Here is a 57671-nt window from a genome sequence, read left to right as displayed (position 1 = left end):
TTCCCATCAGCCTGGGTTTGTGTAAAGATAACTTTTCCGATCTTAAAGAGATGGTGGCCAATGGCCTTGAGGCTGCCGATACCGTGTGGATTTCAGGGGGCAGCTCGGTAGGCGCGAGGGATATCACGGTTCAGGTCCTTGAATCATTTCCCGGCATGGAGCTTCTGGTTCACGGTATATCCATAAGTCCTGGAAAACCGACGATAATTGCCCGCATAGGCGATAAGGCCGTTTTCGGGCTGCCCGGTCATGTGGCATCTGCCATGGTTGTCACAGAAGTCTTTCTGACGCCTTTTTTAGCTGGACTCTCTGGCGATGCAGAGGCCTTTGAAAACGGCCATTTTTATATTAAGGCCGAGCTTGCCAGAAACATCGAATCCGCCTCCGGCAGAGACGATTACATCAGGGTCAAGCTCATCAAAAGAGATGGACGATATTTTGCGGAGCCGGTTTTCGGCAAGTCAGGGCTGATTTCCACTCTGGTCGAGGCTCAGGGACTGGTTAAGATCGACAGGAATACAGAGGGTCTTTATCAGGGACAGGTTGTCAATGTCCTCCTCTTTAAGCCAGTTAAAGGAACGCTGTAGATGAAGAGGCATGTTTATCTGGCAATGAAGGGGCTTGATGAAGCCCGTGAGATATTCTCGAAGGTATGGCAGGGAAAAAAGACCGAGCCCGAGGAGATAAGTGTTGAAGATTCCCTTGGGCGTGTAACAGCCAGGCCTGTTTTTGCAAGGATATCGGCACCGACCTATCATTGTGCCGCCATGGACGGTATTGCTGTCCGGGCGGAAGAGACCTACGGAACCACGGAGAAGAACCCTAAGCATTTGACCATAGGTATTGATGCGTTTTGGATCAATACCGGTCAGGCCCTGACCGAGGGCTGTAACGCAGTTATCATGATAGAAAAGGTTCATCAGCTTGATGACGACAGGCTGGAGATCATGTCTCCCGCCTATCCCTGGCAGAACATAAGAAAGGTGGGAGAGGACATTGTTGCAACGCAGCTGCTTCTGCCCCAGAACCATGTAATCAGGCCCTATGATATGGGGGCGCTTGCTGCATCGGGCATATTCAGAATAGAGGTTCGCAAGAAGCCCAGGGTGGCAATCATCCCGACCGGCACGGAGCTCATCCGTCACACTGATATCGATGATCCCGGCCTGATAAAGAAAAACCAGATCATAGAATCCAATTCCATAACGCTTTCCGGCCTTGTACGCGAAGCCCATGGAGAGCCGGTTGTTTATGATATAGTCCCGGATACCGAAGAGGATATTCGCAGCGTCCTCTTGAGGGCTGCCAGTTCCGATGCTGACCTTATTCTCATAAATGCCGGTTCATCTGCGGGTTCGAAGGATTATACGGCCAATATCGTGGCTGAAATCGGTGAAGTCCTTGTGCACGGGGTTGCCATGATGCCCGGAAAGCCCACCATACTGGGCGTCATTCAGGGCAAACCGGTCATAGGCATTCCCGGCTATACCGTCTCAGCTGTAATGTCTTTCGAGCAGTTTGCCCGTCCCGTGATATTCGGGCTTCAGGGGCTTTCCCTTCCGGAGAGAAGGACCATCCGTGTAAAACCATCACGGGATATTCCATCCAGACTGGGGACAGAGGAATTCGTCAGGGTGAATATCGGCAGGGTCGGAGAAAGGCTGGTTGCAACGCCGCTGCCAAGGTCTGCTGGTTCGGTTACCACGCTTACAAGGGCGGAAGGCATCATACGTATCCCGTCAATGTCCGAAGGCGTGACGCAGGATGAAGAGATAAGCGCAGAACTCCTGGTGGACGATGAAGAACTCAGAAACACCATAGTCGTTATAGGAAGCCATGACATAACAATAGACATTCTCGCCGATGAGATCAGGCGCAGCGGCAAAAACATCCGGATATCATCCGGGAATGCAGGCAGCCTCGGCGGCCTCATCGCCATAAGAAAAGGCATGTGCCACATTGCCGGGTCGCATCTCCTGGATACTGAAACAGGCGAATATAATGTCTCCTACATCAGGCGATACCTGAAAGGCATCAGGATATGTCTCTTCCGCCTGGTCATGAGGGATCAGGGACTGATAGTGGCAAAGGGCAATCCCAAAGGCATAAAAGGGATTTCGGACCTCACGAGGAATGATATCACATTCATCAACAGGCAGCCTGGCTCGGGTACGCGCATACTGCTTGACTATAACCTGGCCCGTTCGGGCATAAGCCCGGAATCAATAAAAGGTTATGAACGTGAGGAGTTCACCCACATGTCCGTGGCCGTTGATGTACTTTCCGGAGCCGCTGACTGCGGCATGGCCATCTATGCCGCGGCTAAAGCGCTCGACCTCGATTTTATTCCGATGGACAGGGAACAGTATGACCTGGTTATTCCGGCTGATTTCCTCAATGTTAAGAACATTCAGGTTGTGCTTGATACCATACGTTCCCCTGAGTTTAGAGACAAGGTCTCGGCCCTCGGCGGGTATGATGCATCCGGAAGCGGGGAACTAATTGCGGAGATGGAAGCGTAGTATTATCAGGGGAATAGTGCGTAAACAAGAAAGATACCTAAATTTGCCTGAAAATCATCTTATAATTTAAATATTGCAGGTGAAGATAAATTCCAAGCCATTTAATTGATGACGATAGAATGCTCAGACATTATTCACCAGTGATTCCGGGGCATCGCCTTTCAACACCCGGGCGATGTTTGCCGCAGCCATGTTTATGATTCTTCCGGCAGCCTCATCGGTCACTCCCGCTACATGGGGAGAAAGCAACAGTCTGTCGCTGTCCACGCCCAGCAGAGGGTTATTCATTTTTACAGGCTCTTCTGAAAAAACATCTATACCTGCTCCGGCAATCTTTCCTTTCATAATGGCATCAGCCAGCGCTTTTTCGTCAACCAGTTCAGCCCTGGCTACATTGATCAGATAAGCGCCGTTTTTCATGGCATTGAGGGCTGCTTCATCGATCATGTTCCGTGTGGCTTCTGTAAGCGGCGCATGCAGGCTTATTATGTCGGACCGGCTCAAAAGCGTTTTCATGTCGCAGTATTCTACGCCGAGTTCCTGTTCCAGTGAGCTCTCATATCTATGAATGTCGAAATATAGGATACTGCTCAACTCGAAGGGCTTCAGCCTTACGGCAACCGCCTGTCCGATTCGGCCGAAGCCGACAATACCCCATACCCTGGCTTTAAGCTCTGCCGGTTTGATATTCATTTGCTCCCACTTGCCCTGCTGCGTGCTCTTGTGCGCATGGAACATGTTTTTGAGCAGGCAAAGCCCCCACGCGACAGTGTGTTCAGCCACACTGGCTGTGTTGGCGCCGGCGGTGTTCGCTACCATGATTCCTCTGGCCGTGCAGGCCTCCACATCTATATTCTGATACCCGACGCTCGGCTGCTGGATGAGTTTCAGTTTCTTGGCCTCGGACACAAGGTCTTCGGTTATTTCGTGCTTGAACGTATAGTCACACAAAACCGCATCAGCTTTCCCGATGTGCTTTTTTATTTCTTCAGCAGACATCCCGTTACCGGCCATTACTTCAAAATCAGGTACGCCAGGGGTCTGCATGATTAGAAGCTTGACCAGTTCAGCCTGAAGAGGGGCAAGTGAAAGCACTGTCAGGGCCATAACATTTCTCCTGTCTCACTTGGATATTATGCTTTGAAGTAACATAAAACAACATGCCGGGCAGCATCTGAAGATAAAATTGATCTGTTTTTACAACTGATAACAGGCGCCCTGCAGAGTATGAACTTTTATTTATTTCGATATGTCCAGGTGCCGCCTGAATCAACGAATTTCTTTGTTGCATTTAGGGCCTTTTCCACGCCGCTCTTTTTAAATGCACCCTGGACAAAGTCAGGCACGCCCTTTACCACGACGTTGCTTCCGTAGCGGGCAAGTGTCTTATTGTTTCCGTACGGGTAGAGTTTCCAGAATCCTTTCAGCTGGTTGATTTCATTCTTGTATGCCGGGTCAAGGTGCCAGTCAAAATAATAATCGGGCTTGTTGAACTGGTACAGGCACTGGTACCAGATTGATACGAAAAGGATCTTCAGCCCGAACTCGACCTTGACCGGGTTCCTGCTCGTGAGCTTTATCTTTTTTATCTCCTGAAGATACCTGTCCTGTATCTCGACTTTTGCGAGAAGGTTCCATGTCTCTTCGACAGGCTGGTTGAATATGATGGCTGCTTCAATCAGAGAGTTTTCCTTTGACTTGTCTGTCGTGGAAAAAACTATTTTTCCCTCGGCCAGCATATTCTGCTGCTCGACGCTGAGGCCTTTCATTCCGTCAGTACCGAAATAGGGCTCTTCTGCATATGCCATGGATGAGAATGCCAGTATTAAAATCAGTGAGATAACAACTTTTTTCATAAAAACCTCATTTGAATATTAATATTTTGTAAACAATGAACGTATATATAATACTCTTAATGAAAGATAAACGGACAAATCACATCCGGATTTGAAAATCAGGTCAAGGCAATTGTAATCATGATGATCCGACAGCCTGTGCAAATACGGCGGTCTGATTTCACAGAAAGACAACCGTTTCCTTTTCACCGGCAGTTTCCCATTTGCCTGGTCCAGTGAGAACCTCATATGGCCTGAACCTCGATTTGTAGTTCATGGTTTTGCTTCCTGATACAAGGTATCCCAGATAGTAATACGGCAGCTTAAGCTCAAGGCATAATCTTATCTCCCTTATGATTGAGAGGGTGCCCGGACTGAGCTTCCCGTATTCCGGATCAAAATACATGTATACACTGCTCAGCCCGTCAGGTACTGCATCCACTATGCTTATCCCCACAGTACGACCTTCCAAGCTGTAAACGATTTCGTATGTCTCGGCAGGCGAATCATAAAGAAAGGAGATAAAGGACATCCGGTCTCTCGACATTGTATTGTCATGATAGTGGTTAAGATAGCGTTTAAATAGTTCATGTTTTTCATCTGAATATCGAGGTCTCGAGATGCTCGCCTGCACATCCGCTCCCAGCCGGGATACCCTCTTCATGGATTTGCCGGGATTGAACAGGCCGACCGGAATACGGATCTGTCTGCATTCGGAACAATTCCGGCAGATTGGCCTGTATACTATTCTTCCGCTCCTTCTGAATCCCATCGAGAGAAGTTTTTCGTATATGTGAGGCTCCAGATGATCGACATAATACTCTTCATATAATGAATTTCTGCCAGGCAGATACGGGCATTTCCTGTCTTCTTTCATTGGGAAGGTTTGCTGTTTTCCTGTTTCAGCACAACATCAAGAGTTTGCTTCCATAATGCGTATGCCTGTCCATAGGCGTCTGCCAGTCCTCGGGCCGGTTCGATTTTCGATATTATTTCAAGCCCGGTAAAGGCATCGGCAAAGGAACCATAAGCGTTTGAACCGATGCCTGCGCCGCGCGCCGCTCCCTGGGCGCCGTCGGTCGAGAACAATTCCACATTCGCCTCGGTCGCACAGGCAAAGGCTTCACAGAACACATTGCTGAGGAACATATTGGCATGTCCTGCACGGATGGTTTCAGCCTTTATGCCCATGCCTTCCATGATCTCCATACCGTATTTGAGAGCAAAGACGATTCCCTCCTGGGCTGCGCGGAGAAGATGGGCCTTTGTATGCCTTATCAGGTCGAGCCCCCGCACTGACACGCCGGGATTTATATTTGAGAGAGTCCTTTCCGCACCGTTTCCGTAAGGAAGAATAACGAGGCCTTCAGAGCCCGGCGCCACGGTCGCCGCGAGACGGTTCATTTCCTCATAACTGAGACCAGGCATGTTGTGTTTTAGCCATGAATTCAGGATTCCGGTGCCGTTAATGCACATGAGAATGCCGTATCGGCCGGCCTTTGCCGAGTGGTTTACATGCAGAAATCCGTTGACCCGGGACTCTGCGTCGTAAACAGGTTTATTGGATACCCCGTAAACAACCCCTGATGTCCCGGCGGTAGTTGCAGTTTCTCCCGGATTGAGTACATTGAGCGAAAATGCATTATTGGGCTGGTCGCCTGCGCGGTAGGCGACCGGAATGCCTTCTTTGAGGCCTGTTTCACAGGCGGCATTTCTGGAAATAACGCACTGCAGGCCGAATGACGGCCTGATTTCCGGGATAAGCCTTTCATCGATTGCAAAATAATCAAGTATAAGCTTTGCCGGGGCCGAGTCCGTATAATCCCACAATATTCCCTCTGAGAGTCCTGCCGGTGTTGTTGTTGCCTCACCGGAAAGCTTGAGAGCAATATAATCTCCCGGAAGCATGAATTTGTAGATTTTTTTGTATATACCAGGCTCGTTTTTTTTGACCCAGGCGAGTTTTGATGCAGTGAAATTTCCCGGAGAATTCATGAATCGTTTCAGGCACAGATCATGGCCTATTGCATCGAACGCCTTTTCGCCGGTTGTGACCGCCCTGCTGTCGCACCAGATAATTGAAGGCCTTAGCGGCCTTAAGTCCTTGCCGACCACAACAAGACCGTGCATCTGGTATGAGATTCCGATTGCCTCGATTTCATCGAGTCTTATTCCTGCTGATTTAATTTTATCGAGACAGGCCAATACCGCCTTCCACCAGGTTTCAGGGTCCTGTTCGGCATGGCCCGGCCTGGGGGATAAAATCTCCATTTCGGTTTCCGGGGAGTGTGATGCGGTTTTCAACAGTCCTCTTTCGATTTCAATAATCGATGCCTTAACGAATGAACTGCCTATATCAAGCCCCAGAAGCAGACCGCCCATGAAGGACCTCCCGTATCAGATTCTGTCCTGCTGAATATCATGAGACTATGCTCAATGTCATCTCATGTGTTATTCTGGCAGGCAGTTAAATAAAGCTGACAGGGGGTCTTATGGATAAGCGCCTCATAACATGGGATGAGCCGGCAGGCGAATATGTTAAAAGCTCGATTGCCAGGGGTTTCCCGCTTGGCGGAATAGGTTCGGGCGGCATTACCATAGGTTCGGACGGCAGTTTCATTGAGGCCCGCTGCAACAACAACTGGATGAACCCGGTCAGGAGTCTCAGAGGCTCTTTCTTTGCCCTTCACACCATGCAGGGCATCGCGAAAAAAAGCCGCATACTCAGGTATGGTTACGAAAAGGAATTCGGCAATATCGAGGCGATAGCTTCGACACGTTTCAAAGGCAGACTTCCTGAATTCGAACTCGGGTTTAACGACAGCCTGCCGGTTGAGATAAGGCTTTCTGGTTTCACACCGCACATACCCCATAATATAAAGGATTCTACAATTCCTGCAGCATTATTCTCCGTGAGAATTGAGAATATCTCCAATGAACCCGTTTTCGTGTCCGTCCTTTTTTCCTGGCAGAATATCCTGGGCTGCGGAGGGACAGGCCAGACCGGGCTTGTCATGAGGAGAAGGAAGATTCCTGTAGGGCTTGAAGGCAAGCTGACTTATCGCGATGTTAACGGCAATTATCAGGAGGCTTGTGAAACAGGCGGAATGCCCGCCATTCTTTTCAGGACAAGTCAATCATACGATCCACGGTCCCACAGATATGGCGTGCTGGGCGAGTACCTTCTTTCCGCCTGTCCGCCGGACGGTTTCCAGACCGACATCTGTGAAGGATATGATTCAATGGAGTTATCACCCGCAATCCTGGACAGCTTTGTCAGGTCAGGGAGGATATCGTCACAGGCAGTGCCTGTTATCGGCTCGGATAGAATAAGACCAGCCGGCGCTGTAGCAGTTCATGGAAGTCTTGAACCGGGGAAAAGCGTGGATGTGCCATTTTATCTGATATGGTGGACACCCGGACATGTAACTGAAAAGAGCCCGGTGCTGAAATCGAGAAGCGGCATACATGACGGAGAGAGGGTGGGCCATGTCTATGAAAATTACTTCAAGGACAGTTTTGAAATCGCAGGCTACCTGAAATCACAGAGGGAGCGTCTTTACCGTGAGACGATGGAACTGCCCTCTTTGCTCGACGAATCGAATCTGCCCGCCTGGCTCAGGCGCACGATCATGAATTCAATCGATTCGGTATTATGCAACACTGTTGTACCTGAAGACGGCCGTCTCTATACAATCGAAGGCATGGACTGGCAGTGGCCGTACGGCGGGCTGACCGGCACGAACGATCAGAGGCTTTCATCGCACCCTTATACATCGGTCTTTTTTACAGAACTCGACAGGAGCGAACTTGAAACCTTCAGGAGGCTGATGGACAGGCGCGGTTCGGTTCCTCACGGAAACGGCAACTGTGACCTGGCGCTTGGCGATGCGTCGGTTCCCTACGGCTGGCCCGAGGAGATCATATTCGTGCTTAAGGCCAAGGAGTGGACAGACCTGGCCGCAAGCGAGATCATTCAGGCTGGAAAGATGTTCAGGATGACCGGGGATGAAGAGTGGCTTGACATGTTCTGGCCGGACCTCAAACGGATGGCGGAATATATGGATAAAAACTGCGTTAACGGTGTTCCGGAGGGCGGAACGACCTATGACATCTGGCATTTTCCGGGTACGTTCATATATTCGGCAACCATATATCTTGCGGCCTTGAAAACCATGCTCGACCTTGCCGGGCATATTGAGCCTGGGATAAGCGCCCTTTTTGAAAAAAGAGCTGAAGCATGCAAAAAGCGTATCGATGAAGCCCTGTGGGATAATGAGAGGGGATATTACAGAAGTTCGCCGATGAGGCCTACAATATTCTGCGCCGCACTGGCAGGAGACTGGGTAAGCAGGTATTCCGGTCTGTGCCCTGTTCTTGAAGCGGAAAAGGCCGCGAGTCATATGGAGCTGGCTTTCAAGCTTCTGATCAATGGGGCTAAAAACCTTCCCAGGTTTAAAGGCAGGATGCCGAAACCTGTTGCCGAAATGACGATTTCCGGCAGCGAAAAACTGGTGCCCAGGGGATTTTTTCACGGTGATATCAGACAGATATACATCTGGCAGGTCATAAGCTATCAGGCCTGCGAGCATATCTATCTGGGGCAGATCGATGAAGGGCTTGACACGCTCTATATGGTCTATTCACGTCTGGAGAGGCTTGGCTATACATTCAGCGCCGACCTGACAGGAGAAACAAAGAGCATATACATGACCCATCCCGTCGCGTGGGCGGTCTTGAATGCCTTCACCGGAGCGGCGCTTGATATTCCCCGGGCTGTTCTTCATCTTGGCCCAAGGCCCATGCCGGGAGAAAACAGGCTTAAATGCCCCATATTCTTTCCCGGGTTCTGGGCCATGCTTGATTACGATGCAAGGACAGGCCTCGCCACCATAGATGTCAGGAAACATTTCGGCAAACCCGTCATTATAAAAACTGTAATGGCTGATCTGACAGACTGGGAACAAAAAGAAATTCCACTTGAAAAACCTGTACTGTTGGAGCAGGGTAACACGATAACCATCAAGCTTGCACCCTGAATTGTGTATGACGACCATCAGCTTCTTGGCGATAATATTTTCAGATGAAGTAAGGGGGATTACATGGAAAAGGTAAAGGTTTACGGCTATCGATGGGTGGTTCTTGCTGCTTTCATGCTTATAAACTGCATAATGCAGATGCACTGGTTGAACTTTGCCCCCATTACTACCGATGCTGAACAGTTTTATAATGTTAGCGAACTGCAGATCGGGCTCTTTTCCATGAGCTTCATGATCATGTTTATCTTTATGTGCATACCGGCATCATACGTGATCGATACCTACGGCATAAGGATAGGTGTAGGCGTCGGAGCCGTGCTGACGGCCGTATTCGGGATGATCAAGGGCATATATGCTGACAGCTATAATGCCATACTCATTTCTTCTTTCGGACTGGCCGTAGGGCAGCCTTTCATATTGAATGCAATTACTAAGGTCGGGGCCGAATGGTTTCCGATTGAGGAGCGTGCGACGGCTGCGGGACTGGGCGCGCTGTCTCAGTATCTGGGCTTTGTCGTTGCCATGGCGCTGACGCCCGTCCTGTTCAAGTTACAGGGAATGAAGGGGATGCTCATGTCGTACGGCTATGCATCCCTCGCAATAGCGGTACTCTTCTTCATTTTCATCAAGGACAAACCGCCCACCCCTCCCACTCACCGACACGAAGTGCGCCACAGCGTATTCATGGGTTTGAAGCACATGTTCAAGATAAAAGATATGATTCTTATACTGATATTGTTCTTTATCGGTCTTGGAATGTTCAATGCAGTCAGCACATGGATTGAGCCTCTGCTGAAGCCCAGAGGGATTAATCCCGAACAGGCAGGACTCATAGGCGCCGCGATGATAGTAGGCGGAATAATAGGTGCGGTGGTAATACCCGTTCTCTCGGACAAGCAGAGGAAGAGAAAGGCATATCTGATCCTGTGCATGATAGGCATAGTGCCCGGACTTGTCGGAATGACCTTCTTGAGCGGTTTCGTCCCTCTGCTGATAGCGGGTTTCGTGCTGGGCTTCTTTACGATGAGCGCCGGTCCTGTCGGTTTCCAGTACGGGGCTGAGGTCAGCTTCCCGACGCCTGAGTCGACATCTCAGGGCATGATACTTCTGGCAGGCCAGATATCGGGCATCCTGTTCATCTACCTCATGAATCTGCTCAAGAACCCGGTGACGGGCTCGATGACCAATTCCATGATCATATTCCTTGTGCTCATGATCGGAAGCGCGGTTGCGGCTCTTCTTATGAAGGAATCTCCCATGATAATGACGCAGACAGAGCTTATTGAGAAGACAGAAGAGGTTCTTGAAAGGATTGATGAAAAGACGGCAGGCTAGTCCTGCCGCTCCACTATCTTCTTTTTGTTGTGCAGGTAACGTTCCTGCAGTATCTCCACAAAAAGGGCAAATCCCATGGGCAGGTATATGTATGCCTTAGGAACATGCTGGTGTGTACCTTCGAGGAATATCGTAACGCCGATCGTGATAAGGAATGAAAGCGCCAGAATCTTCAGTGACGGCCTTCTTATGATGAATTCGCCTATGGGTCTGGCAAATGCGAGTATGGCCATGAATGAGATTATAACTGCGCTGATGATCACCCACAGCTTGTCTGTCAGGCCTATTGCAGTTATGACCGAGTCGATTGAAAATACGATATCCATGAGGACTATCTGTACTATCACGGCTGCGAAGCCGTTGTAGATTTTTCCCTCAATTTTTTCCATCTCATCCTTCAGCTCGACAGTATGATGGATCTCCCTGACCGCCTTGTAGATGAGGAAAAGACCTCCAGAGAGCAATATGATGTCCCTGATCGAATACGAGAGCAGAACCGGGTCAGTCAGTCCGGCAAGCTTGACGAGTATAAAGAGTATCAGTATCCTTGCAATTAGAGCGAAACTGAGCCCGGTGATCCTTGCCTTGTTTCTAGTTTTTTCTGGCAGCTTTCCCACAAAAATCGAAATGACAAGAATGTTGTCGACTCCGAGAACAAGTTCGAGTCCGACGAGGAGCAGCAGTAGGGCTATCGCATCATACACCGTATTCCCCTCTTATTTATTGCTTTTCAGCCCGGCGTTTTATCGCACTTATCGTGACAAGGCCGGTCGCGATGTTGATTCCGTGTTCCATCGACGGGTCCGATTTAAGTGCCATCTTCAGTATCCAGCTTGATTCCCTGATGTCTGTATAGAGCGTGTACACAAGGACAGTCCTGCTCTCACCAATGGGAATAAGCTCCCAACGCCATGCGCCTGTCTTGATATCGCCCTTGTCGTTTTCAGGTTTTATGTCCACCCTTGTATAAGGGGTATGGTGATGCCTTAGAGTATACTCGAAGTCCGGTCCCGGCAGATCGATAGTATAGCTGAGAACTGTATCGCTGCCCTCCCTTGAGATAACCACGATCTTTTTGGCATTGGGCATGAATTCGTTGTAATGATCGTAATCGGTCACAGCGTCCCATGTCTTTCTGATGCCTGCATTGACCATGGCCATGATGCTTGCCTGCTTGAATTTGCCGTCTTTCTGGGAGTTGACCCATATGAGTTTGCCCTGTTCGAGCATGGGGGCCATTGCTGCTGCATCGAACCTTTCCGGCAGCGGGGCCAGTTCAATTTTCCGGGGTTTTGCGGATGCAGTGGCAGAGGCTGCAAGGCAAAGCATGATTACCGTCAGAACTGTTAAAGGGAAGATTCTCCTCACGAAGCTCTCCTTATTTCAGGTCTGCCAGAAACACCAGAAGCTGCTCGGCGACATATCTTCTGCCGATTGCGTTCAGGTGTCCCCCGTCATCCGTGTATTCAGGGCAAAGAACCATGATCCGGCTTCCTTTGTCTTCAAAGAAGCACAGATTCTTGTCGGGAGAAACCGCTTCCAGTCTTGCAAGATCGAATACGGGCTCCTTGCCTTCATAGGCAGACCTTAAAAGATCATTGTATCTGTTGCGCGCTGTGTTGTTCTTTATGCTTGGATCAATACCAACAGCTTTTTTTATCCAGTATTTTATATTTTTATCCGCCAGCCTGAAGGGCACTGTGACATGAATAAAGGTTACATCCGGATATGCAGCCTTGAGTTCAGACATTTTCTGCTGATATATATTGAACAGGGATTTTACATCTGTGGATTTGTTTATGTCGATATAACAGAACTTGAAAAACGCTATATCTGAATTTTTGCCCGTCCCATGTTTTATGAGATCCGAGAACGCCTCGATCTTCGATACCGGCTTCTCGTTCTGCCCGATCAGGGCATGTTCGAATACACCCGGTTTAAGGTTTTCGGGTTTGTCTGATTCCAGAATGACCAGCTTGATATCTTTATTGGCATTAAGGACATCCTTCAGTCCCTCAACGATATTTCCGCCCACAGACTGGTGGCCGAAAAAGATTCTTTTCCTGGATAAGTCCTCCTTCTGTGATGCAGTTAAATTCTTAATCTCACCATAACTGAAGTCGTCTTTCACGATTTCGCTCCTTTCACAACCTGACATCATGAGAACAGCTATAAACCCTGACAGCGTCAATATCTTTTTCATGCGTACCTCCTTGGGGCCATTGGCTGATTATAATTATTTGTTATGAAAAAATCCATATGCCGATGATACACCCGATGCTTTGATTCCTGATGCAAAGGGTAATGGTTTCAGTTTAAGATTTTCCAGGATGAACAGTCCGCCTGCTGTTCAGGCAGGCGGGCTGTTCATATAAAAACGGAATCTAAAGAGATGTTCTTATAAAGCACAATCCTCCTGAACTGCCGCCGTCATCTCCGGCGTCCTCTCCTTTCAGCGTGCCTATCGGTACACTGACAGTCATGCCTCTGTTGCCTGCCTTATCGACTGCGGAAAGGACGATTTCCTGCGTGCCGGACGGCACTGGTATTGAGTCGTAGTTTCCGGCTGATGATTTGACCGGGAACTCCATCATGCCTCCCGGAATGAATTCTACAAGATATTTTTTTGCCTTGCCGGCGTACCAGTCATCACCAGGGGCCTTAAGAGTTATTTCTCCCGTTTCTTTGTCATATGTTACATTTCTTACAATTCCCGGAGGTCTTGTGTCCGTACCATATCGGCCGGTATTCCATTCGTCATGATGATTGTGCCACCATTCCGTGTTGGCGGAAGCCTTTCCTTGAGTGCGCCAGACGGTCAGGTATCCTTCACGGGTAAGCATGACAAGTTCGGTAAGACCGTCGGAATCCAGATCGCCTGCGCTTGGAGAAAAGAGCCCCCAGCCGGTTGTGAACTTGGGGAATCCTTCAGCCTGCTTTCCGCTATCGGTATAGGCATGCAGTGCCGATGAGTCGCCTGCATCGACGATCTCTGCATTGCCATCCCCGGTTACATCTACGATAATCGGTGCGCCGATGAAATTGAGGCCCTGAAAAAACGCCGGGAACCCTTTTCTTGCCTTTCCTGTTTTTGCATCGACGACCCTTTCGTAGTTCTTCAGCCATTTTCCGCTTCCCGGCGTCAGGATGGAGAGAAGTATTCCTTGAATTCCGGAACCTGTTTGAGCGAAAGACAGTCCGCCTCCGAATTTTCCGAACGCACCCGAGGTGGTGAAGCTCATCGGTATGTCGGTTGTAAGAGCGGTTAAAATGTCGACAACATCAGCCGCCTTTGGCAAAGGATTGAATCCGCTGCTGTACTGGGTCAGAATTTTTCCGTTACCGTCAATGAGCCAGGGATGTGAGAACATGGGGCTTACTGCGATTTCGTCCTTCCCGTCGCCGTTGACATCACAGGCTACAGGGGCGCCTGATCCTTCCGTAACGAATTCCTGCGCGGAACCGTAGTAGATCACCATGCCGTCGAGTTCCACAGGCCAGCCTTTAACGATGCTGCCGTCATGATGATATGCTATGATGTGCATCTTGTACATGATCTGAAGGTCCGGGGCCTTGGTATAATTATAGTTGGTCCTCACCACGATCTCGAAATCACCATCGCCGTCAAGGTCTGCTATGCAGGGGGTGTTTGTTATCTTCTGGTCGTTGATCAGCATGAGGTTATCTGGACGCGCATAACCTGAAGGAAGAGCTACTTTCACAGGCCAGCCGCTCAAGTATGAACCGTCTGCATTGAATACGTGCAGATGCCCGTCCCATCCAGCCTGAATGATCTCAAGACCTGGTTTCCCGTCAATATCAAAAAGAACGGGAGAAGAGAATGCGCCCCTGGCTGCCAGTCTCGAAAGGAGGAGCTTCTTCCTGGGACTATCCGGCTGAGTAACTCCGGCATCCAGAGTTTTAGGCCATCCCCCGGAGAGCCTTCCGTATGCATCGAAAACATAAGTCCTTCCGGCGATGGAGGTTGCAACAACCCACAGTTTCTCGTCCCCATAAAGGGGGCCTACGCTCAGGGGATTTAAAATCGGTTCATAGCGGGGGTTTACACCTGCATGAGCTTTTATTATGGCTGTCGGGTTCGTATGTGCAGGCCAGCCCGGAAGCTCATCGCCGGATTTTGAGTCAATGGCGTGGATATAGCCGTCCGAGTCGCCGAAGACTATCGCGAGCCTGCCCTGGCCTTGTATATCGGCAAGACATACCTGGGAATCTCCGCCGTGGCCCAGATATTTCGGGAACGGCTTTTTCCAGGAGTTGTCATGGTAAATGAAAATGCTGCGCCTGTTTTCAGCCCTGTTTCCTTCATAATCCCAGACGACAAGACGGATCGTTGCAGTGTATTGCTCGGTGGTGCTCAACTCCTTGCTGTCTGAAAGGCTGAAATCCTTTTTGATGAACTCTTTGATTTCAGCCTCATAGTTATTCAGGTCAATTGTCCCAAGCAGTCCTTCAAAGGCCTCTGTTTCAGTATTTCCATCAATGCGTCTGAAAGATGCCGGTTCGGCGCCGAGTGCGAACTGCAGTTCCCATGAATAGCTTTTTGACCTTCGTGCCGATACCCTTCCCGAAATCGGGATTATAGAGGTCTGTGAAGGATCAATCAGTGTGTACCACCGCGGGGAATCTATCACAGCGACAGGAGGAATATTACCGGCATTAACTGCATCGATTGCCTTATACGCATTCGGCCTGCCATAGCCGTACTGAAGGTTGAAATTTCCCGGTTTGCCCGGCCATGGCAGATTCGGATCCTCAACCCTGCTCGATGTTCCGATCAGAAGTTGTATAAGCTCGAACCCGTTCAGCGGAGGCTGTCCCGCTCTTTCTTCGAGGATAGTGTTCGCATCCGACAGCACGATCCCCAGAACACCGCCGAGCGTGGGTGTTGATTCTGATGTTGTGCCGCCCTGCGTCGAGACTGAGAACATATTGTGCGTGCCCCATGAAGTAACATTCGAGCGAGTCCGGAAAGTTCTGGTAAGCTTTCCGAATATGTTCAGTTCATTTATTATGCATGCCGTATCCGGCACAAGGCCGTTTCCGGGCAGCACATTTGCATGGAACATGCCGCCCTGGTGGTCGGTAGAATTAAAGTCGTTCGAGGATTCGACAATTACGATCCCCTTCCTTGTGATGTAATCGACAGCCTCTTCCATAAACGTCGAGAATCCGAGGTCGGCGGTTGTTGAGACTATAATGTCGGCGCCGGAATCCGCAGCAAAAAGCCAGGCCTGGGCAAGGTCATCGGTCCTGTCAAGCGCCTCGCAGCCTGCCTTTACAGGCAGCAGCATGCAGTCCGGACAGAAGCCTGCCTCGCCGAAACCGTTGTCTGTTATTGCCGCAGCGTTCTTCATCATGCCGTTTGCATGGCCGTAAGTGATGTCATAGGTGGCCGGGTTGTTCTGATTGTTGTAGAAATCCCAGCCTGAGATGTCATCGACATACCCGTTGCCGTCATTGTCGATTCCGTCCGAGAATTCTATGATCAGGTCTTCGGCGTCAAGAATGCCGTTTTTATTATGATCGCCCGGCACACTCTCGCCCGGATATTTCTTTGACATCATGTACCAGTAATCGGGGGCGTTGAACCATTTGTCATGGTTGACATCTATGTAAGCCGCATGCTCTTTGCCGTCGATTCCCATATAAACAGGCGGTGGGAGCTCCCCTTTGTTTATGTAGATCTTGTCTGCAATGTCCGGGATTGTTTCCGGATGATGCCAGTTTATACCACCCTCGACATAGGCAATTACAACATCCCTCCGGCCTGTCCCGTATTTCTTCCAGGCCCTGGTGAGCGACATTCCGGGTGAACCTTCCGGGTCATTTGCCAGAGGAAACTGAACTGGAAGCTCGTCCATGCCTGAAAGCATCTGGAACTGAAAATCGGTGGGTGAAAAGTTCTGCGGGTCCTTGCCGCTTGCAGCACCTGTAAATTCAGGGTCGTTGGGCGGGTCCTGCGGAAATTCGGCATAGGGCTTTGAAATAAAAACGACGGCAAGTAAAACGGTGAAAATAAGTATTCCTGAGAAAATTTTAAAAGCGGATTTCATTGTAATTACCTCCTTGATGATGCATATAAATAAAAGATGAAATCTTATAAAATATATTGTTGCGGAATGGTGATGTCAACAAATACGGTGGCAAATCTTGTAAAAGTGTCAAGCTGGTTGTTCATATGCCTGATATTATTATCCGGCTTTTTATCAGATGGGCATATATGAAAGCAAAGAAACCCTTAAAAATAATATTATTCTTGATTCTGATTATTATCGGTTTGATGTTGATATGTGAAACGGCCCTGAGGATTTTTATCGAATATCCCCTGAAGACATCTTTCTACGGGTCTGTTTCAAAAGAAGAAGTAAAGCCGATGCAGGCCGAATATGGTGTAAAGGTTTCAAACGGTTATGGCTGGGCGCACCTTGGCTGGATAGCCGATCCGGACGTGGAAACCTACAGGGTGGAAGAATACCGCGGCGGAAAATGGAATACAGCCGGTAATGCAGAATACGGTTCCTTCCTGATTAAAAGAGGCGGAAGGTACAGGGTTATCGGAATCCCGAAAAAAGCCGTGACCGGGCATCTTATAGGCGAGGCAGAGATTGAAGTGCTCACTGGCGAGGCACCTGTTTTCAGGCCTGAAATAGCAGGTGAATGGAAAACGCTTTTCAAGCCTTCCATTTACGGAGATTATATAAATGACCATACAATCTATCGTGATAATGAGGGAAACTGGAGGCTTCTCGGCATTACAAGTAAAACGAATGGAGACTACAGCAGGGAAAAATATTTTGCTTCCGCGGTGTGCAGGGAATTCCCTCCCAGGGAAGGCATGCGCGAGGAAAAACCCGTTGCCGATTTTGGCGAACTCGCATGGGCGCCGCATGTAATAGAAGAAGGCGGCATATATTACATATTCTGGTCGCCTCACAGGCTTCAGAGGATGACATCCAGAGACGGCATTTCATGGGAGAACCGGGAAACCGTTATTAATAAACCGTTTCATAAATTTTTTCGTGATGCCATGATCATCAAGGTGGCAGAAGGACAGTGGCTGCTGTATACAACTGCACGCGGGCTTTTTTTTTCCAGAGTGGACGTTTACCAGTCTTTCGACCTGAAAGGCTGGCAGTATATCGGACCCGCCCTTGGAACGTCATGGGGAAGCGAGAGGAACTCGCCGTTCGCATCGACCGAATCTCCTTTTGTGATTGAATATAAAGGCGGTTATTATCTTTCGATTACCTACAACAACGATACGGCCTTCTGGAACGGGCTGCTCCTGCCGCTTAAGATATGGTTAGACAAGGCTTCCTACAATGACACGCTCGTATTTCATTCGGATAATCCGTATTATTTCGGATGCTATAAGGGCATGAAAAAAACGCCCTCTCTTATTGCGAGGCTGAAGGCACATGCGCCGGAATATGTCAATGTGCCTGAAAAAGACGAATGGTATATCACCACATGCGGCTGGCCATGGGTCTCTAACATAACAAAGGGCGAAGCCGCAGTAGCCCCGATTGCATGGCGAAAAATAAAAAAGTGAACCGGATGTTGTATGAACAGTAAATGGATGGATAATATTTTATTGCATAACAAAGTGATATGCCGAATCAGGGAGCTGTTAATGACATCAGGCAGGTTATGGCCTGAGAAATGCAGCAGGCTGAAGATGCCGGGTATCAGGTATTTATTGAGGGGAAAGGCTGCAGGAAGGGCCTGGCCTCAAAAATGGGAGATTTCGCTTAACCCTCATCTGGCAGAACTCAATGGTGACAGGTTCATTATGGAGACAGTCACGCACGAGATTGCTCACCTGATAGCCTTCAGGCTGAATTCAAAAGACAGGCCTCACGGCCGCACATGGGAATCGGTCATGCTGGCCTTCGGGCAGGACCCTAAAAGGCTGCATGACTATGACGTGTCCGGCATTGCCGGCGTCAGAAGACATCAACCGGGATATATCTATGTATGCGACTGCAGGGAGCATCAGATAACACGGACAAGACACAACAGGATTATTAAAGGTGCGGAATACAGATGCATGCGTTGCAGAAGCATAATAAGGCCGGCAAATCGGCAATGAAGTGAAAATTTCAGGATACCTGTTGAAGCAGGGTTTACGTTGCGCAATAAGATGATTTCATGCGGCCTTTCTTGACTTTTATAAGCTACTCTTGTATCAATTCCCTTATGTTCTGGAGCATTACTAGCCTTCTGGGAACCTCCTCTTTTATAATGGTGTTTATTGGACCGACGATAATTGCAGCTTGGCTGGATCCCACGGCAAACATACCTCATCTGATTGCCCGTTACTGGGCAAGATGGACCCTTTTCTGTGCCAACGTGAAGGTCGATATTGAGGGGGAGGAAAATATACCGGACGGTCCTGCCGTGTATATGCCTAACCATGCAAGCAATTTTGATGTACTTGCCATACTCGGTTTCCTGAAGGTCCAGTTCAGATGGACAGTCAAGAGAGAGCTTTTCAAGATACCGGTATTCGGTTTTGCCATGAAGAAATGCGCCTATATAATGGTTGACAGAGGCGATCACAAACAGGCCATCGAGAGTATGCGCATTGCAGCTGAAAAGATCCGTTCAGGCACTTCAATCGTTATATTCCCCGAGGGAACTCGTTCCAGTGACGGAAAACTGCAGTTTCCTTTTAAAAAAGGAGGCTTTCACCTGGCGCTTGAATCCGGTACACAGGTTGTCCCGATAACGGTTTCAGGTTCATTTAGAATACTTCCAAAGAATTCCATTAAGGTCAAACCGGGCAAAATAGGCATCAAAATAGGAAAGCCGATCGATACCAGAGGGCACGATATTACTTCACTGATGCAGGCTGTGCACGATTCCATTCAGAAAGGTTTTGATAATTAATGATTACTGATATCATTTACAGATGTCCGGTATGCGGTGCAATGGACTGGTGCAGGGACGGGAAGTGCATTTCCTGCGGTGCGACCCTTGAGCTTGTCAGCAGGAGCGATGTTTCAATAAACGGTGAAGTCAGACCTGTCGGGTACTGGTACGACAAGGTTCTGTCATTCGATATAGATATACCCGACACTGAACCTGTATTAAAAAGCAAAAAGGTGAGGCTTTCGGAGGAAAGCACAAACGGTATCTATACAGGTTATGCAGGAATAGTCAGCACCCATTATGTAAGGAAACCCATCGGTGAAGGAAGGCTGGAACTGTTCGGTGACAGGCTTGAATTCAAAGGTAACGGCACCGGAAACAGGACACTTGCCATAAGAGACATGCTGTCGCTTACAATCGAGAGCGATACTCTCCAGATCGTAAGCCATGAATACGGTCCGCTGTTCTTTGACTTCCTTGAAGAGTCGGGCAAGAAGTGGGAAGACTGTCTTAGAAAGATCATCAGAGATTATTATTCCGAAGATATCGTTGAATTTTGTCCGCGCATAAGAAAAAAAGGCTGGCTTGAAAAACCGAGAAAGGCCAAAGGGTACGAAAAGCTCAGGGTTCCGGTCTGGACATGGCGCAGAACTGAACATCCGGTTTTCTTCGCTTTTGCCAAATTTATGATGAAGCTCGTTTTGAATGCTATTTTCAAGATAAAGGTCGAGGGCATTGAAAATATCCCTGAGAGCGGCCCTGTTGTCATGCTGCCCAACCACAGCTCATTCCTTGATTCCATTATACTGGTCCCGTTTTCTCCGAGAAAGATATGGTTTATGGGAAAAAATTCGGAGTACAAAACAAAACTGCATAAATATCTGATGGGCATTGCCGGAAGCTTCCCGGTCAGAAGGTATACAACAGATTTTCAGGCGGTGCGCAACGCCATCCGTGTAGTCCAGGAAGGCCATATGCTTGGTATATTCCCTGAAGGAGAGAGGTGCTGGGACAACAGGCTGCTTCCCTATAAGATTGGAACGATAAGACTGATCCTTGCACTGGGCCATGATGTCATTCCAGTGGGTGTATCCGGTGCATATGCCCTGATGCCCCGATGGACGCATGACATCAAGCGAGTACCCATCACGATAAGGATAGGAAAGCCCATAAACCTGGGACATATTCCCGGGCCGAAGCAGACAATGAAAGATATTCAGTCGGCTTCACTCAGGCTTAAGGAAGCCATGACCGCTCTGATAGGTGAAGGCTCTTGAGTTATGTAAGGATCATTCCCCTGGGCGGCGTCCGTGAATTTGGACTTAATTCAACGGTAATCGAGACCAGCAGGGGATCTGTGCTCATTGATGCCGGTCTTATGTTTCCCAGATACAACATTACCGGAATTGACCAGATAATCCCTGATTTCAAGTATGTGACAGACAACCAGGAACTCTTCCAGGGCATCCTTCTGACTCACGGTCATGAGGATCATATAGGCGCTCTGCCTTATCTTCTGAAAGACGCCCCGATACCTGTCTACGGACACGAGTTCACGCTTGAACTTGTAAAAAGAAAGCTCAGGGAGTTCGATATGGATTCATCGGTCGACCTGATTCCTCTGATGCATGAAGAAACCTTTACCATATCCGGTATGGATATAAGGGTCATTGAAATGATGCATTCGACCATGGGGTGTCTGTCCTTCTCACTTATGACGCCTCAGGGGCTGATAGTCCATTCCGGTGATTTCAGGTATGTACCCGAGGCGTACTGCACGCTCGATGACGTGAGGCTTTTTCTCTGTGAGTCGACAAACGCCGAATCCGAACCTGCGGGAAAGGATGAAGCTGTTGCGCTCTCAAATATTGAAGATATTGTAGGCGTTACCCCCGGGGCGGTTATAGTAACAACTTTTTCAAGCCATGTCAGACGCATACAGTCGCTTTACGATATAGCGGTGAGAAACGGCAGAAAGGTCTGCATAATCGGCCGGAGCATGAACGAGGTCGTTGAAATAGCCTCTGACACGGGTTTTCTGAAGATGGAGCCCCATCTGATGGTGGATCCCGATCTGGTTGCCTCCACTGACCGGAGCAGACTGATGATCATATGCACCGGGGCGCAGGGAGAGGTCTATTCAGCGCTGGCCCTTATCGCAAGAGGCTGGCACAGATACAAGGTCAAACCCGGCGACAACGTCATCTTTTCAGCGAGAATGATACCGGGGAACGAATTTGCAATAGGACGCTGCATAGATTCCTTGCTTGAACTCGGGGCCGGGGTTCATTATCAGGGTACCTCCTATGTGCATGCGACAGGCCATGCCACTCATGACGAGATCTGTAAGGCGCTTGATATGCTGAAGCCAGAAATCATGATGCCGATTCATGGTGAATTCAGACATATGAAGGCGCTTGGAGATATGGCCATCCCTATGGGGGTAAGCGATGTTGTCCTTGCAAGACCGGGCCAGGTGTGGACACTGACCGAAGAAGGCATAACCCAGACAGGTGAGGTGCCATACGGAAAATGTTTTGTTGACGGAGAACTCACCGGCGATATAAGCGATGTCGTATTGAGGGACAGACGGCATATCTCCGAAGGCGGCCTTGTTGTTGCGTTTGCCGTTTTTGATGATAATACTTCGAACATTGTGTTCGGTCCTGACGTAATGTGCAAAGGGGTGGTTCCTGCACCCATAGAACAGGAAATCATGGATGACATGAGAAAAATTGCTAAAGATACGCTCACGGTGAAATTGAGCGGAGAACATGACATACAGGCTATACAGGGCTACCTGCGCGAGGAACTCGGCAGGTATTTAAGGGGAAGACTCAAGAAAAAGCCCATGATTATCCCGATCATTATGGAGATATGATGCCCCGATACTCAAGTTCGAAAGCCTCAGGTTTTCACAGGGAAGTTGCCGGGATTTCATTTATGACGGTTTTTATGGATCATTAAACCTATGCCCAGGAAAGAAAAAAAGGATATCAATATAAAGAAAATCGCCTCATTGGCAATGCTGGCGCTTGCCATTCTTATGCTTCTCTCCCTTGTCTCGTACTCGGGAACCGATCCGGGCTTTACGCATGCCGCAGATACGAGCAATATCCATAATCTAACAGGGCTTGTCGGGGCTTATATTGCCGACGGACTGCTCCTGATATTCGGCCTCGGCGCATTTCTGATTCCATTGATGCTTGCCGAATATGCCTGGCTCACCTTCAGAGATATAAAAATAGGAATTATAAAGGGAATAAGCAGCGTTGTGCTCTTTTTCGTAATAATAAGCCTTATTGGAGTTTTCTTCGGGGATGCAGGCGTCTGGGGAGGCTCGGTCAAGGCCGGCGGTGTGATCGGGCTGGTTGTCGGAAAAGGCTTGAGTGCATATCTGAAAACATGGGGATCGCTTGTCGTTCTTCTTACGATGTTTTTTGCCGCCCTTGTTATCGGTTATGATCTGAAGAATGCATGGGGGGCGATAAAAAGCCTGGTCATGCTTGACAAACCCGCTATCACCAGACCTGAAAAAAGGATAAGGGAAGACGAACCCCAAGAGCATGCCGAGCCTGAAAAAATCAAGGATAAAAAACAGGAAAAGAAGAAAAAGGAACCCCAGATATCAAGGCTTGACACGGAAAAGACAAAGCTGAACGAAAAATTCGAGCAGGCGAAACTTTCTTTTGAAGGTGAGTATGAACTCCCGCCGAGATCTCTTCTCAGGGAAGTCCAGAATACCGGCAAGGAAATGACCGCCAAGGAACTTAATGCAAATGCCGAACTTATAACGGCTAAGCTCAGAAGCCTCAACATTGAAGGTGAAATTCTGCAGATAAGGCCGGGTCCGCTGATCACCATGTATGAGTTCACCCCTGCGCCGGGGATTAAAATAAACAGGATAGTTTCGCTTGCAGATGACCTCTCAATGGCACTGAAGGCATCACCTGTGAGGGTTGTGGCACCTATACCGGGTAAGAACGCAGTGGGAATCGAGGTGCCTAATAAAAACAGGAGGACGGTTTTTTTAAAGACGATAATAGCCAGCAGCGCATTTATCAATGCCTCATCACCGCTTACAGTGGGTTTGGGTACGGATATTGAAGGTGCGCCTGTCGTAATCGACCTTGCAAAGATGCCTCACCTTTTGATTGCCGGGGCGACCGGCACCGGGAAGAGCGTCGGGCTCAACACCATGATACTGTCGCTCCTTTACAGGTGTTATCCTGACGAACTTAAATTCATCATGATTGACCCAAAGAGGATAGAACTATCCCATTATGAAGGCATTCCGCATCTTTTGCATCCTGTCGTTACCGATTCAAGAGAGGCCCTGCCGATACTCAAGTGGCTGATCTCTGAAATGGAAATGCGTTATCAGTTATTTAAAGAGACGACTGTAAAAAGCCTGGACACTTACAACAAAAAAATCAGATCACAGAACAGGAACGCAGAAACGACACTTGCAATCAGGCATGAAGACGGCGCTCCGCCTGGCATTCTTCCAAGGCTTGTCCTTGTGGTTGACGAGATGGCCGACCTTACCATGTCGAACCGTGAAACACAGGAGTTTATAATAAGGCTCGCACAGATGGCGCGAGCCGCGGGGATACACCTGATCATGGCTACCCAGAGGCCGTCGGTCGATGTCGTCACCGGCCTCATCAAGGCAAACTTTCCTTCGAGGATATCGTTCAGGGTGTCACAGGGCGTCGATTCGAGAACCATCCTCGACAGCAACGGCGCCGAGCAGCTCCTGGGTAACGGGGATATGCTGTTCCTTTCACCCGGGCATCAGGGGCTAATGCGGATACATGGCGCCTATGTCACCGAGGAGGAGGTTGACAGCGTGGTGAATTTCATCAGGGAACAGAAAGGTCCTGATTATATATCGGATATTGAAGAGCACATACAGGCCCAGGTCAGGGACGAGGACGATGGTGGTGATGAAAACGGCAGCATTGATGAGGTCTATGATGAGGCGCTGGAGTTTGTAACGCAGAAGGGGAGCGCTTCCATATCGCTTGTCCAGAGGCGTTTCAGGATCGGCTACAACAGGGCTGCGAGAATAATCGAGCAGATGGAGAGAGAGGGCGTCGTAGGACCGTCCGATGCGGCGGGTAAACCGAGAAAGGTACTGGTGAAACCATATGGCAAAGAAATGGATGAATAGTGTCATTGTGTCTGTTTTTATTCTGGCGGCGGGTACTGCCTCGTTTGCAGCAGGGCTTGAAGACATACAAAAGAAGTATTCCGCATACAAGGATTTTGATGCGACGTTCAATCAGAGCACATATCAGGCGATTCTAAACAAGAACATCGATTTTACGGGGAAAATACTGTTCAAAAGACCTGACGGCGTGCGGATGGATGTTTATAAACCACAGAAGCAGATTATTATATTGAAAGGCAACAAACTTGTCGTGGCATTACCCGATGAAAAAACCATGGCTGTGCAGGAGGTTCCGAAGGAGATAGCCACACAGAATCTTCTGGCATTTATTGCTGGAATATCGAGTCTCGATAAGGGATACAAGGTCAAGCAGGAGAAAGACCATTTTGTCCTCACTCCCAAGAACGGTTCGGGTGAGATCAGCATATGGACAGATGAAGACAGCATCATCAAACGCGTCAAGCTTGTTGATTCGGCCGGAAACAGAAGTGATATCAGGATAAGCGACTACAGGTTCAATATCGGTTTGAAAGACAACCTGTTCGAGACACCGGATATGAAAGCACAGGAAGAAGGTGTCAAATCTTCAGGAAACTGAAGCAGCCTCAAATTTTGCTTGTTCAATGCGGCGGTTGCAAATTAGTCGGAGCCGTGTGTTTATGCAATATTTTATCCGCATTATGAATATTCATTTTTAAAGGGGTGTTACATGGAAACACAAAAATCTGTTTTTAAAACCAGCTTCAAGACCAGAATGCTCTATTCTCTGACGAGCCTCGGTGTATGCATACCGGCTGAGGCGATATGGAGCGGAATAGTAGGGTTCTATGTGGTTGATGTAATGAACCTTCCCATTACTTGGTTCGGTTTGTCATGGAGCCTTTATACGATATACAACGCACTGAACAACCCGGTTATCGGGTACCTCTCCGACAGGACAAAGTCCAGATGGGGCAGGCGAATACCCTATGTGAAATTTACGACCATTCCTTATATCATTACATTCATACTGATGTTTTCCATGCCGTTTGACGGGAAGACCCATCCGGTCGAGCTGCTTGTATGTTTTCTTGTTGTAATGACTTTCTGGGAAACGCTTTATACTGCAATTGCGACCGGATATTACGGACTCCTGCCTGAGATGTTCGATAACTACGCGGAAAGAACCGATGTCGCGGCCAAAATGAACATCTTTCAGGGCGTCGGTCTTCTGCTGGCTACGGCGCTTCCGCCGAAGCTGGTTGAGATACTGGGCCCTGTTGCCGCCGATTTGACCGGAAGTCTCCCAATTCATCTGCCGCCTATGGTTGCCAAGACCATAGGCTGGCCGGCCATGGCGATTACAATAGCTGTTGTGAGCATTGTTTCCATTTACATTGGTAAAACATCACTCTTCGAAGTGAAAGGTTCAAGCGAGAAAAGTTATGTGCCGTTCTGGGGAGCTGTCAGGGCGACATTCATAAATAAGAGTTTTCTTGCGGCTGCAACAGCACAGGCCATGAGGTTTTTCGGGACCGGTGTTCTGACCGCCGGAATGCTTTTTTATCTGAAGTACTCCCTCAATATAAAGGAAGGCGATGCCACAATTGTTTTAGGGATTGTTTTCATCGTGGCGATTATCGCTCTCTATCCATGGCGGCAGATTGTGGCCAACAAAACTGATTCCAGGACCTCGCTGATACTCTCCAACCTGATCATGATTATAGGCGTCATTCCGATGGGATTTGCCCGGTCGATGACATTTGTCTATGTATGTTCCGCGATTATCGGAATCGGCCTGTCAGGGCTCATTCTCATAGGCGATGTCATTATCGCTGAGGTCGTCGATGAAGACGAGGTCAAGATGGGCCAGCAGAGGGCCGGCATGTATTTCGGGATGAGCTCCTTCGTGATAACGATAAGTTCAGGACTGGTGTCCGGTGTGCTTGGAATCATGATGCCGTATTTCGGTTATGACACCGCCCTGGAGGTTCAGCCCGAGACGGTTAATCTGGGCTTCAGACTTTTCATGACAATCCCGTCGATCATCGGATTCCTCCTTGCGATACTGGCGCTGTATATCTATCCGCTTCACGGTAATAAGCTCAAAGAGATCAGGGAAGCTCTCGATGCGAAGGAAAAGGCGAAGTCGGAGGCGACCGCGAGCTGATATTCCTGCAAGCTTTGCTATTAAAGTAAAAAACAATTTGTAAAGATGTACACCTATCAGAAGACGAACAGATATTTCGCCCAGATTGCCGACGGCATGGAGGAGCTTGGCAAAGAGGAGCTTGCCTCGCTTGGAGCCGAAGAGATAAATGTCGTCTTCAGGGGGCTGTTTTTTACAGCCGGAAGGGAAACCCTTTACCGTATAAATTACATGACCAGGCTGTGTACGAGAATACTTGCCCCGCTTATAACTTTCGACTGCCACAGCACAAAGTATCTTTACAGGACGGCTCTTAACATCGACTGGCCAATGCTCTTTTCAGTTGACCAGACATTCTGCATATCGGCGAACCTTACAAACAGCAAAATCAGACATTCGCAATATGCATCTCTCTGCCTGAAAGATGCCATAGTCGACCAGTTCAGGGAACGTTTTGATATGAGGCCCGATGTGGAGCGGATAAACCCTGATATTCATTTCAACCTTCACATAGACAGCAACAAGGCTACCATCTATCTGGACACTTCGGGCGGTTCACTTCACAGGCGCGGATACAGGAAAGAGGCGGTTGAAGCACCCATGCAGGAAAATCTTGCAGCAGCGATCATAAAACTTACAGGCTGGGACGGGCAAACTCCTCTGTATGACCCAATGTGCGGTTCCGGCACCCTGCTGCTTGAAGCCCTCATGAGATACTGCCGTATTCCTGCGGGATACAGGAGGGATAATTTCGGATTCTTCTTTCTCCCTGATTTTGATGATTCGCTCTGGGCTTCGGTTAAATACGAGGCGGATGCGATGGCTAGAGAGCTTCCAAAGGGCCTTATATCAGGCAGCGATATCAACGAGCAGGCAGTTGCCTCTTCACGGTCAAATGCGCGTAACCTCCCCGGGGGCAGGGCTGTGACGTTTGCAAGGTCAGGGTTCATGGACCTTCCCGACTTAAACGGTGTTACCATTGTGTGCAACCCTCCGTATGGCAGGCGCATGGGATCAAAGGTCGAACTTGGTCTCATGATGAAAGATTTAGGGGATTTTTTAAAGCAGCATTGCAAGGGCTCGACCGCCTACATATATTTCGGAAACAGAGAGCTTATAAAGAAGGTGGGGTTGAGGTCTGCATTCAAGATCCCGCTCAAAAACGGCCCGCTTGACGGCAGGCTGGTGAAGTACGAGCTTTACTGATAAACGCTGAATAAATAAGAACTGCGGCAGGTTTTTTCTCCCTGCCGCAGTTATGTAATTCTAAAAAAACATTAAGCTGTCCTGGGTGGCTTTATAAGAATGGCCGCGATGATAATGCCGAGAAAGGCAAGACCGGCAGTCGGCCAGAAAGCAAACTGAAGAGAACCGAATATGTCTTTTGCAAAACCGGAAATGAGTCCGCCAAGGATAGCACCTATGCCGTATGCGAAGAATACTACACCGTAGTTCTTTGCATAATTCTTAATACCGAAAAATGATGCAGTTGATGTCGGCGCTATAGCAAGCCATCCTCCGAGGCAGAGCCAGAACAAAATAAAAGATATTACATACAGTGCAACATCTCCTTCCTTTGCCATGAGCATTATGCCCGATGCGATGAGTATAAGCATCAGGTTCAGTAATGCAGCTGTTCTGGGGGTGGACTTATCAATGATTGTTCCGAATAATGGTCTGCCCAGGGCATTGAATATTGCGAATATGCCGACAAGTGAAGCAGCAAAGGCCTTGTCTATCTTAATAACCTCGGTACCTACCGTGCTGGACACACCAATCGCCATAAGACCTGCAAGGCTTCCTATCAGAAAGCAAAGGAACACGCCCCAGTATGTGCCAGTTTTCACCATCGCCGCAGCAGTAAGATCTGTTGTCGCAACCGTTCCTGCTGCAGGCGTCCAGCCTGATGGTTTCCATCCTGCGGCCGGGAATTTAAGCGGGAGAGAGAGAAGGAAAATAATGATAAGAAAAGCTATGCCAAAGTACATGAATGTCGTGGGGAGTCCAACTTTATCAAGAAGGACGCTTGCGATTTTTGCCGTAAGAAGGGCCGATCCTCCGAATCCTGCAACAGTAAGTCCCACTGCAAGGCCCTTTTTATCAGGGAACCAGCGTGCTGCAACAGCGATCGGGCAGCCATAGGCAAGTCCTACTCCGCTTCCCGCTATGACACCATATGTCAGTACCAGCAGGTATATATTGGTTGCAAATCCCGAGAGAAACCAGCCTGCTCCCACGATAACCGCTCCAATGATGGTCAGATTCCTCGGGCCGATTTTTTCCATAAGCCTGCCTCCGAAAAACATTGTAACCGCAAAGAATGCCAGGAATATCATGAACGGAAGGTTGCTCTGGAATGACGATATCTTGTTGATGGACAACAGGACATCAAGCTTATCAGGAGACAGCCCTTTAAGGTGGGTGACAAAAGCCTCTGCCTTTATGGTCTCCTTTGCCGGGTCAAGTTTGAAAAGCTCGATGATGTAAGGGGCATCGAGCGTTGAATGTCTTGCCTTTAGCTCATCGGCCTTTTCCTTTTTCAGGCCGTAAATTTTTCCCAGGAGTTCCTTGCCGTTTTTGTCCTGGTTGATTGCATCCACTTCAGGAATGGCGACAACGGCGGTTATTGTGTTGAAATACTGTTCAACAGGCTTTTTGAATACGCTGTATGCGTAAACGGTACCGAGACATAAATTTATTACCAACCCTAAGATGACAAGCAGCCATCTTCCCGATTCGGGTTTCATCCCGAAAAGTTTTGTATCCTCCGACATAAAAAATATCCTCCCCTGAAATTTAAGAAATTAGCGAAGGACTATATTGAATAATATCTTCCAATGTCAATCGAGAAAGTGACATATTTTATTCTTTGCTCAATATGAAAATACAATAAATTTCCATTCAACTAAGTGTTACAGATTTGAAAATTTTAACTGTTAAATCACTTGACTTTCATTGTTCATTTTACTAATGCTTTCCAGGGGGATGGAGTTCTCCATATAACCGCCAGAGGCTAATGACTCCTACAAATTAATGAATAGGAGTTATTATGAATCAACAGCCAGCAGTTTTAAAAACGCTAGCGGTTCAAGACTTGGTCGAAAAGATTCGTATAACAGCGGATCAATATCATCTTGCCTCTCTGAAACGACAACTTGAAGTCTGCGAATCAATGCTTGAGGAAACAACTCGCACCATAGATGTGGCCATACTTGGCCAGTTCAAGGCCGGCAAAAGTTCTTTTATCAACAGTCTTATAGGAAAGGAAGTCCTGCCGACTGGCGTCACTCCGGTAACTACCGTAATCACCCGTCTGCAATATGGAGAAACCGAACGTGTAACTGTAAGGTATTCAGATAAAACATCCTCAATCATTAATGCTGGAGATATTGGAGATTATGTTTCAGAGTCAAACAATCCATCCAACTCAAAAAAAGTCTCCTTCGTTGATATTGAATTACCCTCAATGATAAACTATCAGGGCCTGAGGCTGGTTGACACGCCAGGCCTCGGAAGCGTTTTTGAAGCCCACATAAAAGAATCAGAAGAATGGCTGCCGGAGGTGGGGGCTGCTATTCTTGCCATTAGTGCAGACAGGCCTCTCTCGGCGGATGATCTCGGGCTTATCCGTGAACTGCTGAGTTATACGCCTAACATAATAATCCTCATGACAAAAGCTGACCTTCTTACCTCCGAACATCAGCAGGAAGTGATTGATTTTTTTGAAAACACCCTGACACGTGAAATCAGGCAGAGTTTTCCCATATTTCAATACTCAACAAGAAAGGATACGGAAAGACTCAGGAAAATGATCGAAGATAACGTCCTTTCCGGTTTATCAAAAGATCGTGATGCCGAGTTTGTCCGCATACTCAATCATAAGTGTCAATTCCTTCTGAAATCGTGCATTTCATATATGGAAATTGCACTGATGGCATCTCTCGAAAGTGATAATGAAAGGGATAATCTTAAGAATCAGATATTGAATGAAAAAACCGGATACGAACATATCAGACGAGAAGCGTATGCAATGGCCAGAGACAACAAGAATCAGACCAGGACCGTAATCAACAATCATCTTAAACAGTTCAAGAAACCGCTTATCAAGAAAATGACTTCAGAACTGAGCCATGAAATGGTCTCGTGGAAAGTGAACCTGTGGAAGATGACCGAATTATATAAGAACTGGCTCAAGTCAACAATGGAAAGAGAGATTTCCATTATTTCAAAAGATGAAAACGAACACTTTCGCGGCACGCTCGACAGTACTCATGAAAGCCTGACAAGGTATCTGCAGAATTTCAGGATGCACCTAGAGAGCAACATTGAAAAGGTCCTCGGGTTAAAACTAGCCCAATCCGAATGGAAGATTGAAGTTCCGGAACCTGAAAAACCCGATGTCAAAGTCCTGTTCGGTTTTGACACTCACATTGACCTTTTGTGGTTTATGATCCCGATGTTCATATTCAGGAAACTTTTTGAAAGGCATTTTCTTAATCAGATTCCATGGTCGGTTGAGGTTAATATTTCCCGGCTGGCAACTCAGTGGGAAGAAAGAATAAATACCGCAATTGATTTCATGCTCAAGCATTCCCTTAAATACATTAGTGACGAGATAGCAACCGTTGAAGCCCTCCTTTCAGGTGTACACGGCAATACGGATGAAATACGTGAGACGATATCTCAACTTAGTGAACACATTACAGCTTAGTTAAACAACAGAACAAAGGAGAACTTTGATGGAACATATTTTCTGGTTGGCTTCTGTCTGGCTGGGCTTTGCAGTCATTTCTGCGATTATCGCCTATCATCTCCGCATATCGATCGCTCTTGTCGAAATATGTGTGGGGGTGATTGTAGGTGCCATAGCAAGTTATACGGGGCAGTTCGATATGCTTGGGTCAAATCAGCAATGGTTGCGTTTTCTGGGGTCAAGCGGCGCTGTTCTTCTGACATTTCTGGCTGGGGCCGAGCTTGATCCCGAGATAATGAAAACAAAAATCAAAGAGGTTTCCGTCATCGGATTGATTGGGTTTCTGGCGCCTTTTTTTGGCTGTGCAGCCATTGCATATTATCTTCTTGACTGGAGCATACAGGCCAGCCTTCTATGCGGTGTAGCGCTCTCAACCACTTCAATGGCTGTTGTCTATGCCGTAATGCTGGAAACTGGCTTTAATAAAACAGATTTTGGCAAAGGCATCCTGGGTGCATGCTTCATTAATGACCTCGGTACGGTTATCGCTCTCGGACTTTTATTTTCCCCGTTCACGATCAAGACTTTCATGTTTATCATCGCATGTATTGTGATCATAGGATTATTGCCTTATGTAACCCATGCAATGACTCGCATATACGGCAACAGGACCGCGGCGATAAGGGCCAAATGGATAATGCTCGTGCTTTTCGGTCTCGGCTCTCTGGCGCTTTGGTCTGGAAGTGAAGCAGTGCTGCCTGCATATCTTGCAGGCATGGCCCTGGCTGGAAGTGCCGCAAAGGACACATTCTGGATAAGAAGGATGAGGACGCTCACTATCGGTTTTCTTACCCCGTTCTATTTTTTAAGGGCCGGAACGCTTGTATCACTGGCCTCACTGATTACGGCGCCAATAATTTTTCTTGTTCTGCTCGGGGCCAAGGTTGTCTCAAAGATTTTCGGTTTGTATCCTTTTGTCGGTATTTTCAGAAAAGAGAAAAAAGAACGGTGGTATTATACACTGATGATGTCAACCGGTCTTACATTCGGAACGATTTCAGCTCTATTCGGACTTACACATAACATTGTGACTCAGGGGCAGTACTCATTTCTTGTAGCAGCTGTCATAGCAAGCGCCGTCATACCTACCTTGATCGCAGGAAAGTTCTTTACTCCGGGACACCTGCTCTTACCGGTTGAAGAAGAGGCTGTATCCGAAGAAATGCCGGACGGCACGGCTGAAGATGAAGGATAATCTGGAGAGAGACCATGAAAAATGTTGGGGTATCAGGATTATCCTGGATGTCCTGCATAACTTCAGTCCTCTTCTGGGCAAACCCTTTACAATCATTACATTCATGGGTGAAGAGAAGCTTTTCCTCTGATAAGGGATTGGAAGAATGACAAACAAACAAGGCCATTCGAACCGTTTGTCGGATCAATTAACTTCCAAGCCATGGCTTCATCCTGTGAATGATAACGAATGCATAACTAATATAGCCAGGAATTATCATTTTGATTCTTGGCAAGCGGTTCTGGATTTTGTTGAGGATTATGGCATATCGATCAACATGGTAGCAGAAAACATGCATTTGGCAGATACTGATGCTGATATGAGCGCGTTCTATGGTATAGTCCTGGGGATAGCGCTGGCACTTAAGATCAGAGCTGATGATCCAAGCTTTGCAGCTTTTTCTATCGCAAGAGGATTGGAAGAATTTACACTTCCCGGAAGTGAAGCGTATTTTGAAAGGTTTGCCGAGGGATATGGCAGATTAGCATCATTCATGCTTCAGAAGGGTTTATCGACAATTGCTATTATCGGTCGCCATGTTCCGGGCAGTCTGATTGATATTTTTTTGAAGCTGGCGAACCGTTCTGCGCTAATCAGAGGCCGGGAATGGAATATTTTGTTGGTGTGCGGGGAAGATATATGTGAAAAAGGTAAGTATAGACATGCAGAGGTTGAGTTTACAAATAGTAACGGGCATCTGAGAGTATCCAGTTCGACAGCCGCCAGCATGAGGAGGGGATTGGACCCGGTATTTTATGAAGTCACTACAGTGGAGGAAGGCATAGCAGTCCTCGATTTCGAGAAAGCTGATCTTTGCATAGCCCTTTCGGGGACAGGGTCCATATTATTTGAACATCCCATTGCTGGTATTTATGTCAGAAAAAGAAGAAAGACCGGAGGACTTGCGCGTGTGGTGGCAGTGGATGTCCAGGAACAAACAGTCAATAATGCTGAAGCTTCTCAAATTGTGTCTTCTCACATGATAGAGATGTATGCCGACGCCCATATTCGAGGAATAGGTTGTGATGCAAAAAATATGAAAAACTTGGGGTTCCCTGAAATCGGAGCAACGGGCGCTCTGGAGGCCATTATGATATTTTCCCGTTTGGCGGCAACTGCAGGGAAATATAAGTAGCTCAGGAAGGAGATCATAAATCAAAAGAAATAAAGGAGGAATAATATGAGCAAGATAGCTTATGTTGCCGCACGGGAAATCTTAGACTCAAGGGGTAATCCGACTGTCGAGGTGGACGTTCATCTTTGTACCGGAGAAATCGGCAGGGCCTCGGTACCGTCCGGTGCATCAAAAGGGGAACGGGAGGCTATAGAAAAGAGAGATAACGATAAGAACAGATATGGTGGCAACGGGGTGCTCAATGTCCTGGATAACGTGATCCGGATAGTCGGGCCAAACCTGATTGATATGGATGTATTTGATCAGACAGGCATCGACTCCCTGCTCAACAAGCTTGACGGTACCGAAAACAAGTCCGTGCTTGGAGCCAACCTCACTACGGGTGTTTCCATTGCGACTGCCAGGGCCGCGGCGGCTTTTCTGGGTATTCCGCTCTATAGATATCTGGGAGGTGCTTTTGCCAGGGAACTTCCTGTTCCACAGATGAACATAATCAATGGCGGCAAACATGCCGATAATAACGTGGATCTCCAGGAATTCATGGTCACTCCCATCGGAGCACCGAATTTCAGAGAAGCACTGCGTTATGCAGCCGAAACATTCCATGCCTTGAAAGGCATACTCAGGGAAAAAGGGTACAGCACCGGTGTGGGCGATGAGGGTGGTTTTGCGCCGAATCTGGGAAATAATACCGAACCATTTGAACTCATTGTTGAAGCCATTACCAGGGCAGGCTTTAAACCGGGTGAAGATGTCGCCATTGCCATCGACCCGGCCGCAAGTTCATTCTATCAGGACGGCAAGTATATCCTTTCATCTGAGAAAGATCCCGAAAGGACATCCGAAGATATGATCGGTTTCTACGATGGGCTGATAAGAAAATATCCCATCGTCTCCATCGAGGACGGTCTGGCCGAGAACGATTGGGAAGGCTGGAGACTCCTTATGAAGCGCCTGGGATCAAAGGTCCAGATTGTCGGCGACGATATCTTCGTTACCAACAGGAAATATCTGGCTCAAGGTATCGAGCAGAAATGCGCCAATTCCATCCTTATCAAAGTGAACCAGGTCGGGACGCTCACCGAGACCATGCAAACAATCGAAACCGCCAAAAGGGCCGGGTTCAGTACGGTCATATCCCATCGTTCAGGAGAGACCGAGGACACCTGGCTTGCCGATCTCGCTGTAGGTCTCTCTACGGGACAAATTAAATCAGGGTCTGCCTCGCGGAGCGAACGCCTTGCCAAATACAACCAGCTTATGCGCATTGAAGAGGAACTGGGGAAAAACGCCATGTTCAGAGGCAAGGTTGTTCTGGGCGGTGTGAAAAATAACAAATAGATTGATGGACTCCTTTCCGGGTAATTCATCGGTTATGTCCTGGGAGTGTTGCTCGCGGTGTTATTGTTCGCTAGTCTTTTCTGAAACGCTGGTATAATGGTTTAAATCATAAAAAAATAAAATAACTCGATCAATTCACAGTTAAAACGAATCTGGAGAATTAAATGAATATAAGAAGACTGTTACTGGATGTTGATAAAATGGTTTCCCGCCCTTCTCTGATCGAACTGGCAAAAGCGATTGAAGCTGTAAACGGGGTTGAAGCATTGAACATCGTGGTTACTGAGATTGATATTGAAACAATGGATTTGGATGTCACGATCGAAGGGAATAATCTCGATTATGATACAATCGTAGCAGCCATTGAAAAAACAGGGGCTGTTGTTCACAGCCTGGACGAGATTGTCGTAGGTTCAAAAATACTTGAACGTGTGAAACCCATAAGAAAATGAAATGGCTATATTTGCTGAAACGCCGTGAAAACAGCCTGCCGGTTGTCCTGGGTCTGGTAGATGGTATCCTTACTGCCATGTTGTTGACGGCGCGGAAAATTCTAGGGTATGGAACGCCGGTGGATTCCGGAATAGCGTTGAAGGTTGCAATTTACGCATTTGCCACTGCGGGTTTTGTTTTTTATATCGGACGCTACGCGGAACTCCGATCTCAGCTAGTGCATGCGGCGGCTCAACTGAATTTGAGGAAAAAGGGAAAATTGGCTACTACCTATCTCGGCAGGACGGTTCTCCATGAAGCTGTCAGAGAGGCGTTTATTTCAGGCGGCAGCAGCTTTGTGAGCGCACTGCTTCCTTTATCTCTGGCCGCTCTTTTCCCCTTTATTCCTCAACTGAGCATTTTAGTGTCCATATTCTTGCTGGGATTGCTGGGCTTTGTTATTGGCAGAGCGGTAAGAGGCTCATCATTGTTATGGTCGGTCAATCTTGTTCTGGGGGGTCTGTTCATGACTGTCCTCGGTTTCGGGCTTCATATCATGTGATTTATATATGTCTCAAAGCGAAGGGAGAATTTAAGATGACTTTTCAAGCAAACGGAAAATCAAACGCCCTGCGATTCATTGTACTTATCGGAGTTGTGAGCCTTTTCGCAGACATGACTTATGAAGGTGCCCGGAGCATTACCGGTCCGTACCTTGGCAGCCTGGGTGCAAGCGCCACATTGATCGGCATAATTGCAGGACTCGGCGAGTTGGCTGGATATGGAATTCGTATTCTGTCGGGCTATTTGAGCGACCGCACGAAGGGATATTGGGTCATCACCATCATCGGTTATCTGATAAACTTGCTGGCCGTTCCTGCACTTGCCCTTGCTGGCAGATGGGATCTGGCCGCATGTCTGGTAATCGCAGAACGGATAGGCAAGGGGATTCGCAACCCAGCCAGAGACGCCATGCTCTCACATGCCGCAAAGGATGTCGGCCGCGGGTGGGGTTTCGGCCTGCATGAGGCATTGGATCAGATAGGGGCTGTCTCCGGTCCCCTCATTGTCGCAGCGGTTCTGTTTTTTAAAGGGAGTTATCGTACAAGCTTTGCATTACTGCTCATTCCGGCGCTTTTTGCCATTGGCGTTCTCCTGGTCGCAAGATTTCTTTATCCGTCACCCAAGGATATGGAACCGGCCCGTCAGAAATCAACGGGGAGTTTCCCGGGGATATTCTGGCTTTACCTGGCAGGCGTAGGCTTAATAGCGGCTGGATATGCGGATTATCCGTTGATTGCATACCACTTCAGCAAGGGGTCTTCCATATCACAGGAATGGATTCCCCTGTTCTACGCAGTGGCGATGGGTGTCGACGGACTGGCTGCAATGGCTTTCGGTTATCTTTTCGACCGGATCGGTTTCGGAATCCTTATTGTGGCGGCAATTCTCTCTACAGCTTTTGCACCGCTGGTCTTTTTAGGCGGCTTTCTGCCGGCTATGGCCGGAGTTGTTCTCTGGGGGATCGGAATGGGCGCTCAGGAATCGGTCATGCGTGCGGCGGTTGCCAATATGACATCTTCCGACCGGCGGGGAACCGCATACGGGATGTTCAATACGGGATACGGCATTTGCTGGTTTGTCGGGAGCGCATTAATGGGTTATCTCTATGATGTCTCCGTTACTTATCTCGTTGTTTTTTCGGTTTTGATTCAATTATTCTCAATCCCGATTCTGCTGGCTGTCAGAAGGCAATGGAAATCAGGAACAGTATAGCATGAGGTGCGTCTTCAATGACTTTCAGAAGTATTTTATTTGACAAAACCCCGGAAGAATCCAACGGGGTTCGTCTTGAACCGCATGATTTTTTGACTGACCTGAATCTGGATCAGATTATAGATACCATTACTGTCAACAAGAAGGAATACAATCTGAAACCTTTTTTTTATACAATCCTGAATGATGTGGGTACAATCGAATATCGTCATGAGATAATGCGTGATCTTGAAGATGCCAACCTGTTCGAATGCATAAAAGCATTTGCTCAAAAAATGAGCAAGATGCGCCAATATTTTTCATTGGTGGAAAAGCTCAACCACAAGCACCATAAGCAGGGTTGGTTTTTGCAATCGGTAAAGATTTATTGTGATGCAGTTAAAACCCTTAAGAATGACTTGACGATACTCGACATGAGATCAAAAGGTTTGTCAGCTTTCAGGGAATACCTGACCGGTTATGTCAAATCGGACCGGTTTATTTCACTTAAGGAAAGTATCGAGAAGCTTGATGCCGGTTTGTCATCAGTGAAATATTGTGTACTCATTAACGGGCTCCACGTGAAGGTAAGCAAATACGAATCTGAACCCGATTACAGTGTTGAGGTCGAGAAAACATTTGAAAAATTCAAACAGGGTGCAGCTAAAGATTACAGGGTCAAATTTCCCGTCATGTCCGGCATGAATCATGTCGAAGAAAAAATATTGGATTTGGTTGCCAAGCTGTATCCGGAGATATTCTCAAGTCTTGATAAATTTTATCTGGGAAATGCTGATTTTCTTGATGAAACAATAAGTGTTTTTGAAAGAGAAATTCAGTTTTATCTGGCTTATCTGGAATATGCCGCAAATTTCAAACAAAGAGGGTTGAAATTCTGCTATCCGCATGTTTCCAGAAAATGCAAGGATGTCTATGATTTTGAAGGATTTGATCTTGCACTTGCCAATAAACTCATTAACGAAAACTCTTCGGTTGTATGTAATGATTTTTATCTCAGGGACAGGGAGAGGATATTTGTAATATCCGGTCCGAATCAGGGAGGTAAAACAACATTTGCGCGGACCTTCGGGCAGTTGCATTATCTGGCCAGCCTGGGCTGTCCCGTGCCCGGCAGCAAGGCGCGGCTCTTCCTGTTTGACAAACTTTTTACTCATTTCGAAAAAGAAGAAGACATCAGAAATTTGAGGGGCAAGCTTCAGGATGACCTGGTCAGGATATATGCCATTCTTAATCAGTCTACTCCAAATAGTATCATCATCATGAACGAGATATTCAGTTCGACCACATTGAAAGATGCGGTTTTTTTGAGTAACAAAATCATGGATAAGATAACGCAACTGGATTTGCTCTGCGTATGGGTGACATTCATCGACGAACTGTCCTCTGTCAGTGAAAAGACGGTAAGCATGGTAAGCACGGTTATTCCCGAAAATCCGGTATTGCGGAGTTTTAAAATTGTCAGAAAACCTGCCGACGGTCTTTCGTATGCTTTGTCGATTGCCGAAAAACACCGGCTCACCTATGATTATCTCATGGAGCGTTTGCAATTATGAAAACCCTCCTCATGTATGAAGATGATTGCGATCTGAATCAGTCATTGCCTGTGAATGAACAGGAATTGATAAAAGACCTGGAATTAAACACGCTTTTCAATGCCATGTCGGCCGGCGATCGGTTTATATATGATGTCGTGAAGAAAACTGTTCTCTCAGGGTTGAACAATGACCCTGAAACGATTGTTTACCGCCAGAATATCATCAAGGATTGTCTTGAAAATCCTTCAGTTGTCAGGAATCTGTATTCCCTTACCATTGAAACAATTGAAAACAAGAAAAAGAGCTGGTTGGGTATTTTTACTCATAAACATCCATCTTCGATACTTTACAGCGCTGTCGGCATGATGCAGTTGTATGTGAGCATGCTTAAAAAACTGAGGAATGTTGCGTATGAACATTCCGCCGGATTTAACTCCAGGGGTTTCACCGCTTTTTTTGAGCTGTTGAAAGAAGAAATAAACGACGAATATCTGCTCAGCGTTCAAAATCACCTCAAGGAACTTAAGTTCGGAAACGGCGTATTGATGAGCGCTGAATTGGGAGAAGGAAACATCGGCGTTAATTATATACTTCGTAAATCCAACAATAAAAGACAAGGCTGGATTAAACAGCTCTTTATAAAAATTCCGGATGGTTATTCTTTCACGATCAGCGACCGTGATGAAAGCGGGTGCCGGGCGTTGTCAGAATTGAGAGACAGGGGACTCAACTTTGTAGCCAATGCCCTTGCCCAGTCCGCAGATCATATCCTTGGTTTTTTTAACAGATTGAGGACGGAATTGGCCTTTTACGTAGGCTGCCTGAATTTGCATGAGCAACTTGTCCAGATTAAAGCGCCGGTATCTTTTCCCATGCCTGAAGGTTCCGGTGAACGCAGGCTTTCTTTTAAAGGGTTATATGATGTATGCTTGGCCTTGACCATGAAGAAAAAAGTTGTGGGAAACGACCTGAATGCAGATAACAAATGCCTTTTTCTTGTTACCGGAGCAAATCAGGGAGGCAAATCGACCTTTTTGCGTAGTATTGGTTTAGCCCAGTTGATGATGCAAAGCGGCATGTTCGTACCGGCTGATTCGTTCAGTTCCGATATATGCGACGGCCTTTTTACGCACTATAAAAGGGAGGAAGACGCTTCCATGGTCAGCGGAAAGCTTGATGAGGAACTAAGCAGAATGAGCAATATCATAGATAATATAACGTTAAATTCCTTGCTGCTGCTGAATGAATCCTTTGCCGCAACAAATAAGAGAGAAGGCTCGGAGATATCCAGGCAGATAATCGGTGCATTACTGGAAAAACGTATCAAGACGATCTTTGTTACGCATGGATTTGATTTTGCTTATGACCTTTATGAAAGAAGGCTGGAAACCACCACCTTCTTGAGGGCCGAAAGACGATCTGACGGAAAGCGGACATTCAGGATCATCGAAGGTGAACCTCTTCAGACAAGCTTCGGTGAGGATCTATATAAAAGGATATTCGAATCTGATCGGGAAAAGGGATACCCTGATGAAATTGAGAAAAGTTGAGATACAAGGATTCAAGACCATAGCCCAAAAGACAGTACTTGATTTTCCTGCCGCCATAACCTGCATTGCCGGACCAAACGGATGCGGAAAAAGCAATGTCGTCGATGCGATAAAATGGGCGCTTGGAGAACAGGCCCCCAAGGCCATTCGTGCAAGTGCAATGGGAGATGTGATATTTTCCGGAACTCAGGATGTTCCTGAACAAAGCATGGCCAGTGTTGCCCTTTATTTCGAAAACGACGGCAGATTCTATCCGGGAAGATTTGAAGGTGTCAATGGATTCTCCGTTGCAAGAAAGCTTTTCAGGGATGGTGAAAGCATCTATACCCTTAATAACCTGAAGTGCAGATTGAAAGACATATCAGATATCTTTCTGGATACGGGGCTGGACAGGCAGGGTTATGCCATAATCGATCAGGACAGAGTAAAGGATATCATCCTGTCAAAACCTGAGGATATCAGGCATCTGATAGAAGAAGTGGCTGGATTGGGCCATTTGAGAGTCAAAAGAGCCGATACGATAAAACAACATGAATTAACTCTGGCAGGTCTTCAACATACAAAAGATATCCTTGCGGAGCTGGCCAGGCAGAAAGATAGCCTCAAGTCGCAGGCATCTAAAGCCAGAAAATATCAGGTACTCAAAGACAGAATGAACGAATTGACAAAGCTTGTCTGGGCCATCGAGATCAAAGAGGTTCGAAAAAAACATGAAGAGCTTGTTAGTCATCTTGCAGTTATCGAAGATGAGATAATGAAGGCAAAAATATCCTCCGAGGAGGAAAACAGGCTTTTTGAAGATCAAATTAGGAAATTAAACGAAATAAAGATAAATATCGACAGCATAAACGCAGGCCTGAACAATGCCAGGGCAAGACACGATCTTTGCATTGCGGAAAGAGACGCGTCAATTGAACGAATGAAAGACATTCAAGCGTCGCTTCTCCATCTTGCTTCTAAAATCGAGGCTGCCGAAATGGAAGCCGCTGCTTTGGATACTCAAATCAGGAAAGCGGAAGAGGAAAGAGAAAGGCTCAATAACAAAGAAGCCGGAGTGGATTCGGATCTCAAAGCGGCGTCTGAATATTCTGATGCCCTTTCAGCAAAATTGGCCGGGATTTCAGCCGATTATGACAAAAAACGTTCGGAGCTGTTTGAAAAACTTGGCAGCGAAAGGCTTATTGATCAACGCATCAATTATCTTAACCAGCGCTTCAATGAAATATCGAGCGGTGTAAAATCAAGACAGGATGACATAAATAATCTCAATTCCGAGATCGGGATTCTATGCGAGAGAATTGAAAAACATGATGCGGTTATCAATGGAATCGACGCCGGAATAGCCACCTGCAACGAGAAGATGCTTATGGTGTCTTCAAACAGGGACCGTCTAATAAATAATATAGAGGAAACAAGGAATATTCTTGCCGGAAAAGAAAAAGAACTTGCGGGCTTGAAGGCAAAAACGGAAATGCTAACGGTGATTGCAAATTCGTCGCCGCACGCCACACTTGATAAAAATGATAAATCGCATAAACGTCTGGCAGATGTTATCAAGGTAAAGAAAGGATTCGAAGATGCTGCAGGATCGTTGGGAGAAATGCTTGATTACCTCATAATAAAGGACCTTGATGAACTCTTTGAACCGGGTGTGAACATCGCAGCCGCCCCTGGTTACATACCATTGGAGCCTGACATGGGGGATGATTCCGTGGAAAAGAGACCACTGCCTGAATCAGTGCTGGGCCACCTGAGGAATTATATAAGTCCGGCAAAAGGATATGAGGCTGTCGTCAATATAATCTCGAAGGGGAAATGCATTGTCAATGATATCCGGACCGCCGTTAACCTGTGGAAAAATCTGGAACGCTCACATAATTATATAACAATAAATGGAATAACCCTGGAAACTTCGGGTATATTGAGGGTTAACGCCGAAAGGGATAAATATGCCGGGATGCTGAAAGCCCGGGCCGAACTTGAAATACAGAATTTAATTTCAGCAGAACTTGAAATAGAAATTGAAAAGATAAAAGAATCAATCGAATTTGATTTGGAAAAACTGCACAATGTTAAAACAGAAATTTTACTCCTGAGCGAGAATATATCCAGTCTGGAAGAAGAAAAATCAGCAGCAGCCTCATTGAGGCGGGCAGAGTCTTTAAAAAAAGAAATAGCGGAAAAACGTTGCAAGGATTTTTTAAAGGATATCAAGTCATGGGAGGAGATGACAACTTCTGTAAAAGCTGAGATTGAAGCTGCAAAAAAAGAAAAAGAAGATTTTGAGCAGCTTCTGGAAAGGCTGAAATCCGAACTTAAAATTCTTGAAACAAAAAAAACAGATGCAGTTGAGGTCTTGGATAAGGCCATAAATGAAAGAAGGCTTATTACTGAAAAGCTTACCGTCATCAAAGTCGAAAAGGCATCTTTTGATGAGAAGATAAAAGGTCTCAAGGCATCAGCAGTGAGGGTGAAAAGTGAGCTCGAAACCGACAAGGCAAGCATTTGTGAACTCAGACAGAAAGAAGCCGGAATAACCTCAATGCTTAAAAACGCGGAAGAAGTAGTCATTAACACCATTGCGGATATAAAGGCAAAAGAGATCGAATTGGAAAAAATAATCCCTGAGTATTCAAAATTGTCACAGGAGACGGAAGAAATTAATAAACATGCCCTTGCCATTAATGCGTTCATCTCGTCACAAGAGGAAAGAAGAAACATGATTCTTCTTGAATCCAAGGAGCAGGAAATTGCTGAAAGGATGATTTCAGAGCGCTATTCAGGCAGATTCGGCGAGGGTCCCTTGCCGGAGGTCCCGCAGGATTTTGATCCATCTTCTGCGAGGGTGGAAGCGGCAAAATTGCAGACAAGGGTGGACATGCTCGGCCAGATAAATTTCGCATCAATAGAATCTTATGATGAAACTCAGACCAGATATGATGAGATGCATACCCGGTATCAGGAACTGGTGCTCGAAAGTGAGAGGCTTAAGGAACTTGTTTCCAGCATTGAGCATGAAAGCCAGAAGGAATTCAAAACCACATTTGCAAAGGTCAGGGAAAACTTCCAGGAGATATTCTCATCCATGTTTGGCGGCGGACAGGCAGACATAATTCTTCAGGAAGGCGGTATGGATGCGGGAGTTGATATCTATGCATGTCCACCTTTTAAGAAACTCAAGATGATGAGTCTGTTGTCTGAAGGGGAAAAGACTCTAACCGCCATCTCTTTTATCTTTGCTCTTTTCAAGGTCAGGCCTTCGCCATTCTGCATACTCGATGAAGTTGACGCTCCTCTTGATGATTCCAATATCAACAGCTTCAACAACCTGATACGTTCATTTGCCGATGACTCTCAGTTCATTGTAGTCACACACAACAAGAATACGATGGAAATGACTGATATCATCTATGGTGTTACGTTCAATAAGCCGGGAGTGACAAAGATTATATCCATGGACCTTCGAAATATTTAAAAGGCAATCCCTTTATGCCCGGTTGAACTATGGCAACGACTCGTTGCTATATTCTAAGTTAACAAATATATTAATTATATATACTGTTTAACATCAGAGTTATACAGCTTGCAAGAATCACGGTTTGAGGGTATGCAAATTCCTTAAAAGAATATTCAGGGAGGGGTTTATGGCCGGTAATGAGAATCTCGAAAGCAAAAGATGGGGAATAGCAATAGCTGCAATTGTGATGCAGCTGTGCCTGGGCACCGTGTATGCCTGGTCGGTCTTCAAGAAGCCGCTTATGGGGGCGCATGGATGGGAAGAAGCTGCAACTCAATATACTTTTATGATCTTCATGTTCACTGTCGGGTGCGCCGCTGCATTCGGAGGGATGCTTGTTGATAAAAAAGGGCCTAAATTCGTTGCTACACTTGGCGGTATCCTTTTCGGCCTGAGCACTCTTCTTGCAGGTGTTGCCGATCAGATAGCTAGCCTTCCGCTTCTTTATCTGTCATACGGATTGATCGGCGGCCTGGGCAACGGCTTCTGTTATGTTACGCCGATAGCGACCCTCATCCGCTGGTTCCCTGATAAGCGCGGTCTTGTAACAGGCCTTGCAGTAATGGGATTTGGCATGGGCGCATTTTTCATGGGACAGATCGCTCCCATGATGATCGGGTCTTTCAAAGGCGGTCTTACAGCTTCAGGAGTTGCCCTTACATTCTATATATGGGGTGTGATATTCCTGATCCTCGTAACAGGCGCTGCACAGTTATTCAAGAACCCGCCTGCAGGGTGGCTCCCGGCCGGATTCACACCTTCAGCCAGCACTGTATCGGCGGCAGATTCCCTTATGTTTGGCCAGGCGGTAAAGACACCCCAGTGGTGGATGCTCTGGGCCATGCTGTTCCTGAATGTTTCCGCAGGCCTTGGTCTTATCTCTCAGCTCTCTCCTCTGGCACAGGATTATTACAAGCCGCTTGCCGATGTTTCATTGACCGGAGAGGCACTGGTAAAGAAGCTGGCTGCCATGGGCGGACTGGTAGTCGCAATATCGGCCATATTCAACGGTCTCGGCAGGCTCTTCTGGGCTAGCATGTCGGATAAGATAGGAAGAAAAGGTGTTTTCGGAACGATGTTTGCTTCTCAGGCGATAATTTATATCCTTGTCGCACTGGGAATTCTTTCCAACTACTGGATATTCCTGGTTGCAGCATGTTACCTTCTTTCTTGCTACGGCGGAGGCTTTGCAACCATGCCTGCATTTGCGGCTGATAACTTCGGGCCCGGCTACATAGGCAAAGTTTACGGCTTCATGCTTACTGCGTGGGCGTGTGCTGGTGTTCTGGGGCCTCTGGTATTCGCCAAATTCAAGGCGCAGGCCCTTTATATCGCAGCATGTCTTCTTGTTATTGGACTCGTAATAGACCTGGTGTTTAAGAACAGATCCAAAAAAGCAGCAGCGTAAAATAATAAGAAAGCGAGCTTAGGCCCGCTTTCTTCCACCAGATAAAATCCCTTTACAATAAGGCGGTTTTCCCTCATAAAATCAGGAATACAAATAATAAGGGAGGTTTCTTTGTCAAAAGAAATAATTACACGGATATTGGAGAATAATGAAAAGTTTGTTTCAGGGCACGACGAAAACTATTTCAAACTCCATTCAACTTCTCAACAACCGAAAATAACGCTTGTTTCCTGCTGCGACTCGCGTGTTCAGCCCGGAATAATAGAGCCTGACCCGATAAACAAGGTATTTACCGTCGAGACAATCGGCAATCAGATGACATCTGCGCAGGGTTCGGTTGACTACGGCGTGCTTCATCTGCACACCCCGGTGCTTTTGATCATGGGCCATACCGACTGCGGGGCAGTCAAGGCTTTCATGAAAGGTTATGAAAAGGAGAATGACGCTATCAAGCGTGAACTGGACAATATGAAACCGTCCCTTAAGGCTCCTGATGCTGATGCGGATTTCAATAGAGAGCTTATAAGCAATATCAGAAAAAACCTGGATTATCAGACCAGTGTTGCAGTTGACAGATATTCAAAGCTAATAGAAGATGGTTCTCTTACCGTGATCGGATCGATATATGATTTTCAGAATGCCTTCGGCAAGGGATACGGGAGGCTCCTGATCAGGAGCATCAATGGAAAAACAGGCCTGAAAAGGGAAGACATGCTGGCTTGCGGCGTGGATCTGAAAGATTATGTTGATTAGAACAAAGGGGTAAAAATCACGTGACCCTGGAAGAAATAAAAAACGAAATAAACGGAGAGGTAATCGTAGGGGCTGAGAAGCTTTCAATCGAGCTGAAGACGGCTTTCGCGGCAGACCTGATGAGCGATGTGCTTGCTTTTGCAAGGTCAGGCTGCCTTCTGATAACCGGACTTACGACAGCACAATCGGTCAGGACTGCTTTTGCGCTTGACATTGCAGCAATAGTAATATGCCGGGGCAAAACGCCTCAGGAACAGGCTGTAGATATAGCAAGAGAGCTTCATATTCCGATTATAAGGACTGATTACATAATGTTCGAAACGATCGGGATTCTTTACAGTGCGGGAATTTGCGGCTGCATAAGAGAGGTCTGCAGCGGAGATAATACCTGTGGTGTCTGATAAAAGCTTCGGAGGATATTTTACCGTAAAAGGTCGCGAGTTCATTGATGCCGGATTGATTTCAAGCCAGATAAAAAAGATATTGAAGGAGCACGGCGTCCCGGAAGAAGCGGTAAGAAAGGCGGCGGTCGTGGCATTTGAGGCCGAGGTGAACATCATTTCTTATGCGGATGTGGGGACGATATCTTTCATTGTTGAAAACGGCACGATCACCATTGAGGCGACAGACAAAGGTGCGGGTATTCCCGATATAAAAAGGGCGCTGATAGAAGGATTTTCAACGGCTGACGATCAGGTAAGGGAGATGGGTTTCGGGGCCGGAATGGGGCTTCCGAATATAAAGAAGTTTTCAGATATATTCGAGATAAGTTCGGAAGTCGGCAAGGGGACAACCGTAAAAAGCATAATAAAAATTGCTGAAAAGGATGCGCTTTAATATGGATGTTAAAACAATTGTCGAAAGCCTGGGTCTTGATGTTTTCTGCTGCAAAGACATGCTTGACAGGCCTGTTGACGGAGGCTACTCGGGCGACTTGTTGAGCGATGTCATGGCAAACGCCAGAAAGGACAATGTGTGGGTTACAAGGCAGGTCCACCAGAATACAGTTGCCGTTGCAACTCTTAAGGAGCTTTCCGCGGTTATTGTCGTTCAGGGGGCCAGACCCGATGCCGATACCCTGAGCAAGGCGGTAAAGGAAGGCATCCCGATACTGGGGAGCAAACTGTCCGCTTTTGAAGTCACCGGCAGGATATTCAAACTCCTCGGGGCTTCCTAGGGCCCTCATTTTTTTAAAGGCAGGATGATGCGAAAATTTTCCTGCGACCTTCATATACATACATGCCTTTCTCCGTGCGCAGAACTCGACATGCATCCTTCCGCCGTCATCAGAAAGGCACTCGAAAAGAAAATCGATGTCATAGCTGTATGCGACCATAATTCATCTGAGAATGCGCCGTATGTCATGAACGCTGCAAAAGGAACCGGTCTGGTTGTACTTCCAGGCATGGAAGTGACGAGCATGGAAGAGGTTCATACGATAGCGCTTTTTAAAACTCTTGAAGACCTTCTCTCTTTCCAGAAAGTTGTTTATGAAAATCTGACGGGGGAAAATGACGAGGACGTGTTCGGTGTTCAGGCTATCGTTAACGAAGCGGGTGAAGTGGAAGGTTTCAATCCCCGTCTGTTGATAGGTGCTACAGGTCTTTCCCTGAATTCTGTTGTGGATGCAATCCATGGTTTTGACGGTCTTGCCATTGCCTCGCATATCGACCGTGAGAGTTTCAGTGTTCTCGGCCAGCTCGGGTTTGTCCCGCCAGACGCTGCATTCGATGCGCTCGAGATATCTGCAAGGACGGGAATAAAAAAAGGGAGGGAACTATATCCCGAGTTGTCCGGCTACACCTTTATAACGTCATCGGATGCCCATTTTACAACGGACATCGGCAGCTCTCCTACTGTGTTTTTCATCGAGGCTCCGAGCTTTGACGAGATCAGGATGGCGCTGAAAGGCGAGGAAGGAAGATATGTTCTGGAGGGGCAATGATTGAACTCGCGCTTCACATACTTGACATCTCGCAGAATTCATTGAGGGCCGGCGCAAGCCTGGTCGAGATTTCGCTTATTGAAGACATGATAAACGACAGGCTTACAATAAGCATAAAGGACAACGGCTGCGGGATGAACGCTGACGAGATTGAAAAAGCCCTGGACCCATTTTTTACTACGAAAAAAGTAAGGAGGATTGGGCTTGGTCTTCCCATGCTCAAACAGGCGGCCCTTCAGGCAGATGGTGATTTTAAAATCGAATCCGAACCCGGCAGAGGGACTCTGATCTCGGCCGAATTCAGACATTCCCATATCGACAGGCAGCCCACAGGCGATGTCGCGGGTGCGATTATCGCTCTTATTCTCGAAAGGCCGGACGTCGACATTCTTTTTACTTACAGGAAGAATGCTTATGAATATACTTTCGATACCAGGGAAATCAGGGAGACGCTTGAGAGTGTCCCTTTGAATAATATGGATGTAATAGGATATATAAGGGACAGCATCAAGGAAGGGTTGTCATCGCAGCAGGATCAATGAGACGGAAGGGAGTATGGATATCAAATCCTCGAGATTGAAGTGTTTCTTAAGGCCCACGATTGCCAGACGCATGGCCTTTACGCTCACTCTTTTCGGTATTGTAATCGGATATATGGCGTTTATCATTCTATTTACCCTGGGATCAGGTGATATCGTAAACCTTGTAACCAGAAGATTTGAAGACAGCATTTTTTCGCTTTTCCCTGATAACAGGGGGGACAGTCTTCTGGGCCTTCTCGATGTCAAAGACAAGGATGCAATGAAGGCTGTAAACCTGTTTGCTGAGTTTTCTTCAGGGATGAATTCCATTGACGATATAAGGCTCTATTACAAAGCCTTCGGCGTCTGGTCAGAAATATATATGGGGGATGACAATATCTTTCATACAGATGAAATAAAAGACCCTGATATTATCAGTAAACTTGATCAGAGTCTGACTGGCAGGAAGATATCGTTATCAAGAGTAAATTTCGGATTCTCGGACACGCTGAAAGTAGTAGACAACCTTACAAGACCTGTCGACAAATACAGCTATGTGCTCACATACAGCATAGCCCGGCCTTCCATAATCGAATTTGTAAAAAAGAACCCGGGCCAGAACATAATGTTCTGCATTCTGCTGCTGATTCTTTCATATCTGATAGGGCTTTTGTTCGGCCGGGGAATTGTCAGGCCTGTTGAGGAGCTTTCCCGTGAAGCCAGGATTATTGCGTCAGGCAACTTCGAGCGGGAGTTCCATACGGAGAGCAGGGATGAAATAGGCAAGCTTGCAGACTCGCTCAATTCAATGGCCGCAAGCATACGTGCGGCCATGAAGGAGCGGGAAGATCTGATGCTGGGCATACTGACCGCGCTCACCCGATCAATCGACGCAAAATCGCGATGGACTGCGGGCCACAGCGAGAGGGTCACCAGGTATACGATGATGATCGGCTGGAGGCTCGGCCTCAGTGATGAGGTCATGGACAATCTCATCGTGTCTGCCGTCCTCCATGACATAGGCAAGATAGCCGTACCCGAAGCTATTCTGGACAAGCCCGGCAGGCTCACGGAAGAGGAATTTTCCATAATCAGGGGCCATCCTGCGGCAGGGGCCGGTATAATCAGGGACATTCCTTCGTACGAAAATATTCTTTCCGGCATAATGTACCACCATGAACGTTGGGACGGCAAAGGCTATCCGGAAGGGCTCAGGGGGGAATCGATACCCTTGTTTGCAAGGATAATAGCGGTGGCGGATGTCTATGACGCCATCACTGAAGACCGGCCATACAGAAAGGCCATGACAAAAGAAGAGGTGACGGACTTCATCAAAGACAACAGCGGAAAGATGTTCGATCCTGATATAGCAGAGGCATTCCTCTCGATAATTGAAGAGTCAGACACATGGCCGGTCCGTTGATTAAAAGCGAATTGATGAGGGATAAAAGCCTGAAAACAGGCATTTGACATTTCATTGCACCGTGCTATAGCTTTGGTCTCCTCCGTGTTGCACGTGCACGGGCGATGAGTGAAGTTCAACAGGGATTTGAAGGATTTTAAGTATTTCGCCAGGAGATAAATATGGATAAAAGCAAGCTTGAGCCGGTGAGATTCGTTACTGCGGCGGCCCTCTTCGACGGGCATGACGCCTCGATCAACATCATCAGAAGAATCCTGCAGGATGCAGGCGCAGAAGTGATACATTTAGGCCACAACAGGGGTGTCAACGAGGTCGTACGAGCAGCCATCCAGGAGGGTGCCCACGCAATCGCCATGAGCTCTTATCAGGGCGGGCATATGGAGTTCTTCAAGTATATGATAGATCTCCTTAAGGAAAACGGATGCGAATACATCAAGGTCTTCGGGGGCGGCGGCGGTGTTATCGTACCCGAAGAAATAGCCGAACTCCAGGCTTACGGCGTTGCTAAGATATATTCCCCGCTCGACGGCAAAAAGATGGGTTTGAGGGGAATGATCGATCATATGATTTCCATCGCCCGTGGAGTGCGGATTCCTGATGTCGAAGCAGACATATCCTCATTGAAAGACATGAATCAGGCGAAGATTGGACGCCTCATAAGCATGGCGGAAGCGAGCGTGATGGGCTTCAGCAAACGTTATGAAGAGCTCAGACGCCATATAAGGCCTGCCGACGGAATACCGGTCGTGGGCATTACCGGCACGGGCGGCTCAGGCAAGAGCTCGTTTATCGACGAGATGGTCCGCAGGTTCATTGAATTCTATCCGGACAAGACGATTGCTATAATCTCTGTCGATCCGTCACGCTCAAAGAGCGGAGGCGCCCTGCTGGGTGACCGCATCCGCATGAACTCAATCGAAAATGACAGGGTGTTCATGCGCTCCATGGCGACAAGGCTTTCAAAGGACGAACTCTCAATAGCCATCAATGATGCGATAGATATAGTGAAGGCCGCAGGCTATGACATGGTGATGGTCGAGACCAGCGGCATAGGCCAGGGGGATGCGGCCGTATCAAAGATCAGCAGCTGTTCCGTATACGTGATGACAAGCGAATACGGCGCTCCCTCGCAGCTTGAAAAGATTGACATGCTCGACTATGCCGACATGGTTGTGCTGAACAAGTTCGAACAGCAGAAGGCCCTTGATGCCCTCAGGGACGTGAGAAAACAGTATATGAGAAACCACGAACTCTTCGACAGACCCGAAGAGGACATGCCGGTTTTCGGCACGGTAGCAAGCAGATATGATGACAAAGGTTCGGACAGGGCTTTTGCTTTCCTGATGAAACTCGTTGCGGAAAAAGGCGGTGTTAACTGGAATCTCCCCGTGATGCCGGAAGAGATAAAGGAAAAGCCCAGAGCCGGGATTGTTCCGCCCGAAAGGGACCAGTATCTGAGGGAGATTGCCCGGGTTGTCAGGGCCTACCACAAGCATACCGATGATACATCAGACCTGATCAGGAAATATGCGGCATTGAAGGACCTGGCCGGGGATGCGGAAGGGGCGGATAAAAGCCATATCACGGGGATCATGCGGAAGATGGAGACCCAGATCCGTCAGGAGGACATAAAACTGCTCAGGGAATGGGAAGCGGAGTCGAAACACTACGCCGCAAAGAACTACAGCTACTCTGTCAGGGGAAAGGATATAAGGGTTCCTCTCAGAAGCACTACGCTTTCCGGCCTCGAAGTGCCGAGGGTCGCCCTTCCCGATTACAGGGACAAGGGTGAAATATACAGGTGGGTCAGAAAAGAGAATGTCCCGGGCTCGTTCCCGTACACTGCAGGCGTATTTCCGTTCAAGCGCGACTGGGAAGACCCGAAAAGGCAGTTTGCAGGCGAAGGCACGCCGGAGCGCACCAACAGGCGCTTCCATTACCTGTGCAGAAACGATGATGCGAAGAGGCTTTCAACCGCATTCGACAGTGTTACGCTCTACGGCGAAGACCCTGACGAGAGGCCTGACATCTTCGGCAAGATCGGCGAAAGCGGGGTCAGCATATGCACGCTCGATGATATGAAAAAGCTCTATGCTGGCTTTGACCTGTGCTCACCGCTTACAAGCGTTTCGATGACCATCAACGGGCCTGCCCCTATCATGGCTGCATTCTTCTTCAATACCGCCATAGGCCAGCAGGTTGAGAAGTTCGTTAAGGAACACGGCCGCAAGCCGGATAAGGATGAACTCGCAAGTCTTAAGAAGTGGGTCATGTCGAATGTAAGGGGTACGGTCCAGGCGGACATATTAAAGGAAGACCAGGGCCAGAACACATGCATATTCTCAACCGAATTCGCTCTTAAAATGATGGGCGACATACAGCAGTACTTCATCGATAACGACGTAAACAACTTCTACTCGGTCAGCATAAGCGGTTACCACATAGCCGAGGCCGGCGCCAATCCGGTAAGCCAGCTTGCGTTCACACTGGCCAACGGCTTCACCTATGTCGAATATTACATGTCCAGGGGTATGGACGTGACCGAGTTCGCCAAGAACTTCTCATTCTTCTTCTCAAGCGGCATGGATGCCGAATACAGCGTGCTCGGGAGGGTGGCACGCAGGATATGGGCCATAGCCATGAGGGACCTCTATAAGGGCGACGAAAGGGCGCAGAAGCTCAAGTACCACATCCAGACCTCGGGGCGTTCCCTTCACAGTATGGAAATGCAGTTCAATGACATAAGGACCACGCTTCAGGCGCTCACCGCGCTGAACGACAACTGCAATTCGCTCCATACGAACGCATATGACGAAGCGGTCACAACACCAACCGAGGAGTCGGTGCGCCGGGCAATGGCCATACAGCTTATCATAAACCGCGAGTTCGGCCCGTCCAAAAACGAGAACCAGGCGCAGGGCTCATTCTTCCTCGAATGGCTGACAGATGCGGTTGAAGAGGCCGTGCTTCAGGAATTCGAGCGCATAAGCGAAAGGAAAGGTGTGCTCGGTGCGATGGAAGTTCATTACCAGAGGGCCAAGATTCAGCAGGAGTCGCTTCATTACGAGCACCTCAAGCACAACGGTAAACTGCCTATAATCGGCGTGAATACGTTCGAGAACCCCGATAACGAGGGGCAGGAGGACAGGCCCGGTGCCTGCGTTGCGTTGACGCGCGCGACAAACGAAGAGAAGATGGCGCAGCTCAATAACCTGAGGGCCTTTCAGAAAAGGCACAGACAGAAGGCGCCGTATGCACTCAAACGACTGAAGGAAGTAGCACTTTCAGGCGGCAATATTTTCGAAGAACTGATCGATACGGTTCGGGTCGCCAGCCTGGGCCAGATAACGGCCGCATTATACGAAATCGGAGGCCGCTACAGGAGGAACATGTGAGCGGGATAGGAAAAGGCTGCGTTCACATATATACTGGAAACGGCAAGGGCAAAACTACGGCGGCACTGGGGCTTGCTCTGCGTGCGGCAGGCCACGGCCTGAAAACCATAATCGTACAGTTCATGAAGGGACAGCATTATGGTGAACTGGACAGCGTGGGAATGCTGGCCGGCCTCGTGATAATTGAACAGTACGGCCATCCTCAGTTCTGCAGACTGACCGATCCGCCGGACGAGGCCGATGTAAGAAGGGCTCAGGCGGCGATAAAAAGAATAAAGGAAATCATCAAAGGAAAGCTCTGTGACATACTCGTCCTTGACGAGGTGATGACCGCTATCATGTTCAACCTTATAACAGAGGCCGAAGTACGCCAGATAATAGAATCAAGGCCTTCGGGGATGGAACTTGTCCTGACGGGGCGCAGTGTAAATACCAACCTGTATGATGCAGCGGATCTGATTACCGAGATGCAGGATATAAAACATTACTATAACAAAGGGGTTCAAGCGAGGAAAGGCATCGAAAGCTGAGTACGGCGCATGATAACTTCGCATCTCTGCGTCGTTCCTTGGCTCGTCGCTGCAACATACGCTAAAAGTATGTTTCGCTTCTCGCCTTCGTCACTCCTTGACCTGCTTTGTTCTGACGCGCCGTAAAGAATATTTGTAGTCCGGGTCGTCTGAGATTTTTCCCTGTTTCACCAGATTATGTTCAATCCCTTTATTTTTTTCAGCAATGAATCGCTTGTGACAACCGGGCATTTGTTTGTCAGTGCGGTTGCGGCTATTATCCTGTCTGCCGGGTCATTGTGTTTAAAATGCTTATATGAAGCTGAAAGGTAGGCAATCGTTGGCGTAATCGTCAGCGTTTTGATTCCCCTTGAATCCAGCATGCTTTTAAGGAAATCATCGGTTGCGGTACCGGGGGAAAGTCTGCCTTTTTCTATCAGCATGGCTATCTCCCAGAGTGAAATGTCCGAACAGAACAGTTCGTTTGTTTCGTCGCCTTCTTCAATCGACCGTGCGGCCTTTTTGCTTAACCTTTCAGGTGTGAGTGCATCAAAAATAAGGGCGCATGTATCAAGCAGGATCACTTCAAGGCCTCCCACGATTCACCCAGGGGCGACGTGACATCGCCTACGACACATTTTGTTCTCATGGATAAGAGCTTCTTCTTTGCGCTTTCCTTTTTGTCCGCGACAGGGATTATCTGGGCAATGGCTTTTCCCCTTGATGTAAGCGTCATTTCCTCTCCGGATTTTACTTTACCTAAAAACGACTGAAGATTGCTCCTGAACTCGCTGACATTTACAACCAGCATAGGTCCTCCCATAAGACTTGTTGTACAAAACAGTTGTACAATTATATGTCTGATGTCAATATGAAAAATACAGATGAGCGGTAGTCGTGCTTATTATTTTTCACTGACATTCCAATTATGATATAAAAGGACATGCGTGTGAGAATGAAGGGAACCTTTATATTCAATTTGTTTTGTCTGATGATGTTATTGCAAAGCTGTGCAACAAACCCTGTAAAAAAGGAGTTCGCCGGGGCCCCTGATTGGGTTACAAAAGATTGCGCCGGGTACTTTATCCAAAAGACAGGTCATCCTGCCTTATGCGGCGTCGGTTCTGCTGCCGGGGCTGATCCGGGGGAAGCCCTGATTGTAGCGAAAACGAAGGCCAAGGCAGATATTTCAAAGAAGCTAAGCACAAGGATAGAATCTGTGTTAACCGACTACAGGTCATCAGTATCAAACACTGCAGGCAGCATTGACACTCAGCATATTGAGGAAGTGATAGTTGAAATATCGAACAACACACTCTCGGGTATAGAAATGACTGATTCATGGACAAGCCCAAATGGCACGCTTTACGTTTTGATGTCACTTGAGACAGAGCAGTACATAATGGCTGTTGATAGGGTTAAAGGCATTCCCGAAGATAAGCGCCGCGCCTTGATTGAAAAAGATGAATAATCTGAATGATTGATATGTTTCATTAAGGAGTTGGACATGAAAATCAGGCAATTCATTATTGTTGTAATACTCGTGATAGCTATTGCATCTCCGGCTTATGCAGAGATAAAGACCTTCACTGAAACCGTAAAGCAGACATTCGGAGGCAGCCAATCGCCTGATGACGCCCGAACAGCGGCTATAGCAAAGGCAAAAAGAAACGTCCTTGAAAAGGCGGGGACATATCTTGAAAGCCTCACTGTAGTAAAGGACAGCAAGATTGACAAAGATGAAATACTTGCCCTTTCCGCCGGCATTCTTAAGGTTGAAGTGGTTTCGCAGAAGAACTTCACAGAGGGTGATGCATTCGGAATTATCATAGAAACGAAAGTGGATGTGGATACAAGCGTTCTGAATGAACGGATAAAAACAATGCTAGGCGACCGTGAGCTTATGCAAAAATACACTGAAAGTCAGAAAAGGGAGACTGAGCTTCTCGCAAAGGTAAAACTCCTTGAAGAGAAGAATAGGGAACTGGAAAAGTCCAATGCCGATGAAAAGCAGAAGGCCGAACTCAAGAAAGAATTCAAGGAGAACTCACAGAGAATAGAGGCTGTAGGATGGTTTGAAAAAGCTAGTAGTCTTTGGAAAGATGGCAAATATTCTGATCCTGACAATGCAATCAAATATCTTAACAAGGCACTTGAAATTGACCCTTTATTTTCAACGGCCTATAACAACCGAGGAGTTGCATGGTATGACAAAGGTGATAAAGAGCGAGCCATTCAGGATTATACAAGTGCAATTGAACAAAATCCTAACTTTGCAGGAGCTTATTACAACCGGGGAAATGCATGGTCAGACAAAGGCGAATATGACCGCGCTATTAAGGACTATACCAATGCTATTCAGATCAACTCATCCTATGCAGAAGCCTATTGCAATCGGGGTAATGAGTGGAGGATGAAAGGTGAGTTTGACATTGCAATGAAGGATTTTACCAGTGCCATAGGAATCAATCCATCTCTTGCAGAGGCATATTATAACCGGGGTCTGGCGTGGGGTATGAAAGGCGAATTTAACAATGTCATAAATGACTTCACTCGGTTCATTGAGATCAATCCATCCTTTGCAGAAGCATATTCCAACAGGGGGATTGCATGGAGTGGTAAAGGTGATTATGAACAGGCAATTAAGGATTTCACCAGAGCCATAGAAATTAACCCAACCCTTTCAGAGGCATATTATAACCGAGGTAACGCATGGTCAAACAAAGGTGAATATGTAATCGCTATAAAGGACTTCACGAAGGCCATTGAAATCAACCCTACCTATGCAGATGCTTATTGCAACCGGGGTGCTGCGTGGGGTATGAATGGCGAGCTTGACATTGCCATTAAGGATTTTACCCATGCCATTACAATCAATCCATCCCTAGCTGTTGCCTATATCGGTAGGGGTCTGATGTGGGCAGGCAAAGGCGATATGGGAAAGGCATGTCTCGATTTCCGAAAGGCCTGTAACCTTGGAAATTGTCGAGGGATGGAAGAATGCAAACCCTAGAAGATAACCCAAAAGATATAGTACAGACAGGCAATTTTTCCGTCGGACTGTATGAGTCTATCATCTGTAAATAAAGTCAATATTTGCACCTTTTGTTGGCATCATCGGTACTTTCTTTTGACTACCGATATAAGGTTGTCGCAAGATCCAAGTGACAGCTTGATTTCCTTGAACTCAATCGTGGAATAATCACCGACTAGGGCAAATCGATATTCCTTCTGCTCAGAATATTTTTCGGGTTTCTGAAAAATACTTTCGGACCAATGATATAGTTGTTTACTACCCTGATTTAAAGTGAACCCCGTTGTCCAGACCAAAGATGATTTAAGATAAGGTGGAATTTCCTTTTTATACCCGACAGATTTTTTCTCAAACCATGGTCTTGATTTTCTCCTTTCACAGATATTCCTTTGCTTGAGGTTGAAAAAGGCCATTCCCCCGCCGTCGGCCATGATTTCTTGTGAGCATGCAGGGAGGAGGAGTCAAGGCTGCCGGAGGCAT

At 47.5% G+C, this 57671-nt stretch carries 48 protein-coding genes and 1 riboswitch (1 of these 49 running past the window's edge); of the genes, 36 read left to right on the top strand and 12 right to left on the bottom strand.

The features are described 5' to 3' along the window. Positions 1 to 587, top strand: the 3' portion of a protein-coding gene (gene glp / locus VIS94_06370) for a gephyrin-like molybdotransferase Glp (GenBank protein HEY9160692.1). The gene continues 661 nt to the left of window position 1, outside the view; the window shows 587 of its 1248 coding nt (coding positions 662-1248); the start codon falls outside the window, past its left edge; the stop codon is at positions 585 to 587. Continuing rightward, the gene (locus VIS94_06365; protein ID HEY9160691.1) at positions 588 to 2522 is read left to right on the top strand and encodes a molybdopterin biosynthesis protein; all 1935 of its coding nucleotides are present in this window, start codon (positions 588 to 590) and stop codon (positions 2520 to 2522) included. It begins immediately after the preceding gene. Between the two features lie 123 nt (positions 2523 to 2645). On the opposite strand, the gene VIS94_06360 is transcribed toward VIS94_06365, so the two are convergent. The 4 genes from VIS94_06360 to VIS94_06345 form a co-directional block, all read right to left on the bottom strand. Continuing rightward, the gene (locus VIS94_06360; GenBank protein HEY9160690.1) at positions 2646 to 3629 is read right to left on the bottom strand and encodes a 2-hydroxyacid dehydrogenase; all 984 of its coding nucleotides are present in this window, start codon (positions 3627 to 3629) and stop codon (positions 2646 to 2648) included. A 128-nt stretch (positions 3630 to 3757) separates the two neighbouring features. After that, on the bottom strand, positions 3758 to 4378 hold the full coding sequence (locus VIS94_06355) for a hypothetical protein (protein ID HEY9160689.1): 621 nt from the start codon (positions 4376 to 4378) through the stop codon (positions 3758 to 3760). Positions 4379 to 4538: 160 nt separating this feature from the next. Beyond that, complete coding sequence (locus tag VIS94_06350) at positions 4539 to 5234, bottom strand: arginyltransferase (protein HEY9160688.1); 696 nt, start codon at positions 5232 to 5234, stop codon at positions 4539 to 4541. After that, entirely contained in the window at positions 5231 to 6739 is a 1509-nt protein-coding gene (locus VIS94_06345) for an FGGY family carbohydrate kinase (protein HEY9160687.1), read from the bottom strand. The genes VIS94_06350 and VIS94_06345 overlap by 4 nt, the downstream gene beginning before the upstream one ends. Before the next feature lie 110 nt (positions 6740 to 6849). On the opposite strand from VIS94_06345, the gene VIS94_06340 reads away from it, so the two are divergent. Then, the gene (locus VIS94_06340) at positions 6850 to 9396 is read left to right on the top strand and encodes a GH116 family glycosyl-hydrolase (protein HEY9160686.1); all 2547 of its coding nucleotides are present in this window, start codon (positions 6850 to 6852) and stop codon (positions 9394 to 9396) included. 63 nt (positions 9397 to 9459) lie between these two features. After that, positions 9460 to 10731 (top strand): MFS transporter, encoded by a 1272-nt coding sequence (locus VIS94_06335; protein ID HEY9160685.1) that lies wholly within the window; start codon positions 9460 to 9462, stop codon positions 10729 to 10731. Here VIS94_06335 and VIS94_06330 read toward each other — a convergent pair. The 4 genes from VIS94_06330 to VIS94_06315 form a co-directional block, all read right to left on the bottom strand. Further along, positions 10728 to 11435 carry a TerC family protein gene (locus tag VIS94_06330; GenBank protein HEY9160684.1) on the bottom strand — a complete coding sequence of 236 codons (708 nt, stop codon included), beginning with the start codon at positions 11433 to 11435 and terminating at the stop codon, positions 10728 to 10730. The two genes, VIS94_06335 and VIS94_06330, sit on opposite strands and share 4 nt — an antisense overlap. Before the next feature lie 16 nt (positions 11436 to 11451). Beyond that, complete coding sequence (locus VIS94_06325) at positions 11452 to 12099, bottom strand: SRPBCC family protein (protein ID HEY9160683.1); 648 nt, start codon at positions 12097 to 12099, stop codon at positions 11452 to 11454. A 10-nt stretch (positions 12100 to 12109) separates the two neighbouring features. Beyond that, a complete protein-coding gene (locus VIS94_06320) occupies positions 12110 to 12934 on the bottom strand; it encodes a hypothetical protein (GenBank protein ID HEY9160682.1) in 825 nt (274 codons plus the stop codon). 181 nt (positions 12935 to 13115) lie between these two features. Continuing rightward, positions 13116 to 16805, bottom strand: a complete 3690-nt coding sequence (locus VIS94_06315) for a hypothetical protein (GenBank protein ID HEY9160681.1) — start codon at positions 16803 to 16805, stop codon at positions 13116 to 13118. Positions 16806 to 16972: 167 nt separating this feature from the next. On the opposite strand from VIS94_06315, the gene VIS94_06310 reads away from it, so the two are divergent. From VIS94_06310 to VIS94_06270, 9 genes are all read left to right on the top strand, one after another. Further along, positions 16973 to 18304 (top strand): hypothetical protein, encoded by a 1332-nt coding sequence (locus VIS94_06310; protein HEY9160680.1) that lies wholly within the window; start codon positions 16973 to 16975, stop codon positions 18302 to 18304. 81 nt (positions 18305 to 18385) lie between these two features. Beyond that, positions 18386 to 18844 carry a SprT-like domain-containing protein gene (locus VIS94_06305; protein HEY9160679.1) on the top strand — a complete coding sequence of 153 codons (459 nt, stop codon included), beginning with the start codon at positions 18386 to 18388 and terminating at the stop codon, positions 18842 to 18844. A gap of 152 nt (positions 18845 to 18996) precedes the next feature. Then, entirely contained in the window at positions 18997 to 19644 is a 648-nt protein-coding gene (locus tag VIS94_06300) for a lysophospholipid acyltransferase family protein (GenBank protein ID HEY9160678.1), read from the top strand. After that, on the top strand, positions 19644 to 20903 hold the full coding sequence (locus tag VIS94_06295) for a lysophospholipid acyltransferase family protein (GenBank protein ID HEY9160677.1): 1260 nt from the start codon (positions 19644 to 19646) through the stop codon (positions 20901 to 20903). The genes VIS94_06300 and VIS94_06295 overlap by 1 nt, the downstream gene beginning before the upstream one ends. Beyond that, a complete protein-coding gene (locus VIS94_06290) occupies positions 20900 to 22507 on the top strand; it encodes a ribonuclease J (GenBank protein HEY9160676.1) in 1608 nt (535 codons plus the stop codon). Before VIS94_06295 ends, VIS94_06290 begins: the two co-directional genes overlap by 4 nt. Before the next feature lie 90 nt (positions 22508 to 22597). After that, positions 22598 to 24802: a DNA translocase FtsK 4TM domain-containing protein gene (locus VIS94_06285; GenBank protein HEY9160675.1), complete on the top strand. Its 2205-nt coding sequence runs from the start codon at positions 22598 to 22600 to the stop codon at positions 24800 to 24802. Then, entirely contained in the window at positions 24780 to 25400 is a 621-nt protein-coding gene (locus VIS94_06280; protein HEY9160674.1) for an outer membrane lipoprotein carrier protein LolA, read from the top strand. Before VIS94_06285 ends, VIS94_06280 begins: the two co-directional genes overlap by 23 nt. Before the next feature lie 111 nt (positions 25401 to 25511). After that, on the top strand, positions 25512 to 26951 hold the full coding sequence (locus tag VIS94_06275; protein HEY9160673.1) for an MFS transporter: 1440 nt from the start codon (positions 25512 to 25514) through the stop codon (positions 26949 to 26951). Between the two features lie 45 nt (positions 26952 to 26996). Continuing rightward, entirely contained in the window at positions 26997 to 28136 is a 1140-nt protein-coding gene (locus tag VIS94_06270) for a THUMP domain-containing protein (GenBank protein ID HEY9160672.1), read from the top strand. Positions 28137 to 28207: 71 nt separating this feature from the next. Here VIS94_06270 and VIS94_06265 read toward each other — a convergent pair whose 3' ends face one another. Continuing rightward, complete coding sequence (locus VIS94_06265) at positions 28208 to 29704, bottom strand: OFA family MFS transporter (GenBank protein HEY9160671.1); 1497 nt, start codon at positions 29702 to 29704, stop codon at positions 28208 to 28210. 198 nt (positions 29705 to 29902) lie between these two features. Beyond that, a riboswitch (Fluoride riboswitch) is annotated at positions 29903 to 29963 on the top strand. Positions 29964 to 29979: 16 nt separating this feature from the next. On the opposite strand from VIS94_06265, the gene VIS94_06260 reads away from it, so the two are divergent. The 21 genes from VIS94_06260 to VIS94_06160 all read left to right on the top strand — a co-directional run bounded on the left by VIS94_06260 (position 29980) and on the right by VIS94_06160 (position 54178). Beyond that, positions 29980 to 31641: a dynamin family protein gene (locus VIS94_06260; protein HEY9160670.1), complete on the top strand. Its 1662-nt coding sequence runs from the start codon at positions 29980 to 29982 to the stop codon at positions 31639 to 31641. Positions 31642 to 31669: 28 nt separating this feature from the next. Continuing rightward, complete coding sequence (locus VIS94_06255) at positions 31670 to 32878, top strand: cation:proton antiporter (protein ID HEY9160669.1); 1209 nt, start codon at positions 31670 to 31672, stop codon at positions 32876 to 32878. Further along, a complete protein-coding gene (locus VIS94_06250; GenBank protein ID HEY9160668.1) occupies positions 32868 to 33008 on the top strand; it encodes a hypothetical protein in 141 nt (46 codons plus the stop codon). The genes VIS94_06255 and VIS94_06250 overlap by 11 nt, the downstream gene beginning before the upstream one ends. 15 nt (positions 33009 to 33023) lie before the next feature. Next, positions 33024 to 34052, top strand: coding sequence for a GGGtGRT protein (locus VIS94_06245; protein HEY9160667.1), 1029 nt, complete (start codon positions 33024 to 33026; stop codon positions 34050 to 34052). 45 nt (positions 34053 to 34097) lie between these two features. Further along, positions 34098 to 35393, top strand: a complete 1296-nt coding sequence (gene eno / locus VIS94_06240) for a phosphopyruvate hydratase (GenBank protein HEY9160666.1) — start codon at positions 34098 to 34100, stop codon at positions 35391 to 35393. 164 nt (positions 35394 to 35557) lie between these two features. Next, entirely contained in the window at positions 35558 to 35845 is a 288-nt protein-coding gene (locus tag VIS94_06235; GenBank protein HEY9160665.1) for a DUF211 domain-containing protein, read from the top strand. Further along, positions 35842 to 36387, top strand: a complete 546-nt coding sequence (locus tag VIS94_06230) for a hypothetical protein (protein ID HEY9160664.1) — start codon at positions 35842 to 35844, stop codon at positions 36385 to 36387. Before VIS94_06235 ends, VIS94_06230 begins: the two co-directional genes overlap by 4 nt. 35 nt (positions 36388 to 36422) lie before the next feature. Next, positions 36423 to 37601, top strand: a complete 1179-nt coding sequence (locus VIS94_06225; GenBank protein ID HEY9160663.1) for an MFS transporter — start codon at positions 36423 to 36425, stop codon at positions 37599 to 37601. 17 nt (positions 37602 to 37618) lie between these two features. After that, complete coding sequence (locus VIS94_06220) at positions 37619 to 39154, top strand: DNA mismatch repair protein MutS (GenBank protein HEY9160662.1); 1536 nt, start codon at positions 37619 to 37621, stop codon at positions 39152 to 39154. Then, complete coding sequence (locus VIS94_06215) at positions 39151 to 40686, top strand: DNA mismatch repair protein MutS (GenBank protein HEY9160661.1); 1536 nt, start codon at positions 39151 to 39153, stop codon at positions 40684 to 40686. Before VIS94_06220 ends, VIS94_06215 begins: the two co-directional genes overlap by 4 nt. Beyond that, positions 40667 to 44161, top strand: a complete 3495-nt coding sequence (gene smc, locus VIS94_06210) for a chromosome segregation protein SMC (protein HEY9160660.1) — start codon at positions 40667 to 40669, stop codon at positions 44159 to 44161. Before VIS94_06215 ends, smc begins: the two co-directional genes overlap by 20 nt. Positions 44162 to 44330: 169 nt before the next feature. Continuing rightward, positions 44331 to 45611, top strand: a complete 1281-nt coding sequence (locus VIS94_06205; protein HEY9160659.1) for an OFA family MFS transporter — start codon at positions 44331 to 44333, stop codon at positions 45609 to 45611. A 111-nt stretch (positions 45612 to 45722) separates the two neighbouring features. Continuing rightward, the gene (locus VIS94_06200) at positions 45723 to 46364 is read left to right on the top strand and encodes a carbonic anhydrase (GenBank protein HEY9160658.1); all 642 of its coding nucleotides are present in this window, start codon (positions 45723 to 45725) and stop codon (positions 46362 to 46364) included. 20 nt (positions 46365 to 46384) lie between these two features. Continuing rightward, positions 46385 to 46765, top strand: coding sequence for a DRTGG domain-containing protein (locus VIS94_06195; GenBank protein HEY9160657.1), 381 nt, complete (start codon positions 46385 to 46387; stop codon positions 46763 to 46765). Further along, the gene (locus tag VIS94_06190; GenBank protein ID HEY9160656.1) at positions 46758 to 47201 is read left to right on the top strand and encodes an ATP-binding protein; all 444 of its coding nucleotides are present in this window, start codon (positions 46758 to 46760) and stop codon (positions 47199 to 47201) included. The genes VIS94_06195 and VIS94_06190 overlap by 8 nt, the downstream gene beginning before the upstream one ends. A 1-nt stretch (position 47202) precedes the next feature. Continuing rightward, positions 47203 to 47541, top strand: a complete 339-nt coding sequence (locus VIS94_06185; protein HEY9160655.1) for a serine kinase — start codon at positions 47203 to 47205, stop codon at positions 47539 to 47541. A gap of 24 nt (positions 47542 to 47565) precedes the next feature. Continuing rightward, positions 47566 to 48309 carry a PHP domain-containing protein gene (locus tag VIS94_06180; GenBank protein HEY9160654.1) on the top strand — a complete coding sequence of 248 codons (744 nt, stop codon included), beginning with the start codon at positions 47566 to 47568 and terminating at the stop codon, positions 48307 to 48309. Next, positions 48306 to 48851, top strand: a complete 546-nt coding sequence (locus tag VIS94_06175) for an ATP-binding protein (GenBank protein ID HEY9160653.1) — start codon at positions 48306 to 48308, stop codon at positions 48849 to 48851. Before VIS94_06180 ends, VIS94_06175 begins: the two co-directional genes overlap by 4 nt. A gap of 13 nt (positions 48852 to 48864) precedes the next feature. Beyond that, positions 48865 to 50253: an HD-GYP domain-containing protein gene (locus VIS94_06170; GenBank protein HEY9160652.1), complete on the top strand. Its 1389-nt coding sequence runs from the start codon at positions 48865 to 48867 to the stop codon at positions 50251 to 50253. Positions 50254 to 50414: 161 nt separating this feature from the next. After that, positions 50415 to 53648 (top strand): fused isobutyryl-CoA mutase/GTPase IcmF, encoded by a 3234-nt coding sequence (gene icmF / locus VIS94_06165; GenBank protein HEY9160651.1) that lies wholly within the window; start codon positions 50415 to 50417, stop codon positions 53646 to 53648. After that, on the top strand, positions 53645 to 54178 hold the full coding sequence (locus tag VIS94_06160; GenBank protein ID HEY9160650.1) for a cob(I)yrinic acid a,c-diamide adenosyltransferase: 534 nt from the start codon (positions 53645 to 53647) through the stop codon (positions 54176 to 54178). Before icmF ends, VIS94_06160 begins: the two co-directional genes overlap by 4 nt. Positions 54179 to 54345: 167 nt before the next feature. On the opposite strand, the gene VIS94_06155 is transcribed toward VIS94_06160, so the two are convergent. Together VIS94_06155 and VIS94_06150 are read right to left on the bottom strand one after the other, a co-directional pair. Next, on the bottom strand, positions 54346 to 54741 hold the full coding sequence (locus tag VIS94_06155) for a type II toxin-antitoxin system VapC family toxin (protein HEY9160649.1): 396 nt from the start codon (positions 54739 to 54741) through the stop codon (positions 54346 to 54348). Next, positions 54738 to 54968 (bottom strand): type II toxin-antitoxin system prevent-host-death family antitoxin, encoded by a 231-nt coding sequence (locus VIS94_06150; GenBank protein HEY9160648.1) that lies wholly within the window; start codon positions 54966 to 54968, stop codon positions 54738 to 54740. Before VIS94_06150 ends, VIS94_06155 begins: the two co-directional genes overlap by 4 nt. Positions 54969 to 55157: 189 nt before the next feature. Between VIS94_06150 and VIS94_06145 the strand changes: the two genes are divergently transcribed. Then, positions 55158 to 55628 (top strand): LPP20 family lipoprotein, encoded by a 471-nt coding sequence (locus VIS94_06145; GenBank protein ID HEY9160647.1) that lies wholly within the window; start codon positions 55158 to 55160, stop codon positions 55626 to 55628. Positions 55629 to 55664: 36 nt separating this feature from the next. Further along, the gene (locus VIS94_06140) at positions 55665 to 57170 is read left to right on the top strand and encodes a tetratricopeptide repeat protein (GenBank protein HEY9160646.1); all 1506 of its coding nucleotides are present in this window, start codon (positions 55665 to 55667) and stop codon (positions 57168 to 57170) included. 289 nt (positions 57171 to 57459) lie between these two features. On the opposite strand, the gene VIS94_06135 is transcribed toward VIS94_06140, so the two are convergent. Next, positions 57460 to 57671: hypothetical protein (locus VIS94_06135; protein HEY9160645.1), on the bottom strand; the 212-nt coding region annotated here is incomplete at its 5' end.

It is taken from the genome of Desulfomonilia bacterium, from assembly GCA_036567785.1.
GTDB lineage: Bacteria > Desulfobacterota > Desulfomonilia > UBA1062 > UBA1062 > DATCTV01.
The sequence above is the reverse complement of the archived record's forward strand: the minus strand, read 5'-3'. Positions and strand labels throughout refer to the sequence as shown.

Coding starts and splice junctions, on each gene's coding strand:
- VIS94_06365 (HEY9160691.1), top strand. CDS start 588: ATGAAGAGGCATGTTTATCTGGCAATGAAGGGGCTTGATGAAGCCCGT.
- VIS94_06360 (HEY9160690.1), bottom strand. CDS start 3,629: ATGGCCCTGACAGTGCTTTCACTTGCCCCTCTTCAGGCTGAACTGGTC.
- VIS94_06355 (HEY9160689.1), bottom strand. CDS start 4,378: ATGAAAAAAGTTGTTATCTCACTGATTTTAATACTGGCATTCTCATCC.
- VIS94_06350 (HEY9160688.1), bottom strand. CDS start 5,234: ATGAAAGAAGACAGGAAATGCCCGTATCTGCCTGGCAGAAATTCATTA.
- VIS94_06345 (HEY9160687.1), bottom strand. CDS start 6,739: ATGGGCGGTCTGCTTCTGGGGCTTGATATAGGCAGTTCATTCGTTAAG.
- VIS94_06340 (HEY9160686.1), top strand. CDS start 6,850: ATGGATAAGCGCCTCATAACATGGGATGAGCCGGCAGGCGAATATGTT.
- VIS94_06335 (HEY9160685.1), top strand. CDS start 9,460: ATGGAAAAGGTAAAGGTTTACGGCTATCGATGGGTGGTTCTTGCTGCT.
- VIS94_06320 (HEY9160682.1), bottom strand. CDS start 12,934: ATGAAAAAGATATTGACGCTGTCAGGGTTTATAGCTGTTCTCATGATG.
- VIS94_06315 (HEY9160681.1), bottom strand. CDS start 16,805: ATGAAATCCGCTTTTAAAATTTTCTCAGGAATACTTATTTTCACCGTT.
- VIS94_06310 (HEY9160680.1), top strand. CDS start 16,973: ATGAAAGCAAAGAAACCCTTAAAAATAATATTATTCTTGATTCTGATT.
- VIS94_06305 (HEY9160679.1), top strand. CDS start 18,386: ATGACATCAGGCAGGTTATGGCCTGAGAAATGCAGCAGGCTGAAGATG.
- VIS94_06300 (HEY9160678.1), top strand. CDS start 18,997: ATGGTGTTTATTGGACCGACGATAATTGCAGCTTGGCTGGATCCCACG.
- VIS94_06295 (HEY9160677.1), top strand. CDS start 19,644: ATGATTACTGATATCATTTACAGATGTCCGGTATGCGGTGCAATGGAC.
- VIS94_06285 (HEY9160675.1), top strand. CDS start 22,598: ATGCCCAGGAAAGAAAAAAAGGATATCAATATAAAGAAAATCGCCTCA.
- VIS94_06280 (HEY9160674.1), top strand. CDS start 24,780: ATGGCAAAGAAATGGATGAATAGTGTCATTGTGTCTGTTTTTATTCTG.
- VIS94_06275 (HEY9160673.1), top strand. CDS start 25,512: ATGGAAACACAAAAATCTGTTTTTAAAACCAGCTTCAAGACCAGAATG.
- VIS94_06270 (HEY9160672.1), top strand. CDS start 26,997: ATGTACACCTATCAGAAGACGAACAGATATTTCGCCCAGATTGCCGAC.
- VIS94_06265 (HEY9160671.1), bottom strand. CDS start 29,704: ATGTCGGAGGATACAAAACTTTTCGGGATGAAACCCGAATCGGGAAGA.
- VIS94_06260 (HEY9160670.1), top strand. CDS start 29,980: ATGAATCAACAGCCAGCAGTTTTAAAAACGCTAGCGGTTCAAGACTTG.
- VIS94_06255 (HEY9160669.1), top strand. CDS start 31,670: ATGGAACATATTTTCTGGTTGGCTTCTGTCTGGCTGGGCTTTGCAGTC.
- VIS94_06250 (HEY9160668.1), top strand. CDS start 32,868: ATGAAGGATAATCTGGAGAGAGACCATGAAAAATGTTGGGGTATCAGG.
- VIS94_06245 (HEY9160667.1), top strand. CDS start 33,024: ATGACAAACAAACAAGGCCATTCGAACCGTTTGTCGGATCAATTAACT.
- eno (HEY9160666.1), top strand. CDS start 34,098: ATGAGCAAGATAGCTTATGTTGCCGCACGGGAAATCTTAGACTCAAGG.
- VIS94_06235 (HEY9160665.1), top strand. CDS start 35,558: ATGAATATAAGAAGACTGTTACTGGATGTTGATAAAATGGTTTCCCGC.
- VIS94_06230 (HEY9160664.1), top strand. CDS start 35,842: ATGAAATGGCTATATTTGCTGAAACGCCGTGAAAACAGCCTGCCGGTT.
- VIS94_06225 (HEY9160663.1), top strand. CDS start 36,423: ATGACTTTTCAAGCAAACGGAAAATCAAACGCCCTGCGATTCATTGTA.
- VIS94_06220 (HEY9160662.1), top strand. CDS start 37,619: ATGACTTTCAGAAGTATTTTATTTGACAAAACCCCGGAAGAATCCAAC.
- VIS94_06215 (HEY9160661.1), top strand. CDS start 39,151: ATGAAAACCCTCCTCATGTATGAAGATGATTGCGATCTGAATCAGTCA.
- smc (HEY9160660.1), top strand. CDS start 40,667: ATGAAATTGAGAAAAGTTGAGATACAAGGATTCAAGACCATAGCCCAA.
- VIS94_06205 (HEY9160659.1), top strand. CDS start 44,331: ATGGCCGGTAATGAGAATCTCGAAAGCAAAAGATGGGGAATAGCAATA.
- VIS94_06185 (HEY9160655.1), top strand. CDS start 47,203: ATGGATGTTAAAACAATTGTCGAAAGCCTGGGTCTTGATGTTTTCTGC.
- VIS94_06180 (HEY9160654.1), top strand. CDS start 47,566: ATGATGCGAAAATTTTCCTGCGACCTTCATATACATACATGCCTTTCT.
- VIS94_06175 (HEY9160653.1), top strand. CDS start 48,306: ATGATTGAACTCGCGCTTCACATACTTGACATCTCGCAGAATTCATTG.
- VIS94_06170 (HEY9160652.1), top strand. CDS start 48,865: ATGGATATCAAATCCTCGAGATTGAAGTGTTTCTTAAGGCCCACGATT.
- icmF (HEY9160651.1), top strand. CDS start 50,415: ATGGATAAAAGCAAGCTTGAGCCGGTGAGATTCGTTACTGCGGCGGCC.
- VIS94_06150 (HEY9160648.1), bottom strand. CDS start 54,968: ATGCTGGTTGTAAATGTCAGCGAGTTCAGGAGCAATCTTCAGTCGTTT.
- VIS94_06140 (HEY9160646.1), top strand. CDS start 55,665: ATGAAAATCAGGCAATTCATTATTGTTGTAATACTCGTGATAGCTATT.